Source organism: Micromonospora sp. C97, from assembly GCF_018070385.1.
GTDB lineage: Bacteria > Actinomycetota > Actinomycetes > Mycobacteriales > Micromonosporaceae > Micromonospora > Micromonospora parva.
Genome location: NZ_JAGPXU010000034.1, coordinates 1 through 56,688, shown reverse-complemented (window position 1 = coordinate 56,688; position 56,688 = coordinate 1). Strand labels below are relative to the sequence as shown.

Annotated in this window: 51 protein-coding genes (1 of these 51 only partly in view); 23 read left to right on the top strand and 28 right to left on the bottom strand. The window is 72.2% G+C overall.

From position 1 onward, the window contains the following. The 4 genes from yajC to ruvC all read right to left on the bottom strand — a co-directional run. Positions 1-122 carry the 5' end (the start) of a preprotein translocase subunit YajC gene (gene yajC, locus KBX26_RS29100; protein ID WP_081884077.1) on the bottom strand. The gene continues 235 nt to the left of window position 1, outside the view, so 122 of the gene's 357 nt are visible here — the first part of the coding sequence; its start codon is at positions 120-122; its stop codon lies off the left edge, out of view. 122 nt (positions 123-244) lie between these two features. After that, on the bottom strand, positions 245-1,312 hold the full coding sequence (ruvB, locus tag KBX26_RS29095; protein ID WP_030336964.1) for a Holliday junction branch migration DNA helicase RuvB: 1,068 nt from the start codon (positions 1,310-1,312) through the stop codon (positions 245-247). A 114-nt stretch (positions 1,313-1,426) separates the two neighbouring features. Next, positions 1,427-2,029, bottom strand: a complete 603-nt coding sequence (ruvA, locus tag KBX26_RS29090) for a Holliday junction branch migration protein RuvA (RefSeq protein ID WP_030336961.1) — start codon at positions 2,027-2,029, stop codon at positions 1,427-1,429. Continuing rightward, the gene (ruvC, locus tag KBX26_RS29085) at positions 2,026-2,553 is read right to left on the bottom strand and encodes a crossover junction endodeoxyribonuclease RuvC (RefSeq protein ID WP_030336959.1); all 528 of its coding nucleotides are present in this window, start codon (positions 2,551-2,553) and stop codon (positions 2,026-2,028) included. The genes ruvA and ruvC overlap by 4 nt, the downstream gene beginning before the upstream one ends. A 747-nt stretch (positions 2,554-3,300) precedes the next feature. Between ruvC and KBX26_RS29080 the strand changes: the two genes are divergently transcribed. Beyond that, positions 3,301-4,083 carry a 3-hydroxybutyrate dehydrogenase gene (locus KBX26_RS29080; protein ID WP_030336958.1) on the top strand — a complete coding sequence of 261 codons (783 nt, stop codon included), beginning with the start codon at positions 3,301-3,303 and terminating at the stop codon, positions 4,081-4,083. Between the two features lie 14 nt (positions 4,084-4,097). Further along, a complete protein-coding gene (locus tag KBX26_RS29075; RefSeq protein WP_030336956.1) occupies positions 4,098-6,017 on the top strand; it encodes a helix-turn-helix domain-containing protein in 1,920 nt (639 codons plus the stop codon). 136 nt (positions 6,018-6,153) lie between these two features. On the opposite strand, the gene KBX26_RS29070 is transcribed toward KBX26_RS29075, so the two are convergent. From KBX26_RS29070 to KBX26_RS29060, 3 genes are all read right to left on the bottom strand, one after another. Further along, positions 6,154-6,762 (bottom strand): TetR/AcrR family transcriptional regulator, encoded by a 609-nt coding sequence (locus KBX26_RS29070; protein ID WP_030336954.1) that lies wholly within the window; start codon positions 6,760-6,762, stop codon positions 6,154-6,156. Between the two features lie 11 nt (positions 6,763-6,773). Next, positions 6,774-8,342, bottom strand: a complete 1,569-nt coding sequence (locus KBX26_RS29065; RefSeq protein WP_030336952.1) for an MFS transporter — start codon at positions 8,340-8,342, stop codon at positions 6,774-6,776. Positions 8,343-8,426: 84 nt separating this feature from the next. Further along, positions 8,427-9,098 carry a transcriptional regulator gene (locus KBX26_RS29060; protein ID WP_307857933.1) on the bottom strand — a complete coding sequence of 224 codons (672 nt, stop codon included), beginning with the start codon at positions 9,096-9,098 and terminating at the stop codon, positions 8,427-8,429. A 235-nt stretch (positions 9,099-9,333) separates the two neighbouring features. On the opposite strand from KBX26_RS29060, the gene KBX26_RS29055 reads away from it, so the two are divergent. Continuing rightward, positions 9,334-10,191 carry an SPFH domain-containing protein gene (locus KBX26_RS29055; protein ID WP_030336949.1) on the top strand — a complete coding sequence of 286 codons (858 nt, stop codon included), beginning with the start codon at positions 9,334-9,336 and terminating at the stop codon, positions 10,189-10,191. A 62-nt stretch (positions 10,192-10,253) separates the two neighbouring features. Here KBX26_RS29055 and KBX26_RS29050 read toward each other — a convergent pair whose 3' ends face one another. Together KBX26_RS29050 and KBX26_RS29045 are read right to left on the bottom strand one after the other, a co-directional pair. Next, positions 10,254-11,630, bottom strand: a complete 1,377-nt coding sequence (locus tag KBX26_RS29050; RefSeq protein ID WP_210866851.1) for a permease prefix domain 1-containing protein — start codon at positions 11,628-11,630, stop codon at positions 10,254-10,256. Continuing rightward, the gene (locus KBX26_RS29045) at positions 11,627-11,992 is read right to left on the bottom strand and encodes a PadR family transcriptional regulator (RefSeq protein ID WP_030336945.1); all 366 of its coding nucleotides are present in this window, start codon (positions 11,990-11,992) and stop codon (positions 11,627-11,629) included. Before KBX26_RS29045 ends, KBX26_RS29050 begins: the two co-directional genes overlap by 4 nt. A gap of 197 nt (positions 11,993-12,189) precedes the next feature. On the opposite strand from KBX26_RS29045, the gene KBX26_RS29040 reads away from it, so the two are divergent. Next, positions 12,190-12,936, top strand: coding sequence for a phosphotransferase family protein (locus KBX26_RS29040; RefSeq protein WP_210866850.1), 747 nt, complete (start codon positions 12,190-12,192; stop codon positions 12,934-12,936). Positions 12,937-12,942: 6 nt separating this feature from the next. Here the strand turns inward: KBX26_RS29040 and KBX26_RS29035 are convergent, their stop codons facing one another. The 3 genes from KBX26_RS29035 to KBX26_RS29025 are packed head-to-tail and all read right to left on the bottom strand — an operon-like array spanning position 12,943 to position 16,252. After that, positions 12,943-14,085, bottom strand: a complete 1,143-nt coding sequence (locus KBX26_RS29035) for an alcohol dehydrogenase catalytic domain-containing protein (RefSeq protein WP_081884075.1) — start codon at positions 14,083-14,085, stop codon at positions 12,943-12,945. After that, a complete protein-coding gene (locus KBX26_RS29030) occupies positions 14,082-15,539 on the bottom strand; it encodes an aldehyde dehydrogenase family protein (RefSeq protein WP_210866849.1) in 1,458 nt (485 codons plus the stop codon). The genes KBX26_RS29035 and KBX26_RS29030 overlap by 4 nt, the downstream gene beginning before the upstream one ends. Positions 15,540-15,595: 56 nt before the next feature. After that, entirely contained in the window at positions 15,596-16,252 is a 657-nt protein-coding gene (locus KBX26_RS29025; protein ID WP_210866848.1) for a TetR/AcrR family transcriptional regulator C-terminal domain-containing protein, read from the bottom strand. A gap of 118 nt (positions 16,253-16,370) precedes the next feature. On the opposite strand from KBX26_RS29025, the gene KBX26_RS29020 reads away from it, so the two are divergent. After that, positions 16,371-17,543 carry an acyl-CoA dehydrogenase family protein gene (locus KBX26_RS29020; protein ID WP_030336937.1) on the top strand — a complete coding sequence of 391 codons (1,173 nt, stop codon included), beginning with the start codon at positions 16,371-16,373 and terminating at the stop codon, positions 17,541-17,543. Positions 17,544-17,606: 63 nt separating this feature from the next. Here the strand turns inward: KBX26_RS29020 and KBX26_RS29015 are convergent, their stop codons facing one another. From KBX26_RS29015 to KBX26_RS29000, 4 genes are all read right to left on the bottom strand, one after another. Continuing rightward, the gene (locus KBX26_RS29015) at positions 17,607-18,644 is read right to left on the bottom strand and encodes an aminotransferase class V-fold PLP-dependent enzyme (protein ID WP_210858709.1); all 1,038 of its coding nucleotides are present in this window, start codon (positions 18,642-18,644) and stop codon (positions 17,607-17,609) included. Between the two features lie 58 nt (positions 18,645-18,702). After that, complete coding sequence (locus KBX26_RS29010; protein ID WP_210866847.1) at positions 18,703-20,892, bottom strand: FUSC family protein; 2,190 nt, start codon at positions 20,890-20,892, stop codon at positions 18,703-18,705. Beyond that, positions 20,852-22,390, bottom strand: a complete 1,539-nt coding sequence (locus KBX26_RS29005) for an NAD(P)/FAD-dependent oxidoreductase (RefSeq protein ID WP_210866846.1) — start codon at positions 22,388-22,390, stop codon at positions 20,852-20,854. Before KBX26_RS29005 ends, KBX26_RS29010 begins: the two co-directional genes overlap by 41 nt. 73 nt (positions 22,391-22,463) lie before the next feature. Further along, positions 22,464-24,755 carry a serine/threonine protein kinase gene (locus KBX26_RS29000; RefSeq protein ID WP_210866845.1) on the bottom strand — a complete coding sequence of 764 codons (2,292 nt, stop codon included), beginning with the start codon at positions 24,753-24,755 and terminating at the stop codon, positions 22,464-22,466. 184 nt (positions 24,756-24,939) lie between these two features. Here KBX26_RS29000 and KBX26_RS28995 point away from each other — a divergent pair, with 184 nt between their 5' ends. Further along, positions 24,940-25,569: a hypothetical protein gene (locus tag KBX26_RS28995; protein ID WP_210858703.1), complete on the top strand. Its 630-nt coding sequence runs from the start codon at positions 24,940-24,942 to the stop codon at positions 25,567-25,569. A gap of 278 nt (positions 25,570-25,847) precedes the next feature. Here KBX26_RS28995 and KBX26_RS32575 read toward each other — a convergent pair whose 3' ends face one another. After that, positions 25,848-26,186 carry a hypothetical protein gene (locus tag KBX26_RS32575; protein ID WP_247675369.1) on the bottom strand — a complete coding sequence of 113 codons (339 nt, stop codon included), beginning with the start codon at positions 26,184-26,186 and terminating at the stop codon, positions 25,848-25,850. A 151-nt stretch (positions 26,187-26,337) separates the two neighbouring features. On the opposite strand from KBX26_RS32575, the gene KBX26_RS28985 reads away from it, so the two are divergent. Next, positions 26,338-27,210, top strand: a complete 873-nt coding sequence (locus KBX26_RS28985) for a DUF4231 domain-containing protein (RefSeq protein WP_051708814.1) — start codon at positions 26,338-26,340, stop codon at positions 27,208-27,210. Positions 27,211-27,504: 294 nt separating this feature from the next. Here KBX26_RS28985 and KBX26_RS28980 read toward each other — a convergent pair whose 3' ends face one another. After that, the gene (locus KBX26_RS28980) at positions 27,505-28,884 is read right to left on the bottom strand and encodes a cation:dicarboxylate symporter family transporter (protein ID WP_210862416.1); all 1,380 of its coding nucleotides are present in this window, start codon (positions 28,882-28,884) and stop codon (positions 27,505-27,507) included. A gap of 97 nt (positions 28,885-28,981) precedes the next feature. On the opposite strand from KBX26_RS28980, the gene KBX26_RS28975 reads away from it, so the two are divergent. The 5 genes from KBX26_RS28975 to abc-f all read left to right on the top strand — a co-directional run bounded on the left by KBX26_RS28975 (position 28,982) and on the right by abc-f (position 33,886). Next, entirely contained in the window at positions 28,982-30,568 is a 1,587-nt protein-coding gene (locus KBX26_RS28975; RefSeq protein WP_030336920.1) for a sensor histidine kinase, read from the top strand. After that, positions 30,565-31,260 (top strand): response regulator, encoded by a 696-nt coding sequence (locus tag KBX26_RS28970; protein WP_030336918.1) that lies wholly within the window; start codon positions 30,565-30,567, stop codon positions 31,258-31,260. Before KBX26_RS28975 ends, KBX26_RS28970 begins: the two co-directional genes overlap by 4 nt. A gap of 97 nt (positions 31,261-31,357) precedes the next feature. Next, positions 31,358-31,558, top strand: coding sequence for a hypothetical protein (locus KBX26_RS28965; protein WP_156057918.1), 201 nt, complete (start codon positions 31,358-31,360; stop codon positions 31,556-31,558). Further along, the gene (locus KBX26_RS28960) at positions 31,555-31,959 is read left to right on the top strand and encodes a type II toxin-antitoxin system VapC family toxin (protein WP_210866844.1); all 405 of its coding nucleotides are present in this window, start codon (positions 31,555-31,557) and stop codon (positions 31,957-31,959) included. Before KBX26_RS28965 ends, KBX26_RS28960 begins: the two co-directional genes overlap by 4 nt. A gap of 289 nt (positions 31,960-32,248) precedes the next feature. Continuing rightward, positions 32,249-33,886, top strand: coding sequence for a ribosomal protection-like ABC-F family protein (gene abc-f / locus KBX26_RS28955; RefSeq protein ID WP_210866843.1), 1,638 nt, complete (start codon positions 32,249-32,251; stop codon positions 33,884-33,886). 85 nt (positions 33,887-33,971) lie between these two features. Here abc-f and dnaE read toward each other — a convergent pair whose 3' ends face one another. Further along, on the bottom strand, positions 33,972-37,502 hold the full coding sequence (dnaE, locus tag KBX26_RS28950; protein WP_210866842.1) for a DNA polymerase III subunit alpha: 3,531 nt from the start codon (positions 37,500-37,502) through the stop codon (positions 33,972-33,974). Between the two features lie 145 nt (positions 37,503-37,647). On the opposite strand from dnaE, the gene KBX26_RS28945 reads away from it, so the two are divergent. From KBX26_RS28945 to KBX26_RS28935, 3 genes are all read left to right on the top strand, one after another. Then, positions 37,648-38,268: an L-threonylcarbamoyladenylate synthase gene (locus KBX26_RS28945; protein ID WP_030336914.1), complete on the top strand. Its 621-nt coding sequence runs from the start codon at positions 37,648-37,650 to the stop codon at positions 38,266-38,268. 99 nt (positions 38,269-38,367) lie between these two features. Further along, complete coding sequence (locus KBX26_RS28940; RefSeq protein WP_210866841.1) at positions 38,368-38,907, top strand: RNA polymerase sigma factor; 540 nt, start codon at positions 38,368-38,370, stop codon at positions 38,905-38,907. After that, positions 38,904-39,449: a hypothetical protein gene (locus tag KBX26_RS28935; RefSeq protein ID WP_210866840.1), complete on the top strand. Its 546-nt coding sequence runs from the start codon at positions 38,904-38,906 to the stop codon at positions 39,447-39,449. Before KBX26_RS28940 ends, KBX26_RS28935 begins: the two co-directional genes overlap by 4 nt. Before the next feature lie 14 nt (positions 39,450-39,463). On the opposite strand, the gene KBX26_RS28930 is transcribed toward KBX26_RS28935, so the two are convergent. Then, positions 39,464-40,885: a serine/threonine-protein kinase gene (locus tag KBX26_RS28930; protein WP_210866839.1), complete on the bottom strand. Its 1,422-nt coding sequence runs from the start codon at positions 40,883-40,885 to the stop codon at positions 39,464-39,466. A gap of 133 nt (positions 40,886-41,018) precedes the next feature. Here KBX26_RS28930 and KBX26_RS28925 point away from each other — a divergent pair, with 133 nt between their 5' ends. The 7 genes from KBX26_RS28925 to KBX26_RS28895 all read left to right on the top strand — a co-directional run bounded on the left by KBX26_RS28925 (position 41,019) and on the right by KBX26_RS28895 (position 47,221). Beyond that, positions 41,019-41,618, top strand: a complete 600-nt coding sequence (locus tag KBX26_RS28925) for a hypothetical protein (protein ID WP_030336907.1) — start codon at positions 41,019-41,021, stop codon at positions 41,616-41,618. A gap of 131 nt (positions 41,619-41,749) precedes the next feature. Continuing rightward, entirely contained in the window at positions 41,750-42,091 is a 342-nt protein-coding gene (locus KBX26_RS28920) for a PadR family transcriptional regulator (RefSeq protein WP_030336904.1), read from the top strand. After that, positions 42,088-43,035: a permease prefix domain 1-containing protein gene (locus KBX26_RS28915; protein ID WP_210866838.1), complete on the top strand. Its 948-nt coding sequence runs from the start codon at positions 42,088-42,090 to the stop codon at positions 43,033-43,035. The genes KBX26_RS28920 and KBX26_RS28915 overlap by 4 nt, the downstream gene beginning before the upstream one ends. Positions 43,036-43,149: 114 nt before the next feature. After that, a complete protein-coding gene (locus KBX26_RS28910) occupies positions 43,150-44,475 on the top strand; it encodes a sensor histidine kinase (RefSeq protein WP_210866837.1) in 1,326 nt (441 codons plus the stop codon). Next, positions 44,472-45,188: a response regulator transcription factor gene (locus KBX26_RS28905; RefSeq protein WP_030336898.1), complete on the top strand. Its 717-nt coding sequence runs from the start codon at positions 44,472-44,474 to the stop codon at positions 45,186-45,188. The genes KBX26_RS28910 and KBX26_RS28905 overlap by 4 nt, the downstream gene beginning before the upstream one ends. A gap of 81 nt (positions 45,189-45,269) precedes the next feature. Beyond that, positions 45,270-46,163: an ABC transporter ATP-binding protein gene (locus KBX26_RS28900; protein ID WP_210866836.1), complete on the top strand. Its 894-nt coding sequence runs from the start codon at positions 45,270-45,272 to the stop codon at positions 46,161-46,163. Continuing rightward, positions 46,160-47,221 carry an ABC transporter permease gene (locus tag KBX26_RS28895; RefSeq protein WP_210866835.1) on the top strand — a complete coding sequence of 354 codons (1,062 nt, stop codon included), beginning with the start codon at positions 46,160-46,162 and terminating at the stop codon, positions 47,219-47,221. Before KBX26_RS28900 ends, KBX26_RS28895 begins: the two co-directional genes overlap by 4 nt. A gap of 93 nt (positions 47,222-47,314) precedes the next feature. Here KBX26_RS28895 and KBX26_RS28890 read toward each other — a convergent pair whose 3' ends face one another. From KBX26_RS28890 to pgsA, 8 genes are all read right to left on the bottom strand, one after another. Then, positions 47,315-47,935, bottom strand: coding sequence for a DUF402 domain-containing protein (locus KBX26_RS28890; RefSeq protein ID WP_030336893.1), 621 nt, complete (start codon positions 47,933-47,935; stop codon positions 47,315-47,317). Between the two features lie 116 nt (positions 47,936-48,051). Beyond that, on the bottom strand, positions 48,052-48,804 hold the full coding sequence (locus KBX26_RS28885) for a YebC/PmpR family DNA-binding transcriptional regulator (RefSeq protein WP_030336891.1): 753 nt from the start codon (positions 48,802-48,804) through the stop codon (positions 48,052-48,054). Between the two features lie 402 nt (positions 48,805-49,206). Then, on the bottom strand, positions 49,207-49,809 hold the full coding sequence (pdxT, locus tag KBX26_RS28880) for a pyridoxal 5'-phosphate synthase glutaminase subunit PdxT (protein ID WP_030336889.1): 603 nt from the start codon (positions 49,807-49,809) through the stop codon (positions 49,207-49,209). 35 nt (positions 49,810-49,844) lie between these two features. Continuing rightward, entirely contained in the window at positions 49,845-50,762 is a 918-nt protein-coding gene (pdxS, locus tag KBX26_RS28875) for a pyridoxal 5'-phosphate synthase lyase subunit PdxS (RefSeq protein ID WP_030336887.1), read from the bottom strand. Between the two features lie 159 nt (positions 50,763-50,921). Further along, on the bottom strand, positions 50,922-51,425 hold the full coding sequence (locus KBX26_RS28870) for a hypothetical protein (protein WP_036412400.1): 504 nt from the start codon (positions 51,423-51,425) through the stop codon (positions 50,922-50,924). A gap of 82 nt (positions 51,426-51,507) precedes the next feature. Beyond that, positions 51,508-52,668 (bottom strand): glycosyltransferase family 4 protein, encoded by a 1,161-nt coding sequence (locus KBX26_RS28865; protein ID WP_030336883.1) that lies wholly within the window; start codon positions 52,666-52,668, stop codon positions 51,508-51,510. A gap of 16 nt (positions 52,669-52,684) precedes the next feature. After that, a complete protein-coding gene (locus tag KBX26_RS28860) occupies positions 52,685-53,617 on the bottom strand; it encodes a phosphatidylinositol mannoside acyltransferase (protein ID WP_210863359.1) in 933 nt (310 codons plus the stop codon). Positions 53,618-53,663: 46 nt separating this feature from the next. After that, a complete protein-coding gene (gene pgsA, locus KBX26_RS28855) occupies positions 53,664-54,293 on the bottom strand; it encodes a phosphatidylinositol phosphate synthase (protein ID WP_030336879.1) in 630 nt (209 codons plus the stop codon). Between the two features lie 249 nt (positions 54,294-54,542). On the opposite strand from pgsA, the gene KBX26_RS28850 reads away from it, so the two are divergent. Then, on the top strand, positions 54,543-56,688 hold a 2,146-nt coding region (locus KBX26_RS28850), incomplete at its 3' end, for an elongation factor G-like protein EF-G2 (RefSeq protein ID WP_210866834.1).

The following is a 56,688-nucleotide window of genomic DNA, read 5'->3' as shown; positions in this document are numbered from 1 at the left end:
TGCTGGGGTCGGATCATCATGAAGTACATGACGCCGAAGAGCAGGGCGATCATCAGGATCGGCGTGAAACCGCCGGCCCCGCCACCCGCTGCTGCCAATTGCACGGTTACTGACCTTCCCATTGGCCGCCTGCCCGGCACCGTGGGTGCCGGAGCGGAGGCGGATTCTCACGTCCTGTACAGACCGCGGCGAAGTCTAAACCCTGCACCTGAGAACGCCGAATGCGGCACAGATCACGTTCACATCACGGCTGTTCGGCATCCAGCGAGAACAGATCGGGCACAGGTGGACTATCTACACCAAATGTACCATTCGGTGGTGTGCGCCCCAGATGCCGCCAGGCGGCCTCGGTCGCCACCCGCCCCCTGGGCGTACGCGCCAACAGCCCGGCCCGCACCAGGAACGGCTCGCAGACCTCTTCGACCGTGTCCGGCTGCTCCCCCACCGCCACCGCCAGGGTGGACAACCCGACCGGGCCACCCCGGAACGAGTCGACCAACGCGGTCAGCACCGCCCGGTCCAACCGGTCCAGGCCCAGCGCGTCCACGTCGTACACGATCAGGGCGGCGCGGGCCGTGTCGAGATCGACCACCCCGTCCGCGCGGACCTCGGCGTAGTCGCGGACCCGGCGCAGCAACCGGTTGGCGATCCGCGGCGTACCCCGGGACCGACCGGCGATCTCGGTCGCGCCCTCCGGGGTGATCGGCACCCCCAGGATCCGTGCCGAACGGTGCAGCAGCGTCTCCAGATCCGCCGGCGAGTAGAAGTCGAGGTGCGCGACGAAACCGAACCGGTCCCGCATCGGCCCGGTCAGCAGGCCCGACCGGGTCGTCGCGCCGACCAGGGTGAACGGCTCGACGTCCAGCGGGATCGCCGTCGCCCCCGGACCCTTGCCCACCACCACGTCGACCCGGAAGTCCTCCATCGCGCTGTACAGCAACTCCTCCGCCGGCCGCGCAATCCGGTGGATCTCGTCGATGAAGAGCACGTCGCCCTCGGCGAGGCTGGTCAGGATCGCCGCCAGATCACCCGACCGCTCGATCGCCGGACCGCTGGTCACCCGGATACCCGCGCCCAACTCGGCGGCGACGATATTGGCCAGACTCGTCTTACCCAATCCGGGCGGGCCGGAGAGCAGAATGTGGTCCGGCGGCGAACCCCGCCGCATGGCGCCCTGCAACAACAGGTCCAGCTGGTCGCGGACCCGGTCCTGGGCGATGAACTCGGCCAACCGCCTCGGCCGTACTGTGGCCTCCGCGTCCCGGTCGGCGTCGTTGACGTACGCCGAGACGAGCCCCTCGGTCTCGCTCATCGGGCCGTCTTCAATCGCGACTGCGGGGCTCGCAAACCCGGCTCACTCCTCGCGCTCATCGGGCCGTCTTCAATCGCGACTGCGGGGCTCGCAAACCCGGCTCACTCCTCGCGCTCATCGGGTCCGACCCAGCAGCCGGATGGCCTGCTTGAGCAGCACCGGCACCGGCGGGGTCTCACCCTCGATCGACTCCGCCACCGCGGCCACCGCCTGATCGGCCTGGCCGGCCGTCCAACCCAACCCCACCAGGGCCTGCCGGACCTGCTCCGGCCAACTGCCACGGGTCACCCCGGCCGACCCGTCGGCGCCGATCGGCACCGGGCCGATCCGGTCGCGCAGCTCCAGCACCAGGCGTTCCGCGCCCTTCTTGCCGATACCGGGCACCCGGGTCAGGGCGGCGGTGTCGGCGTTGGCGATCGCCTTGCGGACCGCGTCCGGGGTGTGCACCGCCAGCACCGCCTGGGCCAGTCGCGGGCCCACCCCACTGGCGGTCTGCAACAGCTCGAACAGCGACTTGGCGTCGTCGTCGGCGAAGCCGTACAGGGTCAGCGAGTCTTCCCGCACGATCAGGCTGGTGGCGAGCCGGGCGACCTGGCCGACCCGCAGCTCCGCGAGGGTCCCCGGGGCGCAGTGCACGGCGAGCCCGACCCCACCGACCTCGATCACGGCCTGGTCCGGACCCGTCGCGGTCACCGTGCCGCGCACGCTGGCGATCATCGTGCTCCTCCTCGTCGTGCCCGGTCGGCCGCGGCGGCCAGCTTGGAGCGGGTCCCGCCGCGCCACACGTGGCATATGGCCAGGGCCAGCGCATCGGCGGCGTCGGCCGGCTTCGGCGGCTCGGCCAACCGCAACAGCCGGGTCACCATGGCGGTCATCTGCGCCTTGTCGGCCTGACCGGACCCGGTCACGGCCGCCTTCACCTCGCTCGGGGTGTACGTCTGCACCGGCAGCCCGGCCCGCGCCCCGGCCAGCACGGCGATGCCGCTGGCCTGCGCGGTGCCCATCACCGTGCGGACGTTGTGCTGGCTGAACACCCGCTCGACGGCGACGCTCTCCGGTTGGTGCTCGGCCACCAACTCGGTCAGCGACCGGTCCAGGTGCAACAGGCGCAGCGCCAGGTCGTCGGCCGGGTCGGTGTAGACCACGTAGTAGGCGACCAGGGTGCAGGGCCGGCCGGGCACACCCTCGACCACACCCACCCCGCACCGGGTCAGACCCGGGTCGACACCGAGCACGCGCACGCCGCCCCCTCCCCAACCGTCAGCAGTACGTGTGTTCGACACCCTAACCGGCGCCCTTCCCACCAGCCCCACGGGACACGCCCCCCGCGCCCCACACCCCACGCCTCGCACCCCACGCCCGCCCGCACCCCGCACTCACGCCCCGGGCGTCCCACACCCACACCCACACCCACGCCTGCACCCCGCACTCACGCCGCCGCGAGCCCGCACCCCGCACCGCGCGCGCCACGCGCCACGCGCCACGCGCCACGCGCCACGCGCCACGCGCCACGCGCCAAGATCCGAGCAACCTCCCGGATGTCGCTGCCTCAGACGCTCCGGCGGCCGATCGGGCGCGAATCGCAACGTCGACGCCGGCAAGGTCACGCTCGATCCAGGATGTAGTGGCAACGGAACGCCGGGATGCCCACTACATCCTGGATATTGCGCGATCTTGCGCGGCGCGGCGCGGCGGCGGCGCAGCGCAGCGCAGGCGCAGGCGCAGCCTGGCGCGGAGCGGCGCAACCGGCCCGGCGCGGCGCAGCCTGGCGCAGCGCAGCGGCCCGGCGCGGCACGGCCCGGCACGGCACGGCCCGGCGCGGCACGGCCCGGCGCGGCGCGGCACGGCGCAGCCTGGCGCGGTGCGGCGCGACGAGGGCGGTGGGCGCGTGTGGGTCGGGAGGGGCGGGCGAGCCACACAGCTTCGGTGCGGAGTATGTGTCGCCGGCCCATGTGCCGGGGGGCACACAGCTCGTAACTTCTTGCGCCATGACGGCAGAACCCGTGGTGGTCCCCCACGTCGTACAGGTCGACCTCACCGGTCGGACCGCCCTGGTCACCGGGGGCGGCGGCGGCATCGGGCGGGCGTGTGCCCTGCGGCTCGGCGCGGCCGGCGCCACGGTGCTCGTGGTGGATCGCAACCTGGAGGCGGCGAAGGCGGTGGCCGCCGAGGCCGGGGGCCGGGCGGAGGGGGTCGACCTGTCCGACGCCGCGGCGGTGGACTCCCTCGACGCGGACGTGGACATCGTGGTGAACAACGCCGGGCTCCAGCACGTCGCGCCGTTGCAGGACTTCCCCGTCGAGCGCTTCGAGTACATCCAGCGCGTGATGGTGGAGGCGCCGTTCCTGCTGATCCGCCGGGCGCTGCCGCACATGTACGCCCAGGGCTGGGGGCGGGTCATCAACATCTCCTCGGTGCACGGGCTGCGGGCCTCGCCCTACAAGGCCGCGTACGTCTCGGCCAAGCACGCCCTCGAAGGGCTGTCGAAGGTGGTCGCGCTGGAGGGCGCCGCGCACGGGGTCACCGCCAACTGCATCAACCCGGCGTACGTGCGCACCGCCCTGGTGGAGAGCCAGATCGCCGATCAGGCGGCCAGTCACGGCATCGACGAGACCGAGGTGGTCGAGAAGATCATGCTGGCCCGGGCCGCGATCAAGCGGTTGATCGAGCCGGAGGAGGTGGCCGAACTGCTGGCGTACCTCTGCTCGCCGCCGGCGGCGTTCATCAGCGGAGCGTCGATCGCCCTCGACGGGGGCTGGACGGCCAACTAGTGGGGCTGAGCACAATGTCGACCATGTCATCGCCGGTGGAGTTCCTGGAGCTGCTCGCCCGAGAGGCCGCGGCCGTCGAGTTCGAGGGACCACTGGTGGCCGCGCGGGCGGCCGGGCTGCCGCCGGAGCGCCTGGCCGAGCTGGAGCAGGCCAGGGCTGTGGCGTTGCGGGTCCGCGCGCTGCTGGAGCGCCGCCGCCGCCGGGAGAGCGAGCTGTCCGGCCTGTACGACACGGTCAGCGACCTGGCCGGGCTGCGCGACCTGGACGACGTGTTGCGGGCGATCGTGCACCGGGCCCGTCACCTGCTCGGCGCGGACGTGGCGTACATGACGCTCAACGACGACGAACGTGGCGACACCTACATGCGGGTGACCGACGGGTCGGTCTCGGCCCGTTTCCAGCGGCTGCGCCTGCCGATGGGTGCCGGCCTCGGTGGCCTGGTGGCCCAGTCGGGCGCCCCGTACGTCACCGCGAACTACGGCGAGGACGCCCGCTTCCACCACACCGGCGAGATCGACGCGGGGGTGGGCGAGGAGGGTCTGGTGGCGATCCTCGGGGTGCCGCTGCGGCTCGGCTCCACCTCGATCGGGGTGCTCTACGCGGCCAACCGTTCGGCCCGGCCGTTCGTCCGGGAGGAGGTGACGCTGCTGGTGTCGCTGGCCGCGCACGCCGCGGTGGCGATCGACACCGCCCGGCTGCTGGCCGAGACCCGTTCGGCGTTGGCCGAGTTGTCGGCGGCGAACACCACCATCCGGGCGCACAGCAGCTCGGTGGAGCGGGCGGCGGCGGCCCACGACCGGATGACCGCGTTGGTGCTGCGCGGCGGTGGGGTGGAGGACGTGGCGGCGGCGGTGACCGAGGTGCTGGGCGGCGCGCTGCTGGCGTTGGACGCCGAGGGCCGCCTGCTGGCCCGGGTGGGTGAGATCGAGGAGCCGGACCGCGCGGACATCGTGGAGGCGGTGGCCGCGTCCCGGACCGAGGGGCGCAGCGTCCGCCGGGGCCCGCTCTGGTACGCCGCCGTGGTGGCCGGCGCGGAGAACCTGGGCGCCCTGGTGCTGCGCCCGGACGACGAGTTGGTCGACGCCGACCAGCGCATCCTGGAGCGGGCCGCGTTGGTGACCGCGCTGCTGCTGTTGTTCCGCCGGACGGTCGCGGAGGCGGAGGGGCGGGTGCGGGGCGAGCTGCTGGACGACCTGATCGCCCGCCCGCTGCGCGACACCGACGCGTTGCGCAGCCGGGCCCGTCGGCTCGGCGTGGACCTGGACGCGCCGCACGTGCTGGTGGCGGTGGGTGACGACGCGATCGCCGCGACCGGTTCGGCTCGGCAGCGGGTGCTCTCCTGGGCCACCACGTACGCCTCGGCGCGCGGCGGACTGGCGGCGGCCCGCGACGGCCGGGTGGTGCTGATGTTGCCGGGCTCGGACGCGGGCGGCAGTGCCCGCGCGGTGGCCCGGGACCTGTCCCGGGTGACCGGCCGCCCGGTGACCGCCGGGGCGAGCGGCCCGGCGAACACGCCGGCGGCGCTGGCGGTGACGTTTCAGGAGGCGGACCGGTGCCTGACGGCGTTGGGTGCGTTGGGCCGTGCCGGGCAGGGCGCGAGCACCGTGGAGTTGGGCTTCGTCGGGTTGTTGCTGGGCACTGTCGGTGACCGCGGTGAGAAGGACGTGACGGAGTTCCTCACCGCCACGGTCGGCCCGGTGCTCGACTACGACGCCCGCCGCGGCACGGCGCTGGTGAAGACGCTGGAGGCGTACTTCGGGGTGGGTGGCAGCCTGGCCCGGGCCGCCGAGCAACTGCACGTGCACGTCAACACGGTGACCCAGCGGTTGGAGCGGGTCGGGCAGTTGCTCGGCGTCGACTGGCAGCGCCCCGAGCGGGCGCTGGAGGTGCAGCTCGCGCTGCGTCTGCACCGCCTGCGCGCGCCGGCCGGCTGACCGCACCGCCGCGCCGCCGCGCCGCCCGGACCGCCGGGCCGCCGTGCCGCCGTGCCGACGGCATCGTGCCGTCAACGCCTGGTCAGCCGGCACCCGCTGACCGCCACCCGGCCGGCGGGCACCGGGGCCGCCGACGTCAGCGGGCCCGGATGCCCTCCAGCACCGCGTCGACGACCCGTTCGGGCAGGGTCTGCTCGTCCAGGTCCGGATTCCACTGCAGCACCCGCTGGATCAGCATCGGGCCGGTGAGCAGCGCCATCGTCACCTCGACGTCGATGTCGGCGCGGAGCGCGCCCTCGTCGATGCCGCGTCGCAGCACCTCGCGCATCAGCTTCCGCCGGGGCGCGATGATGTTCTGGTAGAGCTGGTACTGGTCCGCGCTGCGGTTCACGGCGGGCACCAGACAGGGCATGATCTTCGCCGCGCGTGGGTCGACGTTCTTGCCGATCGCGCCGACCAGCAGCACCAGGTCGTCGCGGACCGAGTGCCCGGCCGGCTGGGCCAGGACGCCCTTGAGTCGCCGCAACGCGTCCAGCAGCAACGCGTCCTTGCCGGCCCAGCGGCGGTAGATGGTGGCCTTGCCGACCCCGGCGCGGGCGGCGATCGCCTCGATCGAGAGCGCCTCGATGGTGCTGCCCTCGGCGAGCAGGTCGAGGGTCGCCTCGATGATCGCCTCGTCGGCGCGGATGCTCCGCGGTCGCCCGGGCGACCGCGGAGCATCAGCAGTGGACGTCATGTCCGCCATTCTTCCCGCACCTAGGCCGTGCCGGCCAATTCGGGCTCGGCGACCGGCGTCACCGGGGCGACGCTGGTCTCCTCCTTGCCCGGCATCCAGCGCAGCACCACGATGATCCCGAGCGCGGCGATCACCGCGGAGAGCCCGGCCGCCCAGTGCATGGCGGTGACGAAGGCGTCGTTGGCCGCCGAGATCAGCCCCGGCGCCGCCGGGCCGAGCTGGCCCGCCGCCGCGTACGCCCCGGAGATCGACTCGTTGGCCGCGTCCTGGGCCTGCGTGGGCAGGCCGGTCAGCGCGTCACCGATGTCGCTGCGGTAGACAGCGGAGAGCACCGAGCCGAGGACGGCAACGCCGAGCGCGCCGGCCACCTGGCGGATGGTGTTGCTGACCGCGGAGCCCACCCCGGCCTTCTCCCGGGGCAGCGCCGACATGATCGACTCGGTGGCCGGCGGCATGATGTTGGCCATCCCGGCGCCCTGGATGAGGAAGACGAGCAGCACGATCCAGATCGGGGTGGAGGCGCCGATGAAGACGAAGGCGCCGAGTGACACAGCGGTCAGCACCAACCCGACGGCGGCGACGGCCTTCCCGCCGTAGCGGCGGACCATCGTGGCGCTGCGCGGCGCGAAGACCAGCTGGGCGCCGGCGAAGGGCAGGAAGAGCAGACCGGTCTGCAACGGGCTGTAGTCACGCACGAGCTGCAGGTAGAACGATCCGAAGAACATCGAGCCCATCGCGGCGAAGAACACCAGGCCGACGATGGCGACCGGAGCGGCGAACCGGGGCACCTTGAACAGCCGGACGTCCAGCGACGGGTGGTCGCTGCGCCGCTCGTGCTGCACGAACCAGGCCAGCACCGCGACGCCGACCAGGATCGAGCCCCAGGCCAGCGGACGGCCGAAGCCGTGCTCGCCGCCGTCGATGATGCCGTAGGAGAGGGCGACCAGGCCGACCACGGAGAGCAGAACGCCGAGCACGTCGATGCGGCCCGGGCGCGGGTCACGCGACTCGGGGACGAGCAGCGCCACCAGCACCACGCCCGCGGCGACCACCGGCACGTTGATCAGGAAGACCGAACCCCACCAGAAGTGCTCCAGCAGCGCGCCGCCGAGGATCGGGCCGATCGCCACGGCGAGGCCGACAGCGCCGGCCCAGACCCCGATGGCCCGACCGCGCTCGCGCGGGTCGAAGACGTTGGAGATGATCGACAGTGTCACCGGCATGATGGCCGCGCCGCCGACCCCCATCAGGGCGCGGGCCGCGATGAGCTGTCCGGGGCTCTGGGCGTACGCGGAGAGCAGCGAAGCCAGGCCGAACACCAGCAGACCGATCATCAGGAAGCGCTTGCGGCCGGCGCGGTCGCCGAGCACGCCGAAGGTGAACAGCAGCCCGGCGAAGACCAGGGTGTAGGAGTTGATGGACCACTCCAGCTCGCCCTGGCTGGCACCGAGGCCGTGCACCGGGTCGGCCAGGGTGCGCAGGGCGACGTTGAGGATCGTGTTGTCGAGGACGACCACGAGGAGGCTGATCACCAGCACCCCCAGGATCGCCCACCGCCTCGGGTGTCCCGTGTTGTTCTGCAGTTCCATTCCCGGCTTTCCCCCCACGCTGGTCACCCGCGACGAAATACGATACGGGTCAGACTCGTAACGCGAGTCAGCCTACGACGCGCATTAACGATACGGGACCGATCCGTATCGTATGTGGTGGGCGTCACGTCCCGGCGCGACAGCCAGGCAGGCGGCGACGGCGTCCGCCAACGTGCCGAGCCGCACGGCCGGCTTGCCGAGCGGCTCGATCCAGCCCGGCCCCGCGCCGTACACCCGAAGGCGTGGGAAGTCCCGGGCGAAGCGCAGCAGGCGGTACGCGCGGCCGGTGAGCGGCGTCTGCGACCAGAGCACGACGGTGCGGGGTCGGGCCCGGTGCACCGCACTGGCCAGCGCGCCCCAGGGCAGCGCGGGGCCGAGATTCAGACAGCCGCGACCCTGCTCGCGCAGCGCGGCGGCGAGGGCGTGCAGCCCGAGGCAGTGCGCCTCCTGCTCGGCGCCGGCCAGCAACACCCCGCCCGCGGGCAGGGACCGGCCGGGCTCCCGGCGGTACACGTCCATCCCGACCCGGACACCCTCGCTCAGGGCGTGCTCGACGGCGATCTCGGCGGCGGTCCGCCCCGGCATCCGGGCCAGCAGCGGCCCGCAGACCTGCTCCCAGAGCGCCTCGACGCCCCACGCGTGCGCCATCTCCAGCAGCACAGTGGCGACACGGTTACTGTCCAGGTCCTCAGCCGCCAGACAGACGCGCTTGTACGCGACCTCCACGGCATCCGCCGGCATCGAAGCGCTCAGCACCACACGTACCCCCGGGTAGACGTTTCCTACCCGATGGTTCGCTGAAACGGCGCGCGGTGGATGCGCTGTCGTGGGATTCGCCGGCGACGGGCATCCGGCCGGAGGGATATCGGCCGCGTCGCCCCGCGACGGCGGCACGGCGAGGCCGGTCACCAGGCCGGTCCCCCCGGACCACCTGCTTGACCTGCCCTCGTACGTTGATGATCCACACAGCTCAGCGGAAGGTCCTCACCCCATGCCTGTCGGCTTCACCATGGCGATCGTCTTCGCCGTCGCCCTGGCGGTCAGCGCCGTCGTCGCCCTCGTCGCTTCGGCCAAGCCGCTGAAGCGGACGGCCGCCCTCGCGGCGCTCGGCCTTCTCGCCCTCACCCTGGTGGTCGGCATCGCCTCCAGCGCCCACTCGGTGCCCATCCGCTCGGTCGGCATCGTCACCAGCTTCGGCAAGCCCACCGGCGAGGTGACCGGATCGGGCCTGAAGTGGGTGGCGCCCTGGCAGAAGGTCGGCGAGTGGGACGCGGGCCGGCAGAAGTACGACCACATCGGCGGCAACAACTGCGTACGCGTGCGCACCGGCACCCTCGCCGACGCCTGCGTCGAGGTGCTCGTCGAATGGCAGGTCAAGCCGGAGAACGCGCCGAAGCAGTTCATGGACTACAAGGGCGACTTCGGCAGCTTCCGCGGTCAGCGGGTGGGAGTGCAGCTCGACAGCGCGGTGAACGACGCCTTCGCCGCGTACAACCCGCTGGAGAAGATCGACGCCCAGACCGGTGACCTCAACGTCGACCTGAAGCCGTTCGCCGCGAACATCAAGACCAGCGCGGAGACCCGCCTCGCCAGCGACGTGGACATCCTCTCGGTGACCATCACCCGGGTCAACCACGACGACAAGACCGAGGGCAACATCAAGGCGTTCCAGGACAAGCTGGCCCAGACCCGCAACCTGGAGCAGGACCGCAAGAACGCCGAGATCTCCAAGCAGATCACCGAGACCAACGCGAAGGTGGACAAGGTGACCCGCTGCCTGGAGATCGCGGAGAAGAACGGCGCGAACCCGGGCCTGTGCATCAACCCGGGCATCGTCACCGGCAAGTGACAGCGGGGCCGGCCCACCCGTGGCGGGTGGCCGGCCCCGGTTCGCGGCTGGTCGCTCGCCGACTAGGCGAAGCTGAACAGCGGCGGAAACACCAGCACCACGATCCAGGCCCACGCCGCGTACACCGGCAGGTAACCGGTCTGCCACCGTTCGAGCGCCGCGAACGGCGTACGCCGGCGGATGAAGGTCAGCAGGAGCCACGCCGACCACGCGAGGTTGACCAGCAGGATCACGTTCTCTCCGAGCGCCGCCGCCCGGTTGGGCGTGCCGCCGTAGTCGTCGGTGATGCGCCCGGTGATCTCTATCAGCACCAGCACGTCGATGGCCAACGCGCTGACCACGAGCGCGAGTTGGAGTTTGTCGAACGGGCCGGGCGGGGCCGACGGATCGCGGGCCGACAGTGAGTAGAGCAGCAGCCCCAGCACCACGACCAGCAGGAGGTCGAAGAGGAGCAGCGCCTCACGCTCGACGTCGATGCCGTGGCTGGTCCAGACGACAGCGACGAGGAAGGCGAGCAGGGCGGCAGTGAAGAGCGGGGTGAACAACCGGGTGAGCACCGGCGCGATGTTCTCGACGACGCTCTGCTTGGCCTCGACGAGCCACCCGGCCACCACGACGGCGGCCGCGGCGCCACCGGGCAGCAGCCACTGCGAGACGAACTCCTGCGGGACGATGCCGATGGCCGCGAAGGTGTTGAACAGGAACGCGGCGAGCACGCCGCCGCCGAGCGCCATCAGCACCAGGTAGATGAACCACTCGCCGGTGAACCGGATGAAGTCCATGCGCCGACGCGACGAGCGCCAGTCGTCGGCGACGTAGGCCAGGCCGACCACCAGCCACAGGGCGATGGGAAGGTGGACGCTGGTGACGACCACTGACTGCGAGTCGTCCGCCAGGGGGTAGGCGTTGGCCGCCACCGCGCCGAGAGCGAAGAGGACCGCGAGTGCCGCGATCACCGGCCGTCGGGCGCTGCGACGCCAGGCCAGGTACGCCGCCAGCCAGGGCAACGCGAACAGTGTGAAGTTCCGCGCGTAGAACGCGCCGTCCTCGCCGAAGCTCAGCCCGAACAGCACCGGCACCTTGACCGACACCAGCGCGCCCGCCGCGCAGGCGAGCATCACCCACAGGTCCCGCCGGGCGCGGGGGCCGTCGGCCGGGCCGGCGGAGTCGCCGGTCAGCACCAACTGCTTCCACAACCGTTCCGAGTGTTCCCGGGCGAACTCGCGGGAGAGTTCGTCGAGGCTGCCCATCCGTTTCACCGCGACCAGAAACGCCTCGTCGGGGCTCAGGCCGGCGGCGACGAGTTCGTCCACGGAGCCGCGCAGGTGGTCTTCCAACTCGTCGGCGTCCACCGCCTGCAACTCCCGGCGGCGGAGCACGTACTGGCGCCACAGGGCGAACTGCGCTTCCAACTCCTGCGGGCCGTCGGGTGCCGTCATGCCAGGCCCCCCAACGGGGGCACCGTCAGCGGCGCGCGGTCCTGCCAGATCTCCTTGAGCGCGCCCACCACCGTGTCCCACTGCCGGCGCTGCTCGGCCAGCTCGGCCAGGCCGCTGTCGGTGATGCGGTAGTACTTGCGCTTGCGCTCACCGGCGACCGACTGCCAGCTCGACTCCAGATAGGAGAGGCGCTCAAGTCGGTGCAGCAACGGATACAGCAGCCCTTCGGTCCAGTCCAGCTCACCCCCGGACAGCTCGTTGATCCGCCGGAGGATGGCGTAGCCGTAGCTCTCGCCCTCGGCCAGGATGCCGAGCACCATCGGGGTCGCCGAGGCGGCGACCAGGTCCTTGGCGACCTTCATGAAACCTCCCGCCCCAAACCTAGAAGTACGATGCATAGTACTGCTAGGTATAGCGCCTGACGCAACCTCAGCGCCGGCGCGGACTTCCGACCAGTCGCACGACTCTCGTCACCGCGGTCGCCGGGTCGGCCCCGGGCACCTGGCCACCACCGCCTCCCGTGGAAAATCAGTCGAATCCCGATGGTCGGGTCACCACAATGGCCGGTGTGCCGGAGGTCAAGGTGGTCGTAGCCCATCAGGAACGCGCCACCCTGCGCATCGGCGACGTGTTCCTGAAGATCGATGCTGATTCGGGGCGCACCGACGTCGAGGTCGAGGCGATGGCCATCGCGCCGGTCCCGACTCCCGAGGTCCTCTGGCGCCAGCCGCCAGTGCTCGCGCTCGCCGCCCTGCCCGGTACGGCACTCGGCCGCCTCGGCGAGCCGTCGACCGCGTCGTCGGCGGCGTGGACCGCAGTGGGCGCCGCCGTTCGGAAGCTGCACGACGCGCCACTACCGCCGTGGCCCGGTCGCGACCGCGCCGAGTTGACATCACAGCTCGACGCCGAGTGCGAGTGGCTCGTCCGCGACCGCGTCCTCCCCACCGACCTGGTCGCCCGCAACCGCCAGGTCGCCGAGGCGGCGCTCCGACCGTGGACCCCGGTGTTCACGCACGGCGACCTGCAGATCACCCACGTGTTCGTCGACGGCGACGAGATCACCGGTGTGATCGACTGGTCCGAGGCGGGCCGGGGCGACGCCCTCTTCGACCTCGCCACCCTGACGCTCGGGCACGAGGAACGCCTCGCCGACGTCCTCGCCGGCTACCGCGCCGACGTCGACCTCGACGTCATCCGCGGCTGGTGGTCAGCGCGCAGCCTGCTGGCGATCCGCTGGCTCGTCGCGCACGGCTTCGACCCGTTCGCACCAGGCTGCGAGGTCGACGTCCTGAAATCCCGGCTGTGACCGGCGTCAGCTGAGGGTGACCACCCAGCGGGCGCCCTCGCCCCGGGCCAGCCGGTCGAACGCCGTGGGCGCCTCGTCCAACGGAATCGTGCCGCTGACCAGCACCCCCAGATCCAGTGCGCCGTCGGCCAGCTCGGCAGCCAGCATCGGCACCTCCCGATCCGGGTCGGACGATCCGTACACCGAGGAGCGCAGCGTGCGCGCCGAGTGGAAGATGTCCAGCGCGCCGAGGCTGACCATGTCGTCCTTCGCGCCCATCCCGACCACTGTCACCGCTCCGCCGCGCCGGGTGAGCCGCCAGGCGGCACGGATGGTGGCCGCCCGGCCGACGCACTCGAAGGCGTGGTCGACGCCACGGCTCTCGGTGCGCGCCCGTACCTCCTTGGAGAGCCGATCGTCGGAGAGCAGGAAGTCGGTGGCCCCGGCGGCCAGCGCCAGATCCCGCTTCGCCTCCGCGACGTCGACGGCCAGGATCGTGGTGGCACCGGCCCGGCGGGCCGCGCTGAGCACGGCGAGCCCGACGCCACCGAGCCCGACGACCGCCACCGACTCGCCGGGCGTCACCCGGGCGGTGTTCCGGACCGCACCCACGCCGGTGAGCACCGCGCAGCCGAGCAGTGCGGCCTGTTCGGGTGGCAGCCCGGCCGGGATCGGGATGACGGCACGCTCGGGTACCACCACCGCCTCGGCGAGAGCGCCGAGGCCGAGGGTCAGGTGCAGCGGGACCCCGTCGTCGGTCTCGCCACGCGCCACCGTCGGGGCCGTGGTGGCGGCGCAGAGCCACGGCTCGCCGCGCCGACACCACCAGCAGGCCCGGCACGCCGGTGCCCAGTTGAGCACCACCGGGGTGCCGACGGCCACCTGCACGCCCGGCCCGGTCTCGGCCACCACACCGGTCGCCTCGTGCCCGAGCACCAGCGGGAACCTCGCCGCGAGGGTGCCGTTGACCATGGACAGGTCGGAGTGGCAGACACCGGCCGCCGTGATCGTCACCCGCACCTCGCCGGGGCCGGGCGCGGGCAGGCGTACCCGCTCGACCCGCAGCTCGGCACCCGACCCGCGCGCGACCAGCGCGCGAACCGTGACCGGCGCGGACGCCGCTTCGGTGCCGCCGCCCGGCGCGGCCGGGGACAGCTCGCCGCCGGTCATCGCTGGATCGCCTTCAGCTCGCAGAACTCGGCCAGCCCGTGCACGCCCAACTCCCGGCCCAGGCCGGACTGCTTGTAGCCACCGAACGGGGCGAGCGGGTTGAACGGGGCACCGTTGATGTCGACGGCGCCGGTGCGCAGTCGCCGGGCCACCGCCAGCGCCGCGTCCGTGTCAGCGGACCAGACCGCGCCGGCCAGCCCGTACTTCGAGTTGTTGGCGATGGCGACCGCCTCGTCGGTGTCGGCGAACGGGATGACGGCGAGCACCGGCCCGAAGACCTCCTCCTGGGCGAGCGCGCTGTCGGGGTGCACGTCGGTGAAGACGGTGGGGGCGACGAAGTGCCCCCGGGCCGGCACCGGCGCGTCCGGTCCACCGGCGACCAGCCGGGCGCCGTCGGCGACGGCCCGGTCGATGTGGCCGCGCACCCGCTGCGCCTGGGCGGCGGAGACCAACGGGCCGAGCCGGGTCGCCGGGTCGAACGGGTCACCGAGCCGGTAGCCGGCCACCGCCGTGGCGATCAGGTGGAGGGCTTCGTCGTACCGGTCGCGGTGCACCAGCATCCTGGTCCACGCGGTGCAGGTCTGACCCGAGTTGAGCAGGGCGTTGCCGACGCCCACCTTGACGGCGGTGGCCAGGTCGGCGTCCGGGAGGATCACGTTGGCGGACTTGCCGCCCAGCTCCAGCGCGACCCGGGCGATCCGGTCGGCGGCGAGCCGCATGATCCGCGCGCCGGTGGCGGTGGAGCCGGTGAACGAGACCAGGTCGACGTCGGGGTGCCCGGCGAGAGCTTCGCCGACCACCGGCCCGGTGCCGCTGACCAGGTTCAGCACCCCCGGCGGCAGACCGGCCTCGGTGACCGCGTCGAAGAGCAGGTACGCGGTCAACGGGGTCAGCTCGCTGGGCTTGAGCACCACAGTGCAACCGGCGGCCAGGGCCGGGGCGAGCTTCGCCATCACCTGGTGCAGCGGGTAGTTCCACGGCGTGATCGCGCCGACCACGCCGATCGGCTCGCGGACGACGAGGGAGTTGCCGATGTGCTCCTCGACCGGCTCCCGGGCGGCGAGCGCCACATGGTCGCGCAGCACTGTCAATGGGAGCCCGACCTGCACCCGGGTGGCGAGCTTGAGCGGCGCGCCCAGCTCCCCGGCGATGGTGTGGGCGAGATCGTCGGCCCGGGCGGCGAGCGCCGTGTGCAGCCGGTCGAGGTGAGCGGAGCGCTGCGCGGGGGCGGCGGCCGACCAGCCGGGAAACGCAGCGCGGGCCGCGGCCACGGCGCGGTCCACGTCGGCCGGGGTGCCGGCCGGCACCTGCCCGATCAGCTCCCCGGTGCTCGGGTTCTCCACGTCGATCAGGTCGGTGCCGGCGGGCGACGTCCACTCCCCGTCGACGTGCAGGTGGCGCCGCAGGCGCAGGGGGTCGGGCAACTGCGACGGCGGGGCGGCGGCGAGGTCCATGTCGTCCCTTCGAGGGTGGGCGATGGGCGATGAAACTAGCGCTGGGAGTTTGGACGCTACCCGGTGGGCCCGGCGGACTCCACCGGGTCGACGGTGCGGGCGTACTCGGCGGCCAGCCCGTGCAGCAGGGAGTCCAGGCCCAGGGCGAAGGCGCCCTCGTCGACGCTCTGCTGATGCTCGGCGAGCCGGTGCGCCTGGCGCAGGTGCGGGTAGTGCGCCGCGTACAACTCCGGGTCCTCGACGAAACCGCGGGCGAACGAGCCGAGCGCCGACCCGGCCACGAAGTAGCGCAACGCCGCGCCGATGTGGGTGGCGCGGGCCGGCGGCCAGCCGGCCCGGACCAGCCCGCCGTAGACCGCGTCGGCCATCGCGAGGGCGGCCGGTCGACGACCCGGCCCCTGCGCGAGGTACGGCACGATGTTCGGGTGCGCGGTGAGCGCCCGCCGGTACGACCAGGCCCAGTCCCGCAGCGCGGTGACCCAGTCCCGGCTGGCGAAGCCGCTGGTGTCGACAGCACCGGTGACCGTGTCGGCGACCGCGTCGAGGATCTCGTCCTTGGTGGCGAAGTGGTTGTAGAGCGACGGCCCGCGGACGCCCAGTTCGGCGGCGAGCCGGCGGGTGGAGAAGGCGGGCAGGCCCTCGGCGTCGATGAGCGCGGTGGCGCTCTCGACGATCAGCTGCCGGGTGAGCCGGGGCTGGCGGGGTCGGGGCACTGCGCTCCTTGAGGGTCTCGGGTCGTGGGGTCTGGACGAATGAAAACTTACACCGCTAGTTTAGATGTGACCGCTGCGTCCCGCAGCGGCGCACCGCCACGCCGACCGAGGGGGAACCGTGGACTTCGCACTGTCCGACGAGGAACGCGCCGTCCGAGACACCGTGCGCGCGTTCATCACCCGCGAGGTGATGCCCCTGGAGGCGGAGGTGCTCCGCCGGGAACGGGCGCACCAGCCGGGCCTGGACCACTCCGAGGTGCGGGAACTGCAACTCAAGGCGCGCAAGTTCGGCTTCTGGGGCCTGGCCACACCGGAAGAGTACGGGGGGATGAACCTGCCGGCCGTCCTCCAGTCGTTGATCTGGACCGAACTGGGCCGCACGTTCGTGCCGTTCCGCTTCGGCGGCGAGGCGGACAACATCCTGTTCCACGCCACCGAGGAGCAGAAGCGGGAGTTCCTCATCCCGACCATCGAGGGTGAGCGCCGCTCCTGCTTCGCGATCACCGAACCGGGCGCCGGTTCCGACGCGGCCAACATCCGGCTGTCCGCCCGCCGCGACGGCGACGACTGGATCCTCGACGGCGAGAAGACCTTCATCACCGGCGGCCACGACGCCGACTTCGCCATCGTGGTCGCGGTGACCGACCGGGAGAAGGGCGCCCGCAACGGCGGCGCCACGGCGTTCCTGGTGGACCGGTCGATGGGCTGGCGTTCGGAGTTCATCCAGACCATGGGCGAGGGCGGGCCGGCGTCGCTGATCTTCGAGGGCGTCCGCGTGCCGCACCGCAACATCCTCGGCGAGATCGGGCAGGGCTTCACGCTCGGCATGGAGTGGATCGGCAAGGGCCGCTACACCATCCCGTCGCACGCCATCGGCATCGCCGAGCGGGTCCTGCAGATGGCCATCGACTACGCCAACACCCGGGAGACGTTCGGCGCGACGATCGGCACCAACCAGGCCATCCAGTGGATGATCGCCGACTCGGAGACCGAGTTGGAGGCGGCACGCTGGCTGGTGCTGCGCTCCGCGTGGACGGTCGACCAAGGGCTGGACCCCCGGCACGCCTCGTCGATGGGCAAGCTCTACGGCGCCGGCATGGTCAACCGGGTGGTCGACCGGGTGCTTCAGATCCACGGCGGCATGGGCTACACCCGGGAGCTGCCGATCGAACGCTGGTACCGGCAGGTCCGGCTCTACCGGATCTTCGAGGGCACCGACGAGATGCAACGGTTGATCATCTCCCGGGACCTGCTGCGCGGCTACACGAAGATCGGCGGCCACCTGGCCTGAGCCGGATGCCGTACGCCGTCGGGGACGGCCGGGTGCGCGCCCGGTCGTCCCCGACGGCGGATCTCAGCCGGTCAACGCCGTCAGAGCGGCGTCCACATCGGCCTCGGTGGAGTAGATGTGGAAGGAGGCCCGGACCCGGCCGGCGCGCACCGCCGCCCGGATGCCGGCCGCCGCGAGGCGCTGCTGCGCGTCGGGCACGTCCACGCTGACGATGGCGCTCTCCCCCGGTGGCCGACCCAGCCCGGTCAGGAACCGGTTGGCCAGTGCCACGTTGTGCGCCCCGATCGCCGACACGCCGATCTCGGCGACCACCTCCAGGGCGGGCGCCGCGCCGACCCAGCTGAACCAGGCCGGTGAGATGTCGAACCGGCGGGCGTCGTCGGCCAACCGCAGCGGCGGACCGTAGTAGGAGGCGTGCGGGTCGCCGCCCGCGTACCAGCCGGCGGCGTCGGGGCGCAGCCGCTCCCGCAGCGCGGGCGCCAGATAGGCGAACCCGGTCCCCCGCGGATTCATCAGCCACTTGTAGCCGCCCACCGCCACCACGTCGGCCCGGCTGCCGTCGAACGGCAACCACCCGCACGCCTGCGTCGCGTCCACCGCCACCAGCGCGTCGTGCGCGCGGGCCGCGGCCACGATCTCGTCGTACGCCGCGACCGCCCCGTCGGCCGACTGCACCAGGCTGAACGCGACCAGGTCGGTGTCGGCGTCGATGGCGTCGACCAGCGACTCCAGCGGCACCGTACGGACCGTGACACCCCGCTCCCGCTGCACCAGCCAGGGGAAGAGATTCGAGGTGAACTCGACCTCGGGGACCACCACCGTGGCACCGGCCGGTAGCGCCGCCGCGACCGGCGCGAGGAGTTGGGACACGGCCGCGCCGACCGCCACGTCACCGACCGGCACCCCGATCAGGCCGGCGAACGCTACCCGGGCCCGGTGCGTCGACTCGCCCCAGCCCTCCCACGACGTACGACCAACCCGCCAGGCGGTAAGGGCCTCCTGCATCGCCGCCCACGCCGGCTCCGGCGGCAGCCCGTAGCTGGCGGTGTTCAACCAGCCCGGCTCCGGCTGCCACAGCTTCTGCGCCTGCTCGATCTCCATGCCTCGACGCTATGTCGAGCCCGGCGCGACGGGGACTGCCAATCCGCGACCCGCGGCCTCACGGCTCCCGGCGGCGTCCGGCCGACTCGTCGGCGGTGGGCCGCTGGATGTGGCTGAGGCTGTCGGCGAGAGCGGCGAGCCACCGATCGACCTCCACCAGGTGCCGGACGGACTGCAGGTCGGCCCCGCGCAGCAGCGGACGGATCCGGTCCAGCTGGTCGACACAGGTCATCGAGACCGGTGCCGGGCCCGCTGTCCGGCCGTGGGCGACCTCGTCGGCGAGGGTGTCGTACGCCGAGCGCAGGCGGCCGGCGGAGTCCGCCAGCAGCGCCGCCGCCTCGGGCCAGCCGGCGAGGCAGCCGGGCGGGTTGCGGCGCAGCAGCGACTGTGCGCCGGGCAGGACGTGGTGCCCGGCGCTCAGGACGGCACCCCAGTTCACCTGCGGCCGGCGTGGATCGTGCCGCTCGGAGTGGTACTGCCAGTACGACGCGTCGACCAGGACCATCCGGCGGCGGACCCGGTCGAGCGCGGCGTCGGGTGGCGGCGAAGCGCCGAGCACCGCCTGGACCGTCTGATCGACGGCGTCAGCGTTGACCGCCAGGTAGCGGGCGGCGTTGTGCCGCAGGTCGTGGCCCGCGCCGCGCGGCCACATCGCCACCCCGGCGAGCACGCCGATCACCGTACCGAGCAGCACGTCGACGAGGCGGGCCTCGGCGAGCCGCCAGCCTTCCGGGCCGAGTTGGGCGAAGACGACAGTCAGCAGGACCGTGAACAGCGCCTGCTGCCACACCGGACCGAGCAGGCGGCCAACCCCCAGGGCCAGCAGCAGGGTGATCGGAAGGACGACGGCGTAGACGACCGGTTCGTCGACGACGAGCATCACCCCGCCGCTGACAACCGCCCCGATGATGGTGCCCAGCACGGCCGGCCGCAGTTCGGTGCGGGTGTCGGCGGCCGAGGTGCGCAGGACCGTGAGGGTGGCCAGCAGCACCCAGAAGCCGTGGTTCAGGTGCAACACCCCGGCCGCCACCCGGGCGATGGCCAGGGCCACGGCCAGCCGCAGTGAGCTGTGCAGGTGGGCCGAGCGCGGCGCCAGGTGGGAGCGGAACTGCCACCAGTACAGCGTCCACGGGCTGTGCCGGGCGTACTCGAACAGCCCCGAGGAGGCGTGCGGGTCGTCGAGCCGCGCCCCGGCGGCCACCCGGCAACCGACGGCGAAGACCCGCACCTGGTCGGCGAGGGCCAGCGCCGTGGCGTCGCGGCACAACCGCTGCACGTCCGGCGCGTCGCGGACGCTGCCCGTTCCCACGGGGTACGCCGCCTCGGCCCGTGCGACCGCGACGTCCAGGTCGGCGAGGGTCACCGCCGGCGCACCCGGCGACAGGCTCCGGCCGGCGACGCGGGTCGTCTCCGCGCACGAGCGCAGCAGACGCGCCGCCGCCAGGTCCGGAATCGGCTCCGGCGGGGCGTCCGCCGCCAGCCGGTCCGCCTCGACGAGCGCCTCCCGGAGCGCGGCGGCGCAGATCCGCAACGCCCGGTCCTGCGCGCCCGCCGCGGTGGGCGCCCACGTCGCGGGGGTACGGCCCAGCTCGATCGCCGCCATCGCGTCGTACGCCCGCGCGCGCCGAGTGTCCCGGTCGGCCCCGGCGGTGTGCGGGTCGGTCACCGTGGCGGCGGTGTCGTCGAGGAAGGCGGCGAGGCCGTCCGCCGCCGCGGCGAGGCGCTGCCGGTAGGAGACCGGCACCGGGTCGGGCCAGAGGACGACCTCCGCCGCGGCGAGCAGCACGACGGCGAGCGTCACCCCGCCGAGTCGGGCCGGCAGGGTGCCCGGCTGGTACGGCGGGAACGACGCCAGGATGTAGAAGAGCTGGAACGCGCTCGCCAACCCCACCAGGCGCGGGTTGCCGACCCCGGCGAACGCCACCACGAACCCGACGACGAGCATGCCGCCGGCGGCCGCCCACGTGCTCCACGCCAGGAACGAGCCCACCGCGATCAGCGCCCACACCACCGGTAGCGACAGCACGAGGATCCGCGCCCGCTGCGGCGCCGGACCCGGCAGCTTCGCGAACGACCCGGCGGCGATCGTGCCGAACAACCCGTACGTGGCGAGGGTGGAGTTGCCCGCACCGTAGCGGCAGCCGAAGAAGACGACCGACGCGACGAGCGTCAGTCGTGCCGCGCGTCGCAGGATGACGTCACCCGGGTCACGGCGGCGAAGCCGGCCAAGGAGGCTGGTTCCGAGCACTACCGCTCCCCCGGTCCGTCGCAGCAGCCCTCCCCGGCCCACCATTCTCCACCGCGCCCCGCCACGGGCGGCGGGTTACCGGCGAACATCGCCGGGAGCTGCCCAGCAGACCGAGCCGGAGAGCCCGCAACAGGGTGCCGGGGCGGCTCAGGGCGGCCGGATGGTCGAGCATGGTGGTGACCCGACCCAGCCGGGCGTTGAGCACCGGGTCGGTCAGCGACGCCCGGAAGAGCAGGTCCCCGAACCACTTGGTGACCTTGTAGCCGGGCGGGTACGGCCCGTCGACGTGCGGCAGCTCGATGTCGGCGGTGGTGGAGATCTGCCAGGCCGCGTCGACCACCACCCGGACCTGGTCGAAGTACGCCCGCGCCGGCTCGTCGTGCGGCCTCGGCCCGGATCGCAGGTACCTGGACAGGCAGGAGGCGTGCAGCGTCGCGGAGGTCATGCCCTGGCCGTACACCGGATTGAAGGACGCGACCGCGTCGCCCGCGGCGACCAGCCCGGCGGGGAGGCGGTCGAGCTTGTGGAAGTCGCGGCGTCGGCTGTCGGCCTGGTGGTACGTGACCACCCCGCCGAGCATCTCCCCGTGTTCGGCGATGTCACCGAACATCTGTGGGTAGTGCTCCCGGCAGCGGGCGGTGAAGTCGGCGACGTCGCGGCTGGGCCGGTCACCGTCGTAGCCGGCCACCAGCATGATCCAGCGGTCCCCCTCGACCGAGTTGATGCCACCGATCCGGGCGGTACGCCCCCTGCCCGCCATGGTGTGGAAGACCGCCACCCACGCGTCGCTGACCTTCTCGTCGCGCCTGAAGAGCGCCGTGGCGTAGTTCAGTTTGATTGGCATGCGCTGCATGGGCGGACGCGGCCACCCGTGCTCGGCCAGCCAGTCGCTCAACCGGCTGGACCGTCCCATCGCGTCGACCACCAGGTCGGCCGCCTCGACGACGGGCTCGGTGCCGCCCTCGGGCACGTACCGGACGCCGGTGACCCGCCGCTCGTCGAAGAGCAGGCCCTCCGCCCGGCCGTACACCATCCGGATGTTGTCGACGGCGAGGGTGCGCCGCCGGACCAGCGCCTCCAGGAACGGACGCGTGGTGATCAGCGCCGGCCCGGTGCCGGTCGCCGCGGGTGGCAGGCCCAACATGCCGTTCACGAAGACCTTCGCCGTGCCCGGGTCGCGCGGCGGCGGCGGAGCGCCGAGCGCGAGCGCCTCGTCGGCGATGCCGGGGAACCAACGCTCCAACTGGACCTGACCGGCGGGCAGCAACGCGTGCACCTGACTGCCCTGCGGCACCCCCGGCCGTGGCCCGGCGTCGACGTCGGACGGGTCCCGTTCGACGATCAGCACCTCCTCGGCGTGATCGCTGAGCACCCGGGCGGCCAGCAGCCCGGCCATGCTGCCACCGAGCACCACCGCACGTCGCATGACGACTCTGGTCTCGGCCGGTCGTTCGGCCGTCGCTATCTCCGCGAAGAGCCGGGACGGAGAGGGGGGCATGCGATCACTCCTCGGACGGTCGGGAAGGCGTGGCATCCACGACCGTAACCACCGGCGCCCCCGCCGTCAGCGCTCAGCTGGCCCGCCACTTCTGGTTGGCGTTGCCGGTGCACTGCCAGATCTGCAACCGGGCGCCGTTGTCCGGGTTCGAGTCGACCACGTCGACGCACCTGTCCGCCTTGGTGTTCACCAGGTCGTACGCCTTGTTGAGGGTGAACCTCTGCGACGACGCGCCGGAGCACTCGGCCAGGATGACGTGCGCCCCGTCCTGGGTGGAGTGGCCGGCGACATCAAGGCACATCCCCATCGAGCGGACGGTGCCGTCCGACGGGAACGTCCACAGTTGCTTGGCGGTCCGTCGACAGTCCCAGATCTGCGGTCGCGCGCCGGCGTAGGCGTTGCCCTCCGGAATGTCGATGCAGCGGTCACTGGCGAAGCTGGAGATCTGCTTGCCGGCGGGCGGGCTGCTCTTCGTCGGAGACGGTGGCGGAGCGGACGGCGGCGCCTGGTTACCCGGAGCGGTGGTCGTTCCGCTGCCCGTCCCCGGCGACGGCGGCGGCGCACTGGCCGACGGCGGCGCGCTGGCGGCTCGCGACGGCGGGGCACCCGCGACGGGTAGGCCCTGGAAACCATCCGTGATCAGCGCGAGGACGGCCTCGCTCGCGGACCATTCGGCCGCCGAGGTGGTCCAGTCGATCGAGTACGCGTGGCCGTTGTGGCCGACGAACACCCGGCTCGACGTGTGCATCGGCGTGCCGTCCTGGTCGGTGTACGTCCACGCCCACTCGGCGGCCCGCAGTTGGTAGCGCAGCGCGTCGAGCCGGACCTGCCGATACTCGGCGTACCGGCCGCGTTGTGCCGTCTCCCGCGCCCGCAGCTGCGCGAGCGGGTCCGCGGGGACGGACCGGAGTTCGTCGACGACGAGCACGCGACTGCCGTCCGGCTCGCGGAACACGGCGCGCTCACCGTCGCGCCGGGCCTGCCAGCCGTCCGGCACCGGTACGAGGAAGCGCGGATCGTCACGGTAGTAGCGCCAACCCGCCGGCGCCGGTGGCAGCACCCTGGACACCGGCGTCTCGACGACCGGCGACGGGTGCACGTCCGGCGCCGCCACGTCGTCGGCACCCGGGTCACCGAACAGCCCGCCCTTGAGCACTGACGCGGCCACCAGCAGGACGACCAGCAGCACGGCGGCCCCGATCGACCCGATCAGCCGCGCCCGACGCTGACGACCCTTCCCGGGCACCGGGGCGGCAGCGGGTGACGGGGGCACCGCCGGCGACATGGGCGCGGCAGCGACGGCGGGCGACGTTGGGGCGGCCCGCGCGGCAGCGACGGCGGGCGACATGGTGGCAGCCGGCGCGGCATTGACAGTCGGTGCCGCGGGGGCGTCGGACGCGTCGGGAACGGCCGGCGACGCGGGCGGACCGGGTTCGGCGGGGACGAACTCGGGCACGATCGTCGGACGGGGCAGGTCGGCCGTGGCGGTGGTGATCCGGGTCAGCGGTCCGCCGCCGGCCCCGCTCACCTCAGTCGCCGGCACATCCGGGGTGGCGGCCTGGCGCAGGAGCCGGTCCGCCTCCTCGGCGCTGATCCGTTGACCCGGCTCCCGGCGCAGCAGTCCCTCCAGGAGTGGGGTCAGCGGACCCGCCCGTCGCGCCGGCGGTGGTGGCTCGGTGGCCAGGGCCGCCAGCGTGGCGATCGGAGACGAGCGGTGGTACGGGGTACGTCCCTCGACGGCCGCGTAGAGGGTGGCGCCCAGCGACCACAGATCGGCCGCCGGCCCCACGTCGCCGTCGGTGGCCCGCTCGGGTGCGAGGAACGCCGGCGAGCCGAGCACCATTCCGGTCTGGGTCATCCGTGGGTCGCCGGGGAGGGTGGCCAGACCGAAGTCGGTCAGCACCACAGTGCCGTCGTCGGCGAGCAGCACGTTGGCCGGCTTGACGTCCCGGTGCAGCACACCGGCGCGGTGGGCGGCCCGCAGCGCGCCCAGGATGCCCAGCCCGATCCGGGCGGCGCGGTCCGCCGACATCGACCCCTCAGCTTCGAGCACCTGTTGCAGGGACCGGGACGGCACGAGCTCCATCACGATCCAGGGGTCGCCGCCGGAATGCAGCACGTCGAAGACGCGTACCACATTGGGGTGGCCCAGACGGGCGACGGCCCGCGCCTCACGCATGGACCGTTCGCGCATCTCCCGACGTTCGTCGTCGCGCAGGCCGGGCGGTGCCACCAACTCCTTGATGGCGACGTCGCGCTGCAGCATCTCGTCGCGGGCCTGCCACACGCGGCCCATCCCGCCCTGGCCGAGCGGACGGACCAGCCGATAGCGATCGGCAATCAACTGTCGAGAGGCGTCTGGCACGACAGGAAGGTACCTGCCCTGGTTTACGTACCCAATTCTTCTGGCGGCTGGAAAAGCGACAGTTGGATATGTCACACGCAAGATCGACTGGTTACCGATCGTTCATTTCCGCTATTGGTTACGAGCGGTGTCGCCCACCGCGATGTTACCAACGCGTATATCGGCCTCCTGCTATAAATATCGAATGAATTCGAATTCTGCGGAGCGCCGGACCGGACGTGCCGCGGCCGGGTTGGCCGGCCTGTGCCTGGCGGTGGTCCTGTCCGCCTGCACGTCGGCAGGTGACCCGCGCCAGCCCACCTCAGCGCCGGCTGATCGGGCAACTCCGGCCGACCGGTCGGCGCCGGCCACCGGTGCCAGCGGTGCCGGGCCGCCGTGCACGCCATCGGTCGACGCGCTGCCGGCGCCGCCGGCCGGCTACCGGTTGGTGGGCGAGGACGTGGCGGTGCCTGACACCCCGGTGCTGTCGGCGGGCGATTCCGGGGAGGCCGATCCGGCGGCGCGACTGTTCGCCAAATGGGGGCTCGTCGTCCGCGCCGGCACCGTCGTCGACCTGCGGGTGGCACCGGGCTGGCAGGACAGGGCCCGGCTCGGGTGGGGCGGCACCGGCGCGCCCGCGGCGACCGTCACGGTGCACGCCTGCACTCCCGAGGGTGGGCAGGCGCAGTGGCTGGCCTTCGTCGGCGGCGCCTGGGTCGCGCAGGTCGCCTGCGTACCGCTGATCGTGACGTCGGACGGCCGGACCGACCGCGTCAACCTCGGCATCGGCACCCCCTGCGACAAGACCGCCACGCCACACCCCGTCACCTCATGAACCCCGAACGGCCCGGCGCTGCCTGCTGCCGCTCAGTCCGGTAGCGCTCATGCGCCTCAGCCCGGCAGCGCCCGTGCGCGCCTCAGCCCGGCAGCGCTCGTGCACCTCAGCCCAGCACCGCTGGGCTCAGCCCGGCAGCGCTCGTGCGACTCGATCAAGCAGGTCGCGGGCACCGGCCTGAACATCCGGGTCGGGATCGTCCCGCAGACTCCGGAGCACGGCGCGAAAACGCATCCGGTCCTCCGGCTCCGCGCAGGCGAGCTCGAAGAAGGCGGCGCTCAGGCAACCGGTGAGATGATCCCCTGCTCCGGCTCAGCGACATGCCACGCTGCCGCGATGAGACGCAGGCCGGCTGCGTCACGACGCCGCAGCAGTTCCTCGGCGGTGGCGTCGGTGACCGCGGTGTTCGCGCTGTCGAGGAGCAGGCTCCGCACCACGGTGTCCACCGGTTCCCGCCCAACGACAGCGCTCAGGTGACGCCCGGCGCGGGCCCGGTCCGACCACAACTGCGACCGGGCCAACCTCAGTGCCTCCCCCATCTCCACCCCCACATCATCCCCGCCCCCACCCGGATCGACGTCCACCGCCCTGGTGATCAAGAGCTTTCCGTCATCCATCCCGGTGTGTCGTGACGCAAACCTCTTGATCACCAGGGGTGACGGGTGGGAGTGGGGGGTGGGAGTGGGGGTGGACAGGGGTGTCTACTGTCTACAGCGGCTGGCGTCCGACTGTCGATGTCCTGGATGTTCTGTCGAGAGGGTCAACGACATGCTGAAGGCCGAGGATCTTCCCCCGTTTCAGCGCGCCGTGTCCGATGAGTCGCAGCGCGGCCAACGCGTGTACGCCACCCTTGTCGCGCTGCGGCTGTCCCTGCTCCTGGTGGCCGCTGTCGCGGGAGTCGCCACCTGGAAGCTCGACAATTTCGCCCTCGGCCCGGCGCTGGCGGCGGGCGCGTTCGCCGCCACCTCGATCGTCGAGGTCTTTCTCCTCACCAATCGTCCGAATGAACGGTGGTACGTCGGCAGGGCCCTCTCCGAATCCATCAAATCACTCACCTGGCGATTCACCGTCGCGGCTGACCCTTTTCCCCGATCGCAGAGCGAATCGGACAGCGTTCAGGAATTCACCAACCGATTGTTGGGCCTGACCGGGGACATGTCGGCCGCCGGGTTGGCGGCTCCCGCGGTGGCCGGGCAACAGATCACTGACGGAATGCGTGCGCTGCGCGCCACCCCCCTTGAGGAGCGCCGCGCCGCGTACCTGGTCGGCCGTCTCGAGGCCCAGCGGGCCTGGTACGCCGAACGGTCACTGGCGAACCGGGCGCGGGCGACCCGCTGGTCAGTGACCATGCTCGTGCTGGAGATCGTCGGGGTGACCCTGGCCGTGTCGAGGGCTGCCGGACTGACGGACCTCGACCTGCTCGGGGTGGCCGCCGCGGCGGTCGCGGCCGGCGCGGCCTGGACCCAGACGCGGCAACACGGCGCGGTGGCGACCGCCTACGCGCTGGCCAGCCAGGAGCTTGCCGCCATGGGGTCACTGGCCACCCGGATCAGTACGGAAGCCGAGCTGTCGCGGTTCGTGAATGACACGGAGACGGCGATTTCCCGGGAACACACGATGTGGCGCGCACGCCGACGCTGACACCGCCGCCATCCAGCCCTTGCCGCCCGCTCCCGCCGCTCAGAGATCGCCGCCCGCCGCCCGGAGATCGACTCGGATTTCAGGAAAGCGCGGTGTCGGGGCCGTTCGGATACCCCGATATTCAGAAAGCGGAGTGGATCACGGCGCGGACCGAGATCACGGCGCGGACCGGCAACACGGCGCGGACCGGGATCACGGGGCGGACCCGGGATCACGGGGCGGACCGGGGATCACGGCGCGGACCGGGGATCACGGCGGCCGGGGCCACCGCGAAGCCCGGTCCACGTCCGTGCGTCAGGCCGACGCTCCGGCCGGCGCGGTCTCCCTCTCGTCGGGGCGCGGCGCCGCGTCGTCGTGCTCGTCGACCATGGTGGCCTCGTCGAACGGGTCGTTGCCGCTCAGCACCCCGACCGCCCGGTCCCGGTCGAACTCGCCGGTCCAGGTTCCCACCAGCACTGTCGCCACCGCGTTGCCGGCGAAGTTGGTCAGCGCCCGCGCCTCCGACATGAACCGGTCGATGCCGACGATCAGTCCGACCCCGTCGACGAGGTCCGGTCGGTGCGACTGGAGGCCGCCGGCCAGCGTGGCCAGCCCGGCACCGGTGACTCCGGCGGCGCCCTTCGAGGCGATGATCATGAACAGCAGCAGCGAGATCTGCTCGCCGACAGCGAGTGGCTTGCCCAGCGCGTCGGCGATGAACAGTGACGCCATGGTCAGGTAGATCGCCGTACCGTCCAGGTTGAACGAGTAGCCGGTCGGCACCGTGATGCCGACGACCGGCTTGCTCACGCCGAAGTGTTCCATCTTGGCGATCAGCCGCGGCAGCGCCGACTCCGACGACGAGGTGGACAGGATCAGCAGGAACTCCCGGCCGAGGTAACGCAGCAGCGAGAAGATCGAGATCCGGGCCACGAACCACAGCAGCGCGCCCAGGAAGACCAGCACGAAGATCAGACAGGTGACGTAGAAGCCCACCATGATCTGGGCGAGGCTCTTGAGGGCGTCCACGCCGGTCGCGCCGACCACGGCGGCCATCGCGCCGAACGCGCCGATCGGCGCCAGCCACATGATCATGGCGAGGACCTTGAAGACGACCCGCTGGATGACGGTGATGGCGCTGAGCACCGGCTCACCCCGCTGTCCCATGGCCTGGACGGCGAACCCGACCAGCAGGGCGACCAGCAGCGTCTGGAGCACCTTGCCCTCGGTGAGGGCGGAGAGCAGCGTCGTCGGGATGATCCCGAGCAGGAAGTCGGCGGTACCGGCGGCCTCGTCACCGGCGGCGGCCTTGCCCGAGCCGGCGAGGTCCGGGCCGAGGTTCAGGCCGGAGCCGGGGTGGATGAGGTTGCCGACGACCAGGCCGATGGCGAGCGCGACCGTCGACATGGTCAGGAAGTAGCCGAGGGCCAGGCCGCCGACCTTGCCAACCTTCGCGGCCTGCCGGACCGAGCCGACGCCGAGCACGATGGTGCAGAAGATGACCGGGCTGATCATCATCTTGATCAGGTTGACGAAGCCGGTGCCGATCGGCTTGAGTTCCTTGCCGAAATCGGGGGCGACCAGGCCGACCACGATGCCGGCGACGACGGCCACGATGACGGCCAGATACAGGTAACGGGTACGGTCCCGGCGGACCGCCGGCGCCGGGGTGGTGGCGGATGTGGTGGTGTCCATGTCGACAATGTGAAGCGCGTCTCACCCGTTGACAGCCTTGCGGTCATTCTGTTCACCGCGATGGCAGCAACGGCGGCGCGACGAGGAGGTGGTGGAGGTGGCCCGACGCCAGTGGAGCATCGCGGGGCAACTCTTCGCCCTCCAGGCGATGGTGGTGACGTTGCTGGTGCTGGCCGGCGCGGCGGGCGCCGTCTGGCTGGCCCGCAGCGACTCCCGCCAGGCCGCGCAGGAGGAGGTGCTCGCGGTGGCGCAGACGGTGGCGCGCTCCCCCGACGTCCGCGCCGCCCTCACCACCGCCGACCCGGCCAGCATCCTGCAGCCGTACGCCGAATCGACCCGGCTGGCCACGGGCACCGACTTCGTGGTGGTGATGGCCCCCGACCGCACCCGTTTCTCACACCCCACCCGCGAGCGCATCGGCCAGCCGTTCGTCGGCGAGATCGGGCCCGCCCTGGCCGGCCACCCCTTCACCACCACGAACGTCGGCACGCTCGGCGAGTCGGTGCGCGCTGTCGTTCCCGTGTACGACGAGCAGCGGCACCTCGTCGGTCTGGTCTCGGTGGGCATCACCACCCGGGCCATCGACCGTAAGCTGCTCGGCCAACTGCCGGTGCTGTTCGGGGTGGCCGCGCCGGCTCTGGCGCTCGCCGCGACGGGCTCCTGGCTGCTCAGCCGCCGGCTGCGTCGCCAGACGCACGGTCTGGGGCCGGCGCAGATGACCCGGATGTACGAGTACTACGACGCCGTTCTGCACTCGGTGCGGGAAGGTCTCGTCGTGCTGACCACCGATCGTCGGGTGGCGCTGGTGAACGACGAGGGCCGCCGACTGTTGGGGCTCGACGCGGACGCGCCGGTGATCGATCAGCCGGTGGCCGGGATCGACCTGCCGCCCGCGGCGGCCGAGTTGCTCGACTCCGGGCGCGACGCCCGCGACGAGCCGATCCTCGCCGGTGACCGGGTGCTCGTCGCCAACCAGCGGACCGCCCGTTTCGAGGGCGCGGCGCTCGGCACCGTGCTGACCCTGCGCGACCAGACCGAGCTGCGCACCCTGGCCAGTGAGCTGGATTCGGTGCGGGCGCTGACCGAGGCGTTGCAGGCGCAGACCCACGAGTCGGCCAACCGGCTGCACACCGTGCTGACCCTGGTCGAGCTGGGCCGCACCGAGGAGGCCGTCCGGCTCGGCACCCGCGACCTGGCCCTCGCCCAGCAGCTGACCGACCGGGTGGTCGGCGCGGTGACCGAACCGGCGCTCGCGGCCCTGCTGCTCGGCAAGTCCGCGCAGGCCGGCGAGCGCGGAGTGGACCTGATCGTCGAACCGGACTGCCGCCTCGACGACAGCCCGCTGCCGACCGCTGACCTGCTCACCGTGGTCGGCAACCTGGTCGACAACGCGCTCGAAGCGGTGGCCGGCACCCCGGCGCCCCGCCGCGTACGCGTCTTCGTCGGCGCGGCCGACGACGAACTGGTGGTCCGGGTCGCCGACAGCGGCCCCGGGCTGGCACCGGAGCGGGTCGCCGACGCGTTCCGGCGCGGCTGGTCCACCAAGAGCACCGGCCGCGGCCTCGGCCTGGCGCTGGTCGGGCAGGTGGTGCGCCGGCACGGCGGCAGCGCCGAGGTGGATCGCTCGGACGACGGCGGCAGCCGGTTCACCGTCCGGCTGCCGAGCCGGATCGAGCGGTCATGACCGACATCCGGGTGCTCGTCGTCGAGGACGAGCCGCTGCTGGCCGAGGCGCACGCCGCGTACACCGAACGGGTTCGGGGTTTTGTCGTGGTCGGGGTGGCGCACACCGCGCGGGCGGCGATGGCGGCCCTGCGCGCCGACCACGGCGGCGGCGTGGACCTCGTACTCCTGGATTTTCGGCTGCCCGACCTGCACGGCCTGGACGTGTGCCGGGCGCTGCGGGCGGCCGGCAGCAGCGTGGACGTGCTGGCCGTGACGTCCGCGCGGGACCTGGCGGTGGTGCGCACCGCCGTGTCCCTCGGGGTGACCCACTACCTGCTCAAACCGTTCACGTTCGCCGCGTTCCGCGACAAGCTGGAGCGCTACGCCGACTACCGCGCCCAGGCGCTCGCCGACGGCGAGGTCGCCGCCCAGCACGAGGTGGACCAGATGTTCGCCACCCTGCGCGGCACCGCCGGGCACAGCCTGCCGAAGGGGCTCGACGCGCAGACCCTTGATCGGGTACGCGCCGCCCTCACCGACGGCACCCGCGCGGCGGCCGGGCTGTCCGCGACCGAGGTGAGCGCGCTGACTGGCATCTCCCGGGTGACCGCCCGCCGCTATCTGGAGTACCTGGTGACCGTCGACCGGGCCGCGCGCACCCCCCGATACGGCACCCCCGGCCGCCCCGAGGTCGAATACCGACCCCGCTGAGCGCGGTACAGCTTGACTCTCCGACATCAACGCGAGATGCCGCCCATCGATGTCGGAGGTGGAAGAATTGGGCCGACCCGATGTGCAGGAGCGAGCCGTGACGTCGAGCAATGCCGAACAGATGCCCGAATGGCCGACGACTGACCACGTGCCGGCCGAGGAGTTGGCCCGTCGTCAGGGCGTCCAGCCGGTCGCCTCCGTGGACGACCTGGCCCGTCCGGGTCTCTTCGAGTCGGACGAGGAACTGGACGAGTTCCTCACCGACCTGTACACCTCTCGGCGGGCCGGCGCCGCATGAGCCTCGTCGTTCTGGACAGCGACGTAGCGTCAGCAATCCTCCGCGGGCGACTACCTGAACGTCTCCGTGCCCGCCTGGCCGGTAAGATCCTCTGCATCACCTTCGTGACGCTCGGCGAGCTGACCAAGTGGACGGCACTGCGCAGCTGGGGTCCGCGCAAGCTGGCTGATCTCGCGCAGTGGCGTTCGGGAATCGTGCTGCTTCCCTTCGACGAGGCGGTGGCGGTCACCTGGGGTCACCTCCAAGCACGGGCTCAGCACCGAGGGCTCCCTCGACCGACCAACGACTCCTGGATCGCGGCTTGCTGCCTGGTCGACCGGCTGCCACTGGCGACTTTCAACGGCAAAGATTTCGCCGACTTCGCCGAGTACGACGGGCTACGCCTCTTCGACGTTTCCTAGCGCCGGCTGCGCCGAAGTGGCTGTCCGATACCGCGAAGCGGCACCTGGCTGGTAACCCGGTGGCGGGGCGGAGATCCGTTGTTAGACTCGGCGGCGTTGGGTCAGTGGTACGACCAGGGAGACCAGACATGGCGGGTGACGACGACATCTCCGGGTGAGACCGGATGTGTTCGGCCATCGGTTCGGCGCGCGTAAGCCGCAGCCGCGATGGCCATGACGTCGTTCCACCGTTCCCGTTCGTCGTCGGGCGGCTTACGCACGCCCAGCCCACCCTCTGAGGTCACTCGCCATGTCTGATGCCTTCATCGTCTGCTCGAATCTGTCCTTCTCGTGGCCGGACGACACCCCGGTCTTCTCGGACCTGTCCTTCACGGTGCCGGGCGGTCGCACCGGCCTGGTCGCGCCCAACGGCGCCGGCAAGAGCACCCTGCTGCGGCTGATCGCCGGGGAGCTGCGGCCCAGTGGCGGCAGCGTCACCGTCGACGGCCTGCTCGGCTACCTCCCGCAGACGCTGCCCCTGGCCGGTGACCTGAGCGTGGCGCAAGTGCTGGGCGTGGCCGAGCGGGTCGCGGCGTTGCACGCCATCGAGGCCGGCGACGCGAGCGAGGAACACTTCGCCACCATCGGCGACGACTGGGACATCGAGGAGCGCACCCGCTCGGAGTTGGACCGGCTCGGCCTGGGTGAGCTGTCGCTCGACCGGCGGCTGCACACCCTCAGCGGCGGTCAGGTGGTCTCCCTCGGCCTGGCGGCGCAACTGCTGCGCCGCCCGAGCGTGCTGCTGCTCGACGAGCCGACGAACAACCTGGACCTGGACGCCCGGCACAAGCTCTACGACGTGCTCACCGGCTGGTCCGGGTGTCTGCTGCTGGTCAGCCACGACCGGGAACTGCTGGACCGGATGGACCGCATCGCCGAGCTGGACCGGGGCGAGATCCGCTGGTACGGGGGCAACTTCACCGCGTACACCGAGGCGGTGCAGGCGGCGCGGGAGGTCGCCGAGAGCAACCTGCGCAACGCCGAGCAGGAGGTCAAGCGGGAGAAGCGGGAGATGCAGCAGGCCCGGGAGCGCGCCGACCGGCGGGCCAGCAACGCCGCCAAGAACCTCAAGAACGCCGGTCTGGCCCGGATCGTGGCCGGCGGTCTCAAGCGCAGCGCGCAGGAGTCGGCGGGCAGGGCGCAGGAGACGCACGCCGGCCGGCTCGGGCAGGCCAAGGCCCGACTCGACGAGGCGGGGCGGGCGGTACGCGACGAGGACCGGATCACGGTCGACCTGCCGGACACCAGCGTCCCGGGCGGGCGCACGGTCTTCTCCGGCCAGGGGATGCGGGCCCGCTTCGACGACCGGGACCTGTTCGGCGGCGACGGCGCGGACCTGGTGATCCGGGGGCCGGAACGGATCGCTCTCACCGGGGCGAACGGCGTCGGCAAGTCCACCCTGCTGCGCCTGGTCACCGGCGACCTGGAACCGGCCGGCGGCGACATCCGGCGGGCCGACGGGCGGATCGCGTACCTGTCGCAGCGGCTGGACCTGCTGGACCTCGACCGTACGGTGGCGGAGAACTTCGCCGCGTACGCGCCGAGCCTGCCGGACGCCAAGCGGATGAACCTGCTCGCCCGGTTCCTGTTCCGGGGCGCCCGGGTCAACCTGCCCGTCGGGGTGCTCTCCGGTGGCGAGCGGCTACGCGCCACCCTCGCCTGTGTGCTCTGCGCCGAACCGGCACCGCAACTGCTGCTGCTCGACGAGCCGACGAACAACCTGGACCTGGTCAGCGTCGGTCAGTTGGAGAGCGCGCTCGCCGCGTACCAGGGAGCGTTCGTGGTGGTCAGCCACGACGAACGGTTCCTCGCGGAGATCGGCGTGCAGCGCTGGTTGCGGCTGGCCGACGGCCAACTGCGGGAGATCAGCGCCCCCGACCGGGGCTGAGCCCGGCGGTGTCCCCGGCCCGGTCGGACGAACGCCCGGCCGGGCCGAGGCCCCGGTCAGCTCACGTTGGCGGGCCGAGGCCCGGTCAGCTCACGTTGGCCGGGCCGAGGACGCTCTTCAGGTCACCCATCAGGGCGGTCGTCGGCGCCACCCGGAACGGCCCCAGCCGCAGGGTGGTGGTACGCCCGCCGTTCTGCAGCTTGACGTGCACCTCGGTGTCACCCGGGTGCAGCACCAGGGTTTCCTTGAGCCGCTCCACCAGCGGTGGTGTGCACCGGTGCACCGGGATGGTGAGGGTGACCGGCTTGTTGGTGGCGCTGGTGCTGACGTCCGGCATGGACATGTCCATCGCCATGATCCGTGGGGTGTCGTCGCGGCGGTCCACCCGACCCTTGACCACCACGATGGCGTCCTCGGCGATGTACTGCCCGATCACCTCGTAGGTGTTGGGGAAGAACAGCGTCTCCACCCCGCCGGCCAGGTCCTCCAGGGTGGCCGACGCCCAGGCCCGGCCCTGCTTGGTGACCCGGCGCTGCACCCCGGAGAGAATGCCGGCGAGGGTGACGACCGCCCCGTCGGGCACCGCGCCCTCCTCGGCCAGCGAGGCGATGGTGGTGTCGGCCGCCGCGTTGAGGATGTGCTCCAGGCCGAACAGCGGGTGGTCGGAGACGTACAGGCCGAGCATCTCCCGTTCGAAGGCCAGCTTGTCGCGCTTGTCCCACTCGCTGTCGCCGATGGTCGGCATCACCGTGGTGCTGCCGGTGTCGGCGTCACCGAAGCCGGCGCCGAACAGGTCGTACTGGCCGACGGCCTCCTTGCGCTTGACGTCGGCGTACGCGTCGATCGCGTCGGCGTGCACCGCGAGCAGCCCCTTGCGGGGGTGGTCCATCGAGTCGAACGCGCCCGCCTTGATCAGCGATTCGATGGTCTTCTTGTTGCAGACCACCGCGTCCACCTTGGACAGGAAGTCGTAGAAGTCGGTGTAGTCGCCCTTCTCCTCCCGGCAGCGCATGATCGAGGCGACCACGTTCGCCCCGACGTTGCGCACGGCGGCCAGGCCGAAGCGGATGTCCTTGCCGACCGGGGTGAACGGCCCGGCCGAGGTGTTCACGTCCGGTGGCAGCACCTGGATGCGCATCCGGCGACACTCGGCCAGGTAGAGCGCCATCTTGTCCTTGTCGTCGCCGACGCTGGTCAGCAGCCCGGCCATGTACTCGGCCGGGTAGTGCGCCTTCAGGTACGCGGTCCAGTAGGAGACCAGCCCGTACGCGGCGGAGTGCGCCTTGTTGAACGCGTACCCGGCGAACGGCACCAGGACGTCCCAGACGGCCTGGATCGCCTCGTCGGAGTAGCCGCGTTCGCGGCAGCCGTCCCGGAACGGGATGAACTCCTTGTCGAGGATCTCCTTCTTCTTCTTACCCATGGCCCGGCGCAGCAGGTCCGCCTGACCGAGGCTGTAACCGGCGAGGATCTGCGCGGCCCGCTGCACCTGCTCCTGGTAGACGATCAGGCCGTGGGTGGGCGCCAGGATCTCCCGCAGCGGCTCCTCCAGCTCCGGGTGGATCGGGGTGATCTCCTGCAGGCCGTTCTTGCGCAGCGCGTAGTTGGTGTGCGAGTCGACGCCCATCGGGCCGGGCCGGTACAGGGCCAGGACGGCGGAGATGTCCTCGAAGTTGTCCGGTTTCATCAACCGCAGCAGCGACCGCATCGGCCCACCGTCGAGCTGGAACACGCCGAGGGTGTCACCGCGGGCCAGCAGCTCGTACGCGGCCTTGTCGTCCAGCGGCAGGGCCAGCAGGTCGAGCTTCAGGCCGTGGTTCAGCTCGATGTTCTTGACCGCGTCGTCGATGATCGTCAGGTTGCGCAGGCCGAGGAAGTCCATCTTCAGCAGCCCGAGCGACTCGCAGGTCGGGTAGTCGAACTGCGTGATGATCGCCCCGTCGGCGTCGCGGCGCATCAACGGGATGTGCTCGATGATCGGCTCGGCGGACATGATGACGCCGGCGGCGTGCACACCGGTCTGCCGGATCAGCCCCTCGATGCCCTTGGCGGTGTCGATCACCTTGCGGACGTCCGGGTCGGAGTCGTACAGGCCGCGGATCTCGCCCGCCTCGGCGTAGCGGGGGTGCTTGTTGTCGAAGATGCCGGTGAGCGGGATGTCCTTGCCCATCACCGCCGGCGGCATGGCCTTGGTGATCCGGTCGCCGACCGCGTACGGGAAGCCGAGGACCCGGGCCGAGTCCTTGATCGCGGCCTTCGCCTTGATCGTGCCGAAGGTCGCGATCTGGGCGACCTTGTCCTCGCCCCACTTGTCGGTGACGTACTTGATCACCTCACCGCGCCGGCGCTCGTCGAAGTCGATGTCGACATCCGGCATCGAGACCCGCTCGGGGTTCAGGAACCGCTCGAAGATCAGGCCGTGCTGGATCGGGTCCAGGTCGGTGATGCCCAGTGCGTACGCCACGAGCGAGCCTGCGGCCGAACCACGGCCCGGACCCACCGCGATGCCCTGGTTCTTCGCCCACTGGATGAAGTCGGCGACCACGAGGAAGTAGGACGGGAAGCCCATCTGGTTGATGACGCCCAGCTCGTACTCCGCCTGGACGACGTGCCCCTCCGGGATGCCGTTCGGGTAGCGGCGGCCCAGACCGGCGAAGGTCTCCTTGCGGAACCAGGACTCCTCGGTCTCACCCTCGGGCACCGGGAAGCGCGGCATCAGGTTGTGGAACTCGAACATGCCCTTCGGGTCGACCTTCTCGGCGACCAGCAGGGTGTTGCGGCAGCCCTCCTGCCACAGCTCGGACGAGTCCACGGCGCGCATCTGGTCGGCGCTCTTGATGAAGTAGCCGCCGCCCTCGAACCGGAACCGGTTGGGGTCGTCGATGTTGCTGCCGGTCTGCACGCAGAGCAGCACGTCGTGGGCGGTGGCCTGGGCCTCGTGGGTGTAGTGCGAGTCGTTGGTGACCACCGGCGGGATGTCCAGCTTGCGGGCGATCTCGGTGAGCCCCTCGCGGACCCGGCTCTCGATGGAGAGGCCGTGATCCATGATCTCCAGGAAGTAGTTCTCCTTGCCGAAGATGTCCTGGTAGCTGGCGGCGACCTTGAGCGCCTCGTCGAACTGACCCAGCCGCAGCCGGGTCTGCACCGCGCCGGACGGGCAGCCGGTGGTGGCCATGATCCCCTCGGCGTGCTCGGCGATCAGCTCCATGTCCATCCGGGGCCACTTGACGTAGTGCCCCTCCATGGAGGCGCGCGAGTTGAGGGTGAAGAGGTTCTTCAGGCCCTGCGCGTTCTTCGCCCACATCGTCTTGTGGGTGATCGCGCCGTTACCGGAGACGTCGTCGCTCTTCTGCTCCGGGCGACCCCACTTGACCCGCGCCTTGTGGTAGCGCGACTCCGGCGCCACGTACGCCTCGACGCCCAGGATCGGGGTGATCCCGGCGGCCATCGCCTGGTTGTAGAAGTCGTTCGCGCCGTGCATGTTGCCGTGGTCGGTGATCGCCACAGCGGGCATGCCCAGCCGCTTGGCCTCGGCGAACAGGTCCTTCAGTCGGGCCGCTCCGTCGAGCATCGAGTACTCGGTGTGCACGTGCAGATGCGCGAACGAATCAGCCATGCGTGGCGCCCCCCGGCGGTGTGGATCTTGTTGGTCGGAGCCGACCGGGACCTACCCTACCGAGGTGATCTCGGCGGCTCCACCGTCCGCGCCGAGGGTGGCCCTCGTCTCCTGATCGTCCCCGGATGGGCCTAGGCTCTCCAGGATGGCGAGGTACTACGACGTGCACCCGGAGAACCCGCAGCCCCGGGTCATCGGCCAGGTCGCCGACCTGATCCGCGGCGGTGGGCTGGTGGCCTACCCGACCGACTCCTGCTACGCGCTCGGCATCCAGCTGGGCAACCAGGACGGACTCGACCGCATCCGGCAGATCCGGCACCTCGACGACCGGCACCACTTCACCCTGGTCTGCCACGACTTCGCGCAGCTCGGCCAGTTCGTGCAGATCAGCAACTCGGTCTTCCGGCTGGTGAAGGCGTCCACCCCGGGCAGCTACACGTTCATCCTGCCGGCCACCCGAGAGGTGCCCCGCCGGATGCTGCACCCGAAGAAGCGAACCGTCGGCGTGCGGGTGCCAAGGCACGTCGTCACCCAGGCGCTGCTGGCCGAACTGGCCGAGCCGCTGGTGTCCAGCACGCTGGTCCTGCCCGGCGACGAGGAGCCGATGACGCAGGGCTGGGAGATCAAGGAACGGCTCGACCACCAGCTCGACGCGGTGCTCGACGCCGGCGACTGCGGCATGGAGCCGACGACGGTGATCGACCTGTCCGGGCCCGAGCCGGAGATTCTGCGCCGGGGCGCCGGGGACGTGTCCCGCTTCGAGTAGGGCGCCGGTTCGCGTCGGGTGCCGGACGGTACGGGGCCACCGCGGCTTCGGCGGTCGTACGCTCCGGGGATCGGCACCGGCGAGCATTGGACACCCGGCATGCCCGACGCGGACGACATCGACGCGCTGGCCCGGTCCGCCGCGCACGGCGACCCGGCCGCGCTGAACGCCCTGCTGGTCGCGGTGCGCCCGGAGGTGCTGCGGCTGTGCGCCCGGTTCCTGCCCAACCGGGAGGACGCCGAGGAAGCCTGCCAGGACGCCCTGCTGGCGCTGGCCGGCAGCATCGCCCGGTTCGAGGGGCGCTCCTCGTTCCGCACCTGGCTGCACCGGCTGACCGCCAACCGGGCCCGCTCCACGTACCGCACGCTGCGCCGCCGCTGCCGACTGGAGGCCGGCGGCGTGCCGCTGCCCGACCAGGCCGACCCCCGGCGCACCAGCGTGGTCGCGGGCACCCGCCTCGACCTGCTCGACGCCTTCGACGCGGTCCACCCCGACCTCGCCGAGGTGGTCGCCCTGCGCGACGTCCTGGGGCTGAGCTACCCGGAGATCGCCGCCCTGCTCGACGTGCCGGTGGGCACCGTGAAGTCCCGGTTGCACCTGGCCCGGCGGCAGGTCCGCCAACGACTCGACGCCGAATGAACCCGCGATCGCTGCGCCGGCTCGTCGTGATCCTCACGGCCACGGTGTGGGTCGCCGCCTGCGGCACCGACGCCGTCTCGCCGCTGCCCGTCCAACCGCCCGCCCCGACCCGCTCGACGCCGACCCCCTCCCCGATCCCGGCGAGCACGGCGGTCCCCGCGCCCACCGGGTCGCCATCGCGACCGCCGCCGACCGGCACGCGCCCGTCCGCCGCACCGCCAACCCCCAGCAGGACCACTGGTACGCCCCGAACGACTCCCCCGCCGACCGACACGACGCCGGCCTGTCTGGGCGCGGTCCGCTACGACCTGCCGCTCGCCGAGACCGAGATCGAGCTGCTGAAGTCGCTCTGCTTCGCCACCGGCGCGGTGCTGCGGATCCAGGGCATCGGGCCGGGCCTCGTCACCGTGGACCGCCCGGAGTTGGTCTCCCAGCAGTACGAGGCGGGCGTGGTGGACATCCGCTTCGTCCGCCCCGGCACCGTCGCCGTGACGATCCCCAAGAACGACCGGGAGCACACCGTCACAGTGGTGGTCCGCTAGGGCGCGTTCGGCACCTACCGCAGGCGTACCCCGGCGAGCAGGGTGTCCACGAAGGTGGGTCCGCTCTGCGCTGGCGGGGTGAGCTGCACGTACACCAGGGCGGCCCGGCCGGGGTGCAGGGCGGCCGACTCGATGATCTGCGGCCGGTCCCGGTCGCAGCGGTACGCCACCACGATCCACTCGATGCCCGCCTGCCGGGTGGTCCGGGCCGGTGCCGGCGTGCAGTCGCCGTGCGTCCGCTCGGCCAGGAAACCGGCCGGCGTGGTGCGTGCCGCCGTGCTGGCGGAGAGGCCCACGAACGCGCCGGGCAGGCGAGGGTCGACGGCCCACCGGCGCGGTTGCGGCGACATCACCAGGGCTGGTTCGGGTTCGCCGTCGGCACCGTACTGACCGGCCCAGGTGGCACCCGTGGCGGACCAGCCGGGCGGCAACGCCACGGTCAGCGGCCCGGCCGTGTACGTGCCGCCGACCGGCCGAGCCGACCCGGCGCCACCCGACTCGGCGCCCACCGCGCCCACCGCGACGACGGCCACCATCGTGGCCCCGGCCAGCCGCAACCGGCGGCGGGCCCCCGGTCGCGGTGGCGGCTGCCGCGGTACGGGACCGGTCGCGATGGTCAGCCGCGCCGGGTCGCTCGCACGGGTCAACGCGGCGTGCAGGGTGGCGGCGTCGGGGTAGCGGTCGGCCGGGCGGTGGGCGGTGGCCTGGGCGAGCACCGCCGCGACCGCCGCGGGCACGTCGTGCCGCAGTCGGAGCCCCGGGGTGCGCCGGTGCGGATCAGGGCTGGTCGGGTTCGCTCCGGTCGGGTCGGCGGCCAGCAGCCGGATGCCGAGGCGACCGAGCCCGTACACGTCGGCGCGGGTGTCGACCACCGCGCCCGGATCGTCCTGTTCGGGGGCCATGTATCCCGGGGTGCCGGCCCGGGCGGTCAGCCCGGAGGCGGCGGCGAGCGCCTTGGCGAGACCGAGGTCGGCGATCAGCACCTGTTCCGCGCCGTCGGGGCCGGCGCAGCGGAACAGGATGTTGCCGGGGGTGAGATCGCGGTGCACGACGCCGTGCCGGTGCAGCACGGCGACCCCGGCGCAGACCTCGCCGAGCAGCCGCAACGCCGCCGGCACGGGGATCTCGCCGGCGGCCAGCCGGTCCCGCAGGCTGCCCCCGTCCGCCCAGGCCAGGACCGCGTACGGCCGACCGTCGGGCAGTTCACCCAGGGCGTGCACCCGGATCAGCCGCTCGTGCTCCAACCGGCGCAGCAACCGGGCCTCGTCGAGGAAGCGTTCCCGGACGCGTAGGTCGTGGCTCCAGTTCTCGGCCAGCACCTTGATCGCCACGTGCGCGTCGAGCGCCCGGTCGTAACCCAGCCAGACCGTCGCGAACGAACCGACGCCGAGCAGTCGCTCGATGGCGTAGGGCCCGATCCGCAGTGGAGCCGTCACCGTCTCACCCCCGGCCAGCGCGGTCGGTCGGCGTTTCTCTGCACAGTAGACCGGGCGGTTCGCGATCTCGACGAACCGTTGGCCCGGGCGCGGTGACTAACAGGGCAGGAGACCCCGCACCGAAGGAGCCGTCATGAACCGTCCCGCGATCCTCCTCACCACCGCCGCGTTGGCGCTCGGCACGCTCGTCCCGGCGACGGTCGCCGGTCCGGCGACCGCCGCGCCCCCGGTCGGCGGCACCGCGCCCGCGTCGGCGCGCGGTCCGCTCGCCGCCGCCGTCGGACACAGCCACCCGCAGGTGCTCAGCGTGCGTGGCGCCGGCGTGTACCGCATCGGCGCCAGTCTGGCGGCGCTCACCGCGAACGGGCACATCGACTGGACCGCGTCGGGCTGCGGCCCGGTGGTGCACGCCGGAGCCACCGGTTCCTGGGCGGGTGTGCTCCTGCTGGCCTTCCGCGACGGGCGCCTGGTGGAGGTGGGTACGGCCACCAACCCGCCGCGATCTCCCGCCGGCGCCGGTGTCGGCATGTCGTTCGCCGAGTTGGAGGCGATCTACGGCCGACGGGGGTCGCTGATCCGCAACGACGCGGGGGACGCCGAGGCGTACCTGGTGCGGGTCGGGTCGCGGGTGGAGTTGTTCACCGGGCACCCGATCCGGCCGGGGGTGGGCTACTTCCAGGTCGGCCCGGCCAGCTTCGTCGAGCGGAACTTCCGGCAGGGCGGGTCCTGCTGATTCGACCCACCCGCGGGGCGTCCGGTGTCGACCGGGCGCCCCGCGTCGCCGCTCGGCCCGATTCGGAGGTTGGGCGGACACGATGATGTCGGGCTAGACATTAGTGTGTGGCACACAGTATGGTGTGACACATGGTTAGCGAGGATGTTCTACGGACGCACCTGCAGGAGTTGCGTCGAGGCACCGTCGTGGTGGCCAGCCTGGTCGCGCTCCGCCGGCCGGACTACGGCTACGCACTGCTGCAACGGCTCACCGACCACGGCTTCCCGGTCGACGCCAACACGCTCTACCCGCTGCTGCGCCGCCTGGAGGACCAGGGGCTGCTGACCAGCGAGTGGAACACCGCGGAGAGCCGACCGCGCAAGTTCTACCGGACCAGCGACGAGGGCGAGTCGATGCTGAGCCGGCTGCTCGACGACCTCGCCGCCGTGCAGACCTCCATCACCGGGCTGATCCAAGGAGTGGACCGATGAACACCCTGACCGACCGCTACCTCGCCGCCACCCTGCGCTCGGTGCCCGCCCAGCGCCGCGACGAGATCGCCAGCGAGCTGCGGGCCTCCATCGAGGACATGATCGAGGGTCGGACCGACGGCGGGCAGGACGCCACCACCGCCGAGCGGGAGGTGCTCACCGAGCTGGGCAACCCGGACGTGCTGGCCGCCCGGTACGCCGACCGTCGACTCCAGCTCATCGGCCCGACCTACTACCTGGTCTGGCTGCGGCTGCTGAAACTGCTGCTCAGCTTCATCCCGGCGCTCGTCGGCACGATCGTCACCATCGTCGAGGCGGCCGAGGGGAAAGGTTTCGGAGCCATCGGTCCGGGCCTCGTCGTCGCCCTGCAGGTGGCGGTGCAGATCGCCTTCTGGCTCACCCTGACCTTCGCCATCATCGAGCGCTCCCAAACGCCGGTGAACCTGCCGGACTGGACGGTCGACCAGCTGCCCGACGCCCCGGTGCACCGGGGCATCCCGCTCGCCGACACCATCGCCTCGGTGGTCATGCTGGTGGCGACCATCGCGTACCTGCCCATCCAGCACTTCCAGTCCTGGGTGCGCGGCACCGACGGCGAGAACATCGCGATCCTCGACCCGGCTCTCTGGTCGTTCTGGCTGCCGGCGCTGATCGTCGTGCTGGTCGCCAGCGTGATCTTCGAGATCGTCAAGTACCGGATCGGACGCTGGACCTGGCCTCTCTTCGGCACCAAGGTGCTGCTCAACCTGGCGTTCTCCGTGCCGCTGGTGTGGTTGGCGCTCTCCGACCGGCTGCTCAACCCGGCCCTGGGCGAGCGGCTGAGCTGGCTGGCGGACGCCGACAACCGAAACCTCCTCGGCGCGGCGATCGCGGTGGGAACGGCAGTGGTGGTGGTCTGGGACCTGATCGACACCGCGATCAAGACCCGACGCCAGACGGCGTGAGCGACGCCCTCAGACGGCGGCCCGGCGCGTACCCCGCGCCGGGCCGCCCGCCCGTTGGCCGGCAGTGACCCGCCCGCCGACCCCGCCCGGGCGGGCACGTGGCATCGTTCTCGGATGACCGCCGCACCGCAGGGGGAATGGCACCGCCCCGGTCCAACGGCCGAGCAGCGCCGCAACGACCTGTGGCTCGGGTTGGGGATGACCGGGCTGGCCCTGGTGAGCCTCACCCTGGCCCGCAGCACCGGGGCGTTCCTGCTGGGCCCGCCGCCGTCCGGGCCGGAGCAACTGTTCTGGACCGTCGCGGTGACCCTGCCGCTGATCTGGCGACGACGTTGGCCGGCCGCCACCCTGCTGGTCGTCGCGGTGATGTTCATCGCCGCGCAGGCACGATCGGCACCCGAGACGCAGTTCTCCCCCTGGGCCCTGTTCTGCGCCATCTACACCGTCGGCGCCTGGGGGCAGGACCGCCAGCTGTCGCGCCGACTGCGGGTCGGGGTGATCGCCACGATGTTCGCCTGGCTCGGGGTCTACTACGCGGTGATGATCGACCACATTCCGGCGGATGCCTTCGCCGGTGCGGTCGGACCGGTGCCGCCGGTGCTCGCCGCGATGGTCACCGGCGTCCTGCTCAACGTGCTGGTGTTCGGTTTCGCGTACTTCTTCGGCGAGACCGCGTGGGTGGCCGCGCGGCGCGAACACGAACTGCGCACCCAGGCCGAGGACCTGCGCCGGTCGCAGGCCGAGGCCCGGGAGCGGGCGGTGCTCGGCGAACGGGTCCGGATCGCGCGGGAGCTGCACGACGTGGTGGCCCATCACGTGTCGGTGATGGGCGTGCAGGCATCCGCCTGCCGCCGGGTCTTCGACCGCGACCCGGGCAAGGCCCGCACGGCACTGACCGCCATCGAGCAGAGCGCCCGCACCGCCGTCGACGAGCTGCGTCGGATGCTCGGCGTGCTGCGGACCACCGCCGGGACCGACGCCGCGCCGCCGACGGCCGGCGGCCTGGAGCGGATCGACGAACTCGTCGAGCGGGCGCGCGCCGCCGGGCTGACGACCACCCTCGGGGTGTACGGCGACGCTGTCACGTTGCCCGCGTCCGTCTCGCAGGCGGCCTACCGGGTGACGCAGGAGGCGGTGACCAACACCCTGAAGCACGCCGGAGCGAACCTGTTGGACGTGCGGGTCCGCTACCTGGCCCGCGAGGTGGAGGTCGACGTGACCGACGACGGACGGGGCGGCGGCCGGGCCGACAGCGTCGGGTTGGGACTGATCGGGATGCGCGAACGGGTCGGCGCCCACGACGGCGACCTGGAGGCCGGGCCGCGGGCCGGCGGCGGTTGGCGGGTACGCGCCCGCTTCCCCCTGGCGGCCCCGATCGGCCCGCAGCCGAGGCCGAGCGACAGGCAGCAGGCGGCAGCCGGCGCGGGGCCGTCGGCATGAGCGCGGCGGCACACCACACACCGGACACCGGCCCGACGGTCCGGGTCCTGCTCGCCGACGACCAGCACCTGGTCCGTACCGGCTTCCGGGTCATCCTGGAGGTGGAGGACGACATCGAGGTGGTCGGTGAGGCCGCCGACGGCGAACGGGCCGTCGCGATGGCCCGGGCCACCCGCCCGGACGTCGTACTCATGGATGTGGAGATGCCCGGGATGGACGGCCTGGAGGCCACCCGGCAGATCACCGCCGACGGGCCCGGTGGGCCGGCCGTGCTGATCCTCACGACCTTCGACCGCGACGACTATCTCTTCGCCGCGCTGCGGGCCGGGGCCAGCGGCTTCCTGCTCAAGAACGGCACGCCGGAGGAGCTGGTCGAGGCGATCCGGGTGCTGGCCAGGGGCGACGGTCTGCTCGCTCCGGAGATCACCCGCCGGGTGATCTCCACCTTCGCCCGACCCGGCGACCCGACAGGCACCGCCCACCGGGGCCCGGACGCCGAGGCCGCGTTGGCCGAGCTGACCCCGCGCGAGCGGGAGGTGCTGATGCTGCTCGCCGCCGGGTCGAGCAACGCCGAGATCGCCACGACCATCCACCTGGGCGAGGCGACGGTGAAGACGCACGTGAGTCGGGTGCTGGCCAAACTCGGCCTGCGTGACAGGGTGCAGGCAGTGGTCTTCGCGTACGAGAACGGGGTGGTCCGCCCCGGCGGGTGACCGGCGTCCACCGCCCGGCGGACCCGCCCGCTCCGCCGCCGGGCGGACGGCGCAACGGCGTACTCGATCTAGCATCAGCGCGTGACCAGAACGCTTCGCCTCGACGGCGTCGACCGCAGCTTCGGCGACCGGCAGGTGCTCAACAACGTGTCCTTCGAGGTGGCTGCCGGGCGGATGACCGGCTTCGTGGGCGCCAACGGCGCCGGCAAGACCACCACCATGCGGATCATCCTGGGGGTGCTCTCCGCCGACGCGGGCGAGGTCAGTTGGGGTGGCACGGCGCTGACCCGGCAGGACCGCCGACGCTTCGGGTACATGCCGGAGGAGCGCGGCCTCTACCCGAAGATGACCACCCGGGAGCAGGTCGCCTACCTGGGCCGGCTGCACGGCCTGGACGCCGCCGCGGCACGCCGTGCCACCGACGCCCTGCTGGAGCGGGTCGGGCTCGGTGAACGCGGAAACGACCTGCTGGAGACGCTGTCGCTGGGCAACCAGCAACGCGCGCAGATCGCCGCCGCGCTGGTGCACGACCCCGAGGTGCTGGTGCTCGACGAGCCGTTCTCCGGGCTCGACCCGCTGGCCGTCGACACCGTCGTCGCCGTGCTGCGGGAACGGGCGTCGGCCGGCGCGCCCGTGCTCTTCTCCAGTCACCAGCTCGACGTCGTGGAGCGCCTCTGCGACGACCTGGTGATCATCGGGGACGGGGTGATCCGGGCCGCCGGCAGCCGGCAGCAGCTGCGCGACTCGTACACGGTGCCCCGCTACGAGCTGGTGGTCGCCGGCGACGCCGGTTGGGTACGCGACCACCCCGGGGTGACAGTGGTCGAGCTGGACGGCCCCCGGGTGGTCTTCGACCTGCCGGCCGGCGCCGACGAGCAGCCCGTCCTCCAGGCGGCTCTGGCCCGCGGCCCGGTCCGCGCCTTCCGCCCGGTCAGCCCCTCGCTCACCGAGATCTTCCGAGAGGTCACCCAGTGAACGTCACCCAGGCCACCCGGCTGGTCGCCGAACGCGAGATCCGCGTCAAGCTCCGCGACCGCACCTTCCTGTTCGGCACCCTTTTCTTCCTGCTGATCGCGGCGGCCGGCACCATCCTGCCGCCGTTGCTCGCCGGCGGGCCGTCCACCGTCGCGGCGACCGAGAGCGTGGCCGCGCCGCTGCGCGCCGCCGGGCTGGAGGTCCAGGTCGTCCCCGACGACCGGGCCGCCGAGCGGGCCGTCCGCGACGGCGACGTGGACGCAGCGGTGGTCGGCGGACCCGCCGTCGTGGCCATGGACGAGGCCCCCGACGACGTGGTGCGGGCCCTGAGCAGCCAGCCGACCGTACGCCTGCTCGACCCGGACGCGGTCGACCCCGTGGTGGCGTTCCTGGTGCCGTTCGTCTTCGCGTTCGTCTTCTTCATCACCTCGCAGACCTTCGGCCTGCAGATCGCGCAGAGCGTCACCGAGGAGAAGCAGACCCGGATCGTGGAGATCCTGGTGGCCGCCGTGCCGGTACGGGCCCTGCTGGCCGGCAAGGTGGTGGCCGGCGCGATCCTGGCGTTCGCGCAGATCGCCTTGATCGCGGTGGTGGCGGTGATCGGGCTGCAGATGGGTGACAGCGGGGGCCTGCTCACCCTGCTCGCCCCGGCGATCGGCTGGTTCGTGCCGTTCTTCCTGCTCGGCTTCGTGCTGCTCGCCGCGATGTGGGCGGCGGCCGGCGCGCTGGCCAACCGGCAGGAGGACATCGCCGCCGTGTCGACACCGGTGCAGTTCGCCGTGATGCTGCCGTTCTTCGCGGTGATCTTCCTGAACGACAACGACACCGCGATGCGGGTGCTGTCCTACCTGCCGTTCTCGTCGCCCACGGCCATGCCGCTGCGACTGTTCACCGGTGACGCGGCCGGTTGGGAACCGATCGTCTCGCTGGTCATCCTGCTGCTCGCCGCCGGCGCGTTCGTGGTCGCCGGGGCCCGGGTGTACGAGGGGTCGCTGCTGCGCACCAACGGCCGAACCTCCCTGCGTACCGCCTGGCGGGAACGGGAGACCATCGGCTGAGCAGTACGGTTCGCCGGTGCGGGCGTCGGTGTCCTGATCGGATGCCGGCGCCCGTCGCCGTGCGACACCGGCCTGACCGGCCGGGCGGGCCGCTCAGTGCGCGGGTGGCACCCGGTCCCAGCCGGCGGGCAGCCGCGGGGCCGACCAGGCGGGGTCGGGCTGCCACCTGGCCCACGCCGGGTCCCACCAGCGCTCACCCGTGTCGAGCAGGGCGGCGATCCGGTCACCCTCGGCCTGGATGGCGTCCCCCATGCCCGGGTAGCGCCCCTCGACGAGGCGCTGGGCGAACATCTCCACGTCCTTCCAGACGTACCGGTCGGCGTCCGCGGCCCACCACAGGTCCAACTCGTGGTCCAGGGTGTCCACCCCGATCGGCGTACGCCGCACCGGGTCCTGAAGGTTGAAGTACCAGCCGGCGAAGTCGCGCCCCGGGCCCGACCAGAACACGTCGATCGAGTGCGCCTCACCGGGGCGTTGCAGCATCAGCTTGCCGTGCCCCGACCAGGAGTGGTGCCCGGCGGCCTCCCACGGGTGCCGCCCGCACGGGAACACCCCGTCGGCCGGGAAGCCGAACTCGGCCCCCGGCGGGAGATAGAGGACGAGCAGGTCGGCGGAGTCCTCGACGCAGATCGTCGGGCAGCCGAACCAGACCTCCCCGCGCAGCACCTCACGCCGGATGACCGTGTCGCCGGCCGCGAACCGCTGCACCACCACGGCACCTCCTCACCGCCCACCAACCCCACCGCGATCGTGCACTCTCGACCAGCGATCTGTCCTGTCCGGCCCGGTCGGGGCAGACAGTGCCCGATCGCGGCGGGCGGAGGCCGGGCTCAGGCGTCGACCGCCGCCATCACGTCGTCACTGACGTCGAAGTTGGCGTAGACGTTCTGGACGTCGTCGCAGTCCTCCAGCACGTCGATCAGCTTGAAGATCTTGCGCGCGCCCTCTTCGTCAAGTGGCACGTTGACGCTGGGGATCAGGGAGGACTCGGCCGACTCGTACTCGATGCCGGCATCCTGCAGGGCCGTCCGCACCGGGATCAGGTCGGTCGGCTCGGAGACCACCTCGTACGCCTCGCCGATGTCGTTGACCTCTTCGGCACCGGCGTCCAGGACGGCGAGCATCACGTCGTCCTCGGTGGTGCCCTCCTTGGGGACGATCACCACGCCCTTCCGGGAGAACATGTACGACACCGAACCGGCGTCGGCGAGCGAGCCGCCGTTGCGGGTCAGCGCGGTCCGTACCTCGGTGGCCGCCCGGTTGCGGTTGTCGGTGAGGCACTCGATGAGCATGGCCACGCCGTTCGGGCCGTACCCCTCATACATGATCGTCTGCCAGTCGGCGCCGCCGGCCTCCAGGCCGGAGCCGCGCTTGACGGCGCGATCGATGTTGTCGTTCGGCACCGAACTCTTCTTCGCCTTCTGGATGGCGTCGAAGAGCGTCGGGTTACCCGAGGGGTCACCGCCGCCGGTGCGCGCGGCCACCTCGACGTTCTTGATCAGCTTGGCGAACATCTTGCCGCGCTTGGCGTCGATGACGGCCTTCTTGTGCTTGGTCGTCGCCCACTTTGAGTGGCCGGACATCTTCTACCTCCGTCTGTCATTGCACGCCTGCGTCGACTGCCGCACCGATTCCGCGCCGCATCCGGCGATCCGGCGGCCGATCGGCCCCGCGGGAAGTGCCCGCGCCGGGCGACGGCCCTGCCGAACCGCGGCAATCTTACCGAGGCCACACCCCGCCATGTCACACCCGGGACTGCCCGGGGCACCCGGTGCGCCTCCAGCGGGGGATGACGACCGGTGCAGACCCCACGCCCAAGATCTTGCTCGAACCAGGAAGTAGTGGCCTCCCCGGCACGCCGACACCACTACATCCATGTTCAAGCACGATCTTGGGATGGGTGCCGGGCGCGCCGGGCGAGGATCCGCTCGGGTTCCGGGAAAGGGCGGGGAAGGGCCGCCGCCCCGGCCGCGCGGGTCGGCCGCTCAGGCGGTGCGCGCCAGCTCCACGAAGTACGCGTGCACGCGCGGGTCACCCGTCAGCTCGGGGTGGAACGAGGTGGCCAGCAGGTTGCCCTGCCGGACCGCCACGATCCGCTCGGCGGCCGGGCCACCGGTCACCGTGCCGATCACCTCGACGCCCGCGCCGACCCGTTCGACCCACGGCGCGCGAATGAACACCGCGTGGAATCCCCCGCCCGGCACGCCGGTGATCTCCACGGGCGCCTCGAACGAGTCGACCTGCCGGCCGAACGCGTTGCGCCGTACCGTCATGTCGATGCCGGCGAAACCGCGCTGGTCGGCGCGGCCGTCCAGCACCTCGGTGGCCAGCATGATCATGCCGGCGCACGAGCCGTAGACGGGCATGCCGTCGGCGATCCGCTTGTCGATCGGCTCGCGCAGCTCGAAGATGTCGACGAGCTTGCTGATGGTGGTGGACTCCCCGCCGGGGATGACCAGGCCGTCGACCGCGTCCAACTCGCCCGGACGGCGGACCGGGCGGGCGTCCGCGCCCGCCCCGGTCAGCGCCGCCAGATGCTCCCGGACGTCCCCCTGAAGGGCGAGGACACCGATGGTGGGCCGGCTCATCGGCACCGTTCCTTCCGTGGCTGTCGGGAGCGCGCTCACCAACCGCGCTCGGCCAGGCGGTGCGGCTGCGGGATCTCGTCGACGTTGATGCCGACCATCGCCTCGCCGAGCCCCCGGGAGACCTTGGCCAGCACGTCCGGGTCGTCGTGGAAGGTGGTCGCCTTGACGATCGCGGCGGCCCGCTGGGCCGGGTTGCCGGCCTTGAAGATGCCGGAGCCGACGAAGACACCCTCCGCGCCGAGCTGCATCATCATCGCCGCGTCGGCCGGAGTGGCGATCCCGCCCGCGGTGAACAGCACCACCGGCAGCTTGCCGCTCTCGGCGACCTCCTTGACCAGCTCGTACGGGGCCTGCAGCTCCTTGGCCGCGACGTACAGCTCGTCGGCCGGCAGCGAGGAGAGCCGGCGGATCTCCTGGCGGATCTTCCGCATGTGGGTGGTGGCGTTGGAGACGTCACCGGTGCCCGCCTCGCCCTTGGAACGGATCATGGCCGCACCCTCGGTGATCCGGCGCAGCGCCTCGCCCAGGTTCGTCGCGCCACAGACGAAGGGCACCGTGAACGCCCACTTGTCGATGTGGTTCGCGTAGTCGGCCGGGGTCAGCACCTCGGACTCGTCGACGTAGTCCACACCCAGCGACTGGAGGATCTGCGCCTCCACGAAGTGACCGATGCGGGCCTTGGCCATCACCGGGATGGAGACCGCCTCGATGATCCCGTCGATCATGTCGGGGTCGCTCATCCGGGACACCCCGCCCTGCGCGCGGATGTCGGCGGGCACCCGCTCCAGGGCCATCACCGCCACGGCACCGGCGTCCTCAGCGATCTTGGCCTGCTCGGCGTTGACGACATCCATGATCACGCCACCCTTGAGCATCTCGGCCATGCCGCGCTTCACGCGGGCGGTGCCGACGACGGGGGCGGAACCGGTGTTCGAGGCGGTGTTTTCGGGCACGGGTCATCGCTCCTTGGACCTGCGGTGGGGGTGGCAGCGAAAATGCTACGCGCGGTGCAACGCCGTACCGACAGCCAATCAGACCCCCGGTGGCCTGCACTGTGGCAGTGGTCACCGGGCCGCCCGCGCCCGTCGGGAGCGGCCGACGCCCGCCGGGGATCAGGCGGCGGGGACGTCCGCCGGGACGACGAGGGTCGGGTCGTCGATGTCGAAGTAGCGCGGCCACTCCCGGCCCCGTCCCATCCGCAACAGGCGCACCAGCGGCCTGCTGCGCGCCGAGCGGGCGTCCCGGACCAGGTCGGTGTGCACCTGCCGGGACAACGCGAGCCGACGGCTGGCGGCGATGACCGCGGCGCAGCTCGGATCGTTCGGGTCCAACTGGACGCTCCGCAACTGCCGGGTGAGGTCGTTCTCCGCCGCCTCCCGCTCGTCCGGGCTGGCGTCCAGGGCGATCCGGGCCGCCGCGTACAGCTCGACCCCGAAACGCCGCTCAGCCAGGACCGCGGCTGCCGCCGCGCGGCGCAGCAGGTGGGCGTCGAGGGCCCGGGCCGCCAGCTCCGCCCGGCCCTGCAGCCGCTCGACCCGGCCGGCGGTCCAGATGAGGTACGCCGCGACCAGCCCCACGACCACGCTTCCGGCCACCACCCACCACATGTGCGGCATCGTAGTGCTGCTCCGTTTCGTCCGATTGGGCGCGGCCGGACCGGTCCCACCGGTCACCACCGCACCATCCGTCACACCCGGCTCAGCCCAGCCCCACCCACTCCTGGTCGATGACCCGCCCGTCGGTTGCCTCGATCGCCGCTGCGTATACCTCCACAACGCGCCGAGCAACCACCGGCCAGTCGAAATTCGCCACCACCTGATCGCCGCAGGCACTCAGCGTGGCCCGCCCGGCCGGGTCGTCCAGCAGCTCACTCAGCACGTCACGCAGCCCCACCGGGTCGCCCGTGGGGAAGAGGCGACCGGCCCGCCCACCGTCGAGGACCCGCCGGAACGCGTCCAGGTCACTGGCGACCACAGTCGTACCCGCCGCGAGGGCCTCGGTGAGGATCATGCCGAACGACTCGCCGCCGGTGTTCGGTGCGACGTAGAGATGCGCGCTGCGCAGCATCCGCGCCTTGTCCGCTTCGCTGACCAGGCCGAGGAACGTGATCCGCTCGTGCAGCTCGGCGGGGAACTGGTCGTACAGGTCGTCGGGGTCACCGGGACCGGCGACGAGCAACCGCAGGCCGGGCCGGGTGGCGGCCAACGCCACGAACGCGTCGCGCAGCACCGGGAAGCCCTTGCGAGCCTCGGTGAACCGGCCCAGGAAGCCGAGCGTGCCCCCGGTGCCGGCCGCGCACTCCCCCGGCCAGCCCGGCAACGGCTCGGCGTCGGCGAACTTGGCCACCGCCACCCCGTTGGGAATCTCCACCGCGCCGCCGTCCATGTGCTCGACCTGCACCTTGCGGGCCAACGCGCTCACCGCGATCCGGGCCGTGATCCGCTCCAACACGATCTGGAGCACGCCCTGCGCGGCGGCGAGCACCCGGGAACGGGTCATCGCGGTGTGGAACGTGGCCACCACCGGGCCACGGGCGGAGAGCACGGCCAGCAGCGACAGGCTCAGCGTGAGCGGCTCGTGCACGTGCAACACGTCGAAGTCACCGTTGGTGATCCACCGCCGCACCCGGGCGGTCGACACCGGGCCGAACGCGATCCGGGCCACCGAACCGTTGTACGGCAGCGGAACGGCACGCCCGGCGGACACCACGTACTCCGGCAGCGGCGAATCGTCGTCAGCCGGCGCGAGCACGCTGACCTCGTGGCCCAGCGCGATCAGCGCCTCGGCGAGGTCCATGACATGGTTCTGCACCCCACCGGGCACGTCGAAGGAGTACGGGCACACGATGCCGATCCGCATGTGTCAGCCCACCTCCTCAGGCCTGGCCGGAGGCCGACGAGGGCAGCGCCGCGCCCTCCCCCGACCTTCCCTGGTCCAGCCACATCCGCTGCAACATGTGCCAGTCTTCCGGATGCCGGGCGATACCCGCCGCCAGACGGTCAGCGATCAACTGGGTCAGCGACCGGACCCGCTGGTCCAGGGGACCCACCTCGGGCCCGGGCACCGGCAGCGGGCCATCCAGCGACGCACACGCGGCGTCCGGCTCGTACCACATCGAGGCCACGTAGAGCGGCGCGCCGGTGTGCAGCGCGAGCAGCGCCGGCCCGGCGGGCATCCGGGTCTTCCCGCCGAAGAAGTCCACCTCCACCCCCCGGGCGGAGAGGTCCCGGTCGGCCAGCAACGGCACCACCGCACCGGCGCGGAGCCGGTCCAGCAGCACGTCGAAGGCCGGGCGCGGCCCACCGTGGGTCGGCAGGATCTCCATCCCGAGGACCTTTCGGAAGGCCAGGAAACGCTTGTACACGCCCTCCGGCTTGAGCCGCTCCATCACCGTGGTGAGCGGCCAACCGGTGGCCGCCACCCAGGCACCGGCGGCATCCCAGTTGCCGGCGTGCGGCAGCGCCACCACCGCGCCCCGGCCGGCCGCCACGTCGGCGGCGAGCAGCTCCGCGCCGTCCAGCCGGAAGGTGGACAGGATCTGCGACCGGCTCAGGCTGGGCAGCCGGAACGCCTCCATCCAGTACCTGGCGTACGAGCGCAGCCCGCGCTTGACGAGATCGTCCAGCTCGGCGTCGGGCAGCTCCGGGCCGACCACCCGGCGCAGGTTCGCGCGCAGTCGGGCCGTACCCCCGCCGCCGGTGCGATGGGCGCGGTCCGCGCCCGCCTGGAACGCCGCCGCCACCAACGGCCGGGGTAGCGCGCGGATCACCCGCCAACCGGCGATGTAGCCCAGCTCGGTGAGGTTCACGCGACTCGGCCGCCGGTCTTCCGACGGCGGGTCGCCGGCAGGCCACTCACGCCTGACCGTCCGGCTGGAGCTGCTGGGCCTGGCGGTAGACGTGCGTCATCCGCTGGCCCACCGTGAAGATCGACACGGCGGCGAGCAGCCAGAGCGCGATCTCCAGCGCCGGCTTCACGTTCAGGCCGGTGAGGATCCCGCCGACGCCGACGATCAGCAGCCGCTCGGTGCGTTCGGCGATGCCCACGTTGCAGGTCATGCCCAGCCCCTCGGCGCGGGCCTTCACGTAGGAGACCAGGCTGCCGGCGGCCAGGCAGACCAACGCGGCGGCCACCCCGGAGTAGTTGCCCTGCGTGGCCAGCCAGTACGCGACAGCGCCGAAGACGGCGCTGTCGGCGACCCGGTCCATGCTTGAGTCGAGGAACGCGCCGAACCGGGTGGAGCCACCACTCATCCGGGCCATCGTCCCGTCGAGCAGGTCGGTGAGCGCGAACAGGGTGACGATCAACGCGCCCGCGACCAGATGGCCGCGAGCACCGAAGCCGAGCGCGCCGACGAGCACACCAACGGTGCCCGCGACGGTGACGGCATTGGGGGTGACGCCCGCGCGCAGCAGGGCGCGGGCAATCGGCTCGACGACGCGGGTCATCCCCGCGCGGGCCGACACTTGGAAGATCTTCGCCATGGCGGTCCCCACGATAACGGTCCGCCCAGCTCTGCCGATACGGACGGTACCGCCGACCCGCCCGGGGGAGGCTTGTGCCTGTCCGGCAACGGGTGTGAGATCGAGCCGGGAGGTGAGCCAGCTCACCCGTCCGCCCGTTGAGTTCCCGCTGTGCAGCAGACCACCGGAGGATATCGCCGCGCACTCGCCCCGGGCCGCTTCCCGTCGCGCGGCGGTCGCCACCACCACCGGCTGAGGGAGGTGCGCCCCATGGCGCAGAAGAGTCACGACAAGGGTTCCACCGGCGGCACGCCACTGGTGACCGAGCCCGAGCGGGTTCGCAACGTGGTGCTCGTCGGCCACTCCGGGGCGGGCAAGACCACCCTGGTCGAGGCGCTGCTCGCGGCGACCGGCACGATCGGTCGCGCCGGCACCGTGGTCGACGGCACCACTGTCGGCGACCACGACCCCGCCGCCGTACGCCAGCAACGCTCGGTCAGCCTGTCCTGCGCGCCGCTGCTGCACAACGGCATCAAGGTCAACCTGCTGGACACCCCCGGGTACGCCGACTTCGTCGGTGAGCTGCGCGCCGGGCTGCGGGCCGCCGACGCCGCGCTGTTCGTGGTCTCCGCCGCGGGCGGCATGGACGCGGCCACCGTCGCCCTGTGGGAGGAGTGCGCCGCCGTCGACATGCCCCGGGCTGTCGCGGTGGCCCGACTGGACCAGCCCCGCGCCGACGTCGACGAGACGGTGGCGCTCTGCCAGCGCCTCTTCGGCGACAACGTGATGCCGCTCTACCTGCCGATGCTCGGCGACGACGGGGTGTCCACCGAAGGTCTGCTCGGCCTGATCACCCGCCGGGTCTTCGACTACAGCGCCGGGCTGCCCGCCGACGTCCGCGACCCGGACCCGGAGCACCAGCGGGCCATCGACGAGTCCCGCGACGAGCTGATCGAGGGGATCATCGCCGAGAGCGAGGACGAGACCCTGATGGACCGCTACCTCGACGGCGAGGAGATCAGCGACGAGGTGCTCATCGACGACCTGGAGAAGGCCGTCGCCCGGGGCCACTTCTACCCGGTGGTGCCGGTCTGCGCCCAGACCGGCGTCGGGCTGGACGTGCTGCTGGAGGTGCTGACCGCCGCGTTCCCCTCCCCGCTGGAGCACGAGCTGCCGGCGGTGACCGGCGTGGACGGCTCACCGCGTCCGCCGCTGAGCTGCGATCCGGCCGGGCCGCTCGTCGCCGAGGTCGTCAAGACCACCGTCGACCGCCACGTCGGTCGGGTCTCGCTGGTCCGGGTCTTCTCCGGCACGCTGCGCCCCGACCAGACGGTGCACGTCTCCGGCCACGGCCTGGCCGAACGCGGACACCCCGACCACGACGCCGACGAGCGGGTCGGGCACATCTACACCCCGCTGGGCGCCACCCTGCGGGAGGTGTCGTTCTGCGTGGCCGGTGACATCTGCGCGATCACCAAGTCGGGTAGCGCCGAGACCGGCGACACCATCTCCACCAGGGACGAGCCGCTGCTGATCGCCCCCTGGGAGATGCCGGAGCCGCTGCTGCCGGTGGCGATCGTCGCCCGCAGCCGCGCCGACGAGGACGCCCTGGCCCGCAACCTCGCCCGACTGGTCGCCGGCGACCCCACCCTGCGGCTGGAGCGCAACCCGGAGACCCACCAGCTGGTGCTCTGGTGCATGGGCGAGGCACACGCGGACGTGGTGCTCGACCGGCTGCGTGCCGGCGGCGTCGAGCTGGACACCGAGCCGGTCAGGGTGTCGCTGCGCGAGACGCTGACAGTGCCCGCGAAGGGGCACGGCCGCCACGTCAAGCAGTCCGGCGGCCACGGCCAGTACGCGGTCTGCGACATCGAGGTCGAGCCGCTGCCGCGCGGCAGCGGCTTCGAGTTCGTCGACCGGATCGTCGGCGGCGCGGTGCCGCACAACTACATCCCGTCGGTGGAGAAGGGCGTCCGTGCCCAGCTGGAGCGCGGGCTGGTCGCCGGCCACCCGGTGGTGGACCTGCGGGTGACACTGGTCGACGGCAAGGCACACAGCGTCGACTCCTCCGACGCGGCCTTCCAGACCGCCGGCGCGCTGGCGCTGCGCGACGCCGCCGAGCGTGGTCAGCCGGCCCTGCTGGAGCCGATCGACGAGGTGAGCATCCGGGTTCCGGACGGCTCGGTGGGCACGGTGCTGGGCGACCTGTCCGGCCGGCGCGGCCGGGTGCTCGGCACCGAACCGGACCCGGACTCCGAGGGCCGCACCCTCGTCCGCGCCGAGGTGCCGGCCACCGAACTGCTCCGCTACGCCGTCGAGCTGCGCTCCATGACGGCCGGCACCGGCACCTTCCGCCGGCACTTCGTCCGCCACGACCCCATGCCCACCCACCTGGCCGACCAGGCCCGCAAGGAAC

Excerpts from the sequence above, each read along its gene's own strand:
- KBX26_RS29015 (WP_210858709.1), bottom strand. The coding sequence starts at position 18,644 with ATGGAGATCGAGCAGGCGCAGAAGCTGTGGCAGCCGGAGCCGGGCTGG.
- KBX26_RS28995 (WP_210858703.1), top strand. The coding sequence starts at position 24,940 with ATGAATTCGAATTCTGCGGAGCGCCGGACCGGACGTGCCGCGGCCGGG.
- KBX26_RS28910 (WP_210866837.1), top strand. The coding sequence starts at position 43,150 with ATGACCGCCGCACCGCAGGGGGAATGGCACCGCCCCGGTCCAACGGCC.
- KBX26_RS29050 (WP_210866851.1), bottom strand. The coding sequence starts at position 11,630 with ATGACGGCACCCGACGGCCCGCAGGAGTTGGAAGCGCAGTTCGCCCTG.
- KBX26_RS29080 (WP_030336958.1), top strand. The coding sequence starts at position 3,301 with ATGACGGCAGAACCCGTGGTGGTCCCCCACGTCGTACAGGTCGACCTC.
- ruvA (WP_030336961.1), bottom strand. The coding sequence starts at position 2,029 with ATGATCGCCAGCGTGCGCGGCACGGTGACCGCGACGGGTCCGGACCAG.
- KBX26_RS29075 (WP_030336956.1), top strand. The coding sequence starts at position 4,098 with ATGTCGACCATGTCATCGCCGGTGGAGTTCCTGGAGCTGCTCGCCCGA.
- KBX26_RS28885 (WP_030336891.1), bottom strand. The coding sequence starts at position 48,804 with ATGTCCGGCCACTCAAAGTGGGCGACGACCAAGCACAAGAAGGCCGTC.
- abc-f (WP_210866843.1), top strand. The coding sequence starts at position 32,249 with ATGTCTGATGCCTTCATCGTCTGCTCGAATCTGTCCTTCTCGTGGCCG.
- dnaE (WP_210866842.1), bottom strand. The coding sequence starts at position 37,502 with ATGGCTGATTCGTTCGCGCATCTGCACGTGCACACCGAGTACTCGATG.
- KBX26_RS28985 (WP_051708814.1), top strand. The coding sequence starts at position 26,338 with ATGCTGAAGGCCGAGGATCTTCCCCCGTTTCAGCGCGCCGTGTCCGAT.
- KBX26_RS28915 (WP_210866838.1), top strand. The coding sequence starts at position 42,088 with ATGAACACCCTGACCGACCGCTACCTCGCCGCCACCCTGCGCTCGGTG.
- KBX26_RS28925 (WP_030336907.1), top strand. The coding sequence starts at position 41,019 with ATGAACCGTCCCGCGATCCTCCTCACCACCGCCGCGTTGGCGCTCGGC.
- pgsA (WP_030336879.1), bottom strand. The coding sequence starts at position 54,293 with ATGGCGAAGATCTTCCAAGTGTCGGCCCGCGCGGGGATGACCCGCGTC.
- ruvB (WP_030336964.1), bottom strand. The coding sequence starts at position 1,312 with ATGAGCGAGACCGAGGGGCTCGTCTCGGCGTACGTCAACGACGCCGAC.
- KBX26_RS29030 (WP_210866849.1), bottom strand. The coding sequence starts at position 15,539 with ATGGACCTCGCCGCCGCCCCGCCGTCGCAGTTGCCCGACCCCCTGCGC.
- KBX26_RS29070 (WP_030336954.1), bottom strand. The coding sequence starts at position 6,762 with ATGGCGGACATGACGTCCACTGCTGATGCTCCGCGGTCGCCCGGGCGA.
- KBX26_RS28945 (WP_030336914.1), top strand. The coding sequence starts at position 37,648 with ATGGCGAGGTACTACGACGTGCACCCGGAGAACCCGCAGCCCCGGGTC.
- KBX26_RS28980 (WP_210862416.1), bottom strand. The coding sequence starts at position 28,884 with ATGGACACCACCACATCCGCCACCACCCCGGCGCCGGCGGTCCGCCGG.
- KBX26_RS28870 (WP_036412400.1), bottom strand. The coding sequence starts at position 51,425 with ATGCCGCACATGTGGTGGGTGGTGGCCGGAAGCGTGGTCGTGGGGCTG.
- KBX26_RS28905 (WP_030336898.1), top strand. The coding sequence starts at position 44,472 with ATGAGCGCGGCGGCACACCACACACCGGACACCGGCCCGACGGTCCGG.
- KBX26_RS32575 (WP_247675369.1), bottom strand. The coding sequence starts at position 26,186 with ATGGATGACGGAAAGCTCTTGATCACCAGGGCGGTGGACGTCGATCCG.
- KBX26_RS28960 (WP_210866844.1), top strand. The coding sequence starts at position 31,555 with ATGAGCCTCGTCGTTCTGGACAGCGACGTAGCGTCAGCAATCCTCCGC.
- KBX26_RS29035 (WP_081884075.1), bottom strand. The coding sequence starts at position 14,085 with ATGACCGGCGGCGAGCTGTCCCCGGCCGCGCCGGGCGGCGGCACCGAA.
- KBX26_RS29005 (WP_210866846.1), bottom strand. The coding sequence starts at position 22,390 with ATGCCCCCCTCTCCGTCCCGGCTCTTCGCGGAGATAGCGACGGCCGAA.
- KBX26_RS29045 (WP_030336945.1), bottom strand. The coding sequence starts at position 11,992 with ATGAAGGTCGCCAAGGACCTGGTCGCCGCCTCGGCGACCCCGATGGTG.
- KBX26_RS29055 (WP_030336949.1), top strand. The coding sequence starts at position 9,334 with ATGCCTGTCGGCTTCACCATGGCGATCGTCTTCGCCGTCGCCCTGGCG.
- KBX26_RS28865 (WP_030336883.1), bottom strand. The coding sequence starts at position 52,668 with ATGCGGATCGGCATCGTGTGCCCGTACTCCTTCGACGTGCCCGGTGGG.
- KBX26_RS28940 (WP_210866841.1), top strand. The coding sequence starts at position 38,368 with ATGCCCGACGCGGACGACATCGACGCGCTGGCCCGGTCCGCCGCGCAC.
- KBX26_RS28935 (WP_210866840.1), top strand. The coding sequence starts at position 38,904 with ATGAACCCGCGATCGCTGCGCCGGCTCGTCGTGATCCTCACGGCCACG.
- KBX26_RS29065 (WP_030336952.1), bottom strand. The coding sequence starts at position 8,342 with ATGGAACTGCAGAACAACACGGGACACCCGAGGCGGTGGGCGATCCTG.
- KBX26_RS29040 (WP_210866850.1), top strand. The coding sequence starts at position 12,190 with ATGGCCGGTGTGCCGGAGGTCAAGGTGGTCGTAGCCCATCAGGAACGC.
- pdxT (WP_030336889.1), bottom strand. The coding sequence starts at position 49,809 with ATGAGCCGGCCCACCATCGGTGTCCTCGCCCTTCAGGGGGACGTCCGG.
- KBX26_RS28920 (WP_030336904.1), top strand. The coding sequence starts at position 41,750 with ATGGTTAGCGAGGATGTTCTACGGACGCACCTGCAGGAGTTGCGTCGA.
- KBX26_RS28970 (WP_030336918.1), top strand. The coding sequence starts at position 30,565 with ATGACCGACATCCGGGTGCTCGTCGTCGAGGACGAGCCGCTGCTGGCC.